Origin of the sequence: Azospirillum sp. Sh1 (genome assembly GCF_008365135.1) — a bacterium.
In the GTDB taxonomy this organism is placed as follows: Bacteria; Pseudomonadota; Alphaproteobacteria; order Azospirillales; family Azospirillaceae; genus Azospirillum; species Azospirillum oryzae.
In genome coordinates, this window is the sequence record NZ_VTTK01000030.1 from 1 (window position 1) to 56,520 (window position 56,520).

The window sequence follows — 56,520 nt, forward strand, 5'->3', positions numbered from 1 at the left end:
CAATCCCCTCTCCCCCCCGGGGAGAGGGTTAGGGTGAGGGGGAAGCGCGACAGGAGCTTTGGGAGAGGCACGCAATGCATCCCCCTCACCCCGGCCCTCTCCCCGGGGGGGAGAGGGGGAGTGGGACAGGCGAGAGGGAAAACGCCACATCATCCGCATCACACCCGATAATTCCGCACCGCCTCGACCAGGCCCTGGCCGAGGTTGTTCAGGTTGGCGGCGGCGCCTTCCAGCTGGCGGGTGCCGGCGGCGGTCTGGCTGCTGGCCTCGCGGATGTTCTGCAGCGCCTGGATCACCTGCTCCAGGCCGATCTGCTGCTGGTTGGTGCCGGCGACGATCTGCTGGAAGGCCAGCACGCTCTCCTGGATGTTCTCCGCCATGGTGCGGATGGTCGATTGGGTGGCGTCGGTCTGGCGCTTGCCGGCGGCGACGCGCTTCACCGCCTCCTCCGTCAGCATGACCGAGGCGTTGATGCCGTGCTGGATCTCCGAAAGGTTGGAGCGGACCTGGGCGGTCGCCTCCTTCGACTGGTCGGCGAGGCTCTTGATCTCGCCCGCCACGATGGAGAAGGTGCGGCCATGCTCGCCGGCCGCCGCCGCCTCGATGGCGGCATTCAGCGCCAGCAGGTGGCAGCGCTCGGCGATGTCGTTGACCGTCACGATGATCTCGCCGATCGCCTGGGTGCGCTCGGACAGCATGACGATGTTCTCGGCCACCGCCTCCGCCTGTTCGCGGATGGCGTCCATCGCCTGGATGGTGTCGTCCACCGCCTTCATCCCGGAATGGCTGGAGGCCGCCACCGTCTGGGCGCCGTGCGAGACGTCCTGGGCGCGGCGGTTGATCTGGGCGCCGGATTCGGTGATCTCCGACAGGGTGGCCGTGGTCTGCTCCACCGCCGCCAGCTGTTCGGCGACGCTTGCCGACTGCTGCTGGGTCGAGGCGCGGATCTGGGCGGTGGCGGCGTGGACGCTCTCCGCCGTCTCGCGGGTGGTGCGGGCCATCGACTTCAGCCGGCCTGCCATCTCGTTCAGATGCTGGCCGAGGACGGCAAGCTCGTCCTTGCCGGCGATGGCGATTTCCTGCGTCAGGTCGCCGTGGCCGACCCTGGTGACGAAGTCGATGGCACGGCCGAGCCGCCGGGTGATCGAGCTGCCGATCAGGTAAGCGACCGCCACCGCGATCAGGAAGACGACGACCAGCGCGATGATCGAGGACTGGATGGCGGTGTTGTAGATCGACCGGATGTCGGCGCGACCGGCCTTGGTCAGGTGGTCGATGGCGGTCTGGGCCTGGTCGATCCGCGCCTCCATGTTCTTGCGCAGTTCGTCCACCCGCTGGCGGCGCAGCAGCGCCTCGGCGATCTGGTTGCGTTCGAGCATGGTGTAGATCGTCCGCGCCTCGTCGCCGACCATGGCGATGGCGCGGGACATCTCGTTCACCGCGGTGTCCAGCTCGACCCAGCCCCGGCGGCGGCTGTCGGTCACGCCGGTGGAGGCACGCTCCGCCACCATCGCCCGCAGCTGGCCCAGCCGGTCGCGCAACTGGGCGCCGACCTCGTCGTAATGGCGGCGCAGCGGCGCCAGCAGCGCCGGGATCTCGGCGACCCGCCCTTCGGCATTGGCGATGGACACGGCGTTCAGCGCCGTCTCGCGCGTGCTGCGCAGCTCCGCCTGCATGTTGCCGACATCCGTCACCATGTCGGCGGCCTCGTTGTCATAGGTCGACACCGCCATGATGACGTCCAGCGCGTCGGAGAAGCGCGACATCTGATAGAGCGCCAGCAGCGCCGTCAGAACACAGACGACGCCGAATCCCAGGACCAGCTTGTGCGCGACTTTCATGTTCATTCTTGGACTCCAGCCCCGGACGGCTCTTCAGGTGGATCGGTCGGTTTCAGGTCTTCACGAGGTCGAGCAGCGCCGCCATGTCCAGGATTGCCATGCGGTCGGCGGCGATGGCCCTGACCAGCGGGCCGGCCTCCGCCGGGGCGGCGGTGCGGGGCGGCACGATGTCGGACACCCGCTCCACTTCCCGCACCCGCAGTGCTGCCGGGCGGCCCGCCCCGGTGCGCAGCACGACGGCGTAGCCGGACGGATCGGTCTCGACCCCGGTCCTGGAAAGAGCGGCGGACAGGCCGGGGGAAGGGCCATTGCACAGCCGGTCGAGGTCGAACAGCCGCATCACCCGGCCGGCGACGGCGATCACCCCCAGCACGGCGGGCGGCGCCCCCGGCACGCGGGCCAGCCGCGGCATCGGCGCGATATGGCCGAGATGGCGCAGTTCCAGCCCATAGAGCGTTTCGGCCCCGCGGGCGACCAGCATCGGGACGCCGGCGCTCTCCTCCCCATGGAGTTGCGGGATTTCGGCCAGTTCCTCGGCCCGGCGGGCCAGCACCGCGTCGGCCCATGGGCCGTGGCCGGCGAAAGTCGCCTCCATGTCGGCGGTGCGGCGGGCCAGCTTCCCGTGCACCTCGTCCCAGTCGATGGCGGCCTGGGCGGCCGCACGGGCGGCGGCGCGGTCGGGAGAGGCGCTTTCCAGGGCGGCGATGAGCGGTGCGGCACCCGCCGCCCCGGTCACCATCCCCGCCGCCAATCCTGCGCCGGCGCCGGCAAGCGTGTCGTCCATCACCCCTCCTCACCGGTCAGCCAGAGGTCCAGCATGCCGCGCAATTCCTGAACGGTCAGGCCGCCGCCCTCCGCCACCGCCTCGTCGTCGGGACGGTTCTCCAGCGCCTCGCGGGCATTGCGGAAATGGCGCTGCGCCGGGACCAGCCGGCCGCGCCGCCAATAGGCCAGCGCCAGATGATAGTCGGCCAGAACGAAGCGCGGGTCGAGATACAGCGCGCGCTTGAAGGCCGCCACCGGGTCGCCGACGCCAAGCTCCTCCTCCACCAGACCCAGCTGGTAATGGGCGCCGGGGTCCAGCCGGTTCGCCTCCACCCGGGCCAGACAGGCTTCCAGAACGGTCGAGCGCTCGTTGGTCTCGGCGGTGTCCGGCGGGGTGGGTGCCGCGGGAGGCGTCGCCGCCGGCTCGGCCCTGCGGGAGCGCGGAGCGGGCCGGACGGCGGGATCGGGCGCGGCGTCCGGCGCCGGTCCGGCCGCGCGGCGGGACTTGAGCACGGAGGCCGGGGCCGCCGCTGCCGGGCCGGGGGATGGGCGGCGATCCGCCGCGGCCGGGGCCGCCGGTTCGGCGTGCTTGCGGTAGAGGGTGGCGCCGGGAACCGAGACCGGAATGAACAGCTCGTTCATCTGCGGACCGGCCTCGGCGTGGCCGACCACCAGCCAGCCGCCGTCGGCCAGCGCCTTGTGCAGATTGCCCAGCAGCCGGTGCCGCGTCGCCTCGTCGAAATAGATCATGACGTTGCGGCACAGGATGATGTCGAAATGCCCGATCCCGTGCGGATAGGAGGGGATAGCCCCATCCACGAGGTTGAAGGGCATGAAGCTGGTCCATTGCCGGTACTTCGGCTTGACCGACCACAGCTTGTCCTGGCGGTCGAAACAGGCCTCCAGCGTTTCCGGCGATAGGCCGCGCACCGCCCAGTCGCCATAGGCGCCGCGCCGCGCCTGTTCCAGGAAGGCGCCGTTGATGTCGGTGCCGACGATGTGGACCTGCCAGCCTTCCAGCTGGGCGGCGAAATGCTGCTTCAGCAGGATTTCGAGCGTGTAGGCCTCCGGCCCGATGGAACAGCCGGCACTCCAGATCCGCAGCAGGCGGCTCGACTGGTTGCGGCGCAGGCATTCGGGGATGGCGACGGCGCGCAGCGCATCGAACTGCTCGATGTAGCGGAAGAAGAAGGTCTCCCCCACCGCCAGCTCGTTGATGAGGCCCTGATATTCGGCGCCGGTCGGACCTTCCGCCTCCAGCGCGGCGAGATAACCGCCGACCGTGGTGACGCGGCCGAAGGGCAGCCGGCGGTTGATCCGCTCGGCGAAGGCGGCATCCTTGTCGGCGTAATAGGCGAGCCCGGTGGCGTCGATCACCATCGACTTCAGGCGCAGGAAATTCGGATCGCGGCGGATCGCCTCGATCCCGGCGGCGACGGCGTTCGGCATCATGCGGCACCGTCCGCGGAAGAGGCCGCGTCCTGAGAGTGCCGCCACTGCGCCAACCTTCGTTCCGCCACGGCACGGAAGGCGTCGAGCAGCCGGCCTTCCGCCTCGCTGAGCAGCCGGTCGGGGTCGAGCAGGGTCACGGTGCCGCCGCGGCCGGTCACCCGGTCCGGAAAGGCGCCGACGGCACAGCCGTTGAAGGTCAGCGCCGGATCGGCGGGCGTGCGCTCGGCGGGATCGACCGCGGTGTCGCCATGGACCCGGTCGGCCAGCAGCGCCGCCGGCCGCCCCTGCCAGGTGACGAGAAACAGCGGCGAATAGAGGTTCGGCTCGGCGCCCTCACCGGCCAGATCCAGCAGCACGTCCAGGCGCAGGACCGGCACCACCTCCCCCTGATAGCGGAAAACGCCCTCCACCGGCAGCGGCGCCGTCGGCAGCCGGTCGAGACGCGGCAACGGCAAAAAACGCCGCACGGACCCGACCGGCAGCGCCAGCACCCGGCCGGCAACCGAAAACACGACGCAACGGAATGGCGACGGGGTGGAGGCAGTTTGCGCTGGGTTTGGTGACATCCGTCCGTCGATGGTCTGGAATCCGACCGGGAACATGCCCCATCACGACCGGAATGCGAATTACGCCAATGGTTTACGCCGTAGGGCCTATGCCCCGGCCGCAGCCGTCCCTGCCCTTTGCCGGATGGATCGGGCGGGCTACTCTCTTGCGGCAAGGATAATCCGGGACCAGGGAGAATCGATACGATGGCCGGCCGCTATTTCGAGGATTTCCGCATCGGCGACGTGATCGAATCGGAAGGGGCGACCCTGACCGACAGCCAGATCATGGATTTCGCCCTGCGTTTCGACCCGCAGCCCTTCCACATGGACGCGGCGGCGGCGGCCGACGGGCCGTTCCAGGGGCTGATCGCCAGCGGTTTCCACACCCTGTCGCTGACCTTCCGGCTGATCCGCGACACCGGCATCATCACCGGCACCAGCCTGGGCGGGTCCGGCATGGACGAGCTGCGCTGGCTGCGGCCGGTACGGCCCGGCGACACCATCCGCGCCCGGGTCGAGGTGGTGGAGACCATTCCGTCGCGCCGCGGCGGGCGCGGCACGGTGCGGCTGGCCTACACCACGGTGAACCAGCGCGGCGAGCCGGTGATGACCTGCATCATGAACCACATCATCGCCGGACGGGGCGGCCCGCAGACCGTCGAGGTCTGAACGCCGCGCCTCCCCCACCACGCCTTCGCCGCCTTCAGGCCCGCGCGGCCAGGGTGCGGATCGCCAGCGCGGCGGCGGAGGAGCGGTTTTCCACCCCCAGCTTGGCGAAGACCTGTTCCAGGTGCTTGTTCACCGTGCGCGGGCTGATGCCCAGGATCTCGCCGATGTCGCGGTTGGGCTTGCCGTTGGCGATCCACAGCAGCACCTCCGCTTCGCGCGCGGTCAGGCCGAGGGCGTCGCGCAGGATCGCCTCCTGCCGTCCCGCGGTCGGCTCGCTGAGGCGGAACAGGTACTCGTCGGGGTTGGCCGGGCTGAGATAGGTGAATTCCAGCCGCCGCACCCCCTCGCCGTCCGGCAGGTCCAGCGTGAAGGTCTCCGCCGAGGCGCCGGGCGATGAGGCCCGGCGCAGCCGGACCAGACCGGCGGCCAGGGAGGATGCCGCTTCGGGGCGCACGCCGTCGGGGCCGGGCAGCAGGCCGCCGAGCAGCCGCTCCGCCTGCGGGGTGCACCACAGCAGCCTGCCCTCCCCGTCCGTCGCCAGCAGGAAGCGGCCGGTGGCGTCGAGCGCGGCGCGGGCGCCGTAGGCGACGCGGGCGTTGGTCAGATGGACGCGGATGCGGGCGATCAGCTCGTCCACCACGATCGGCTTGGTGACGTAATCGACGCCGCCGGCCTCCAGCCCCTTCACCACATGCTCGGTGTCGCTGAGGCCGGTCATGAAGATGACGGGGATGTGCGACAGGTGGGGGATCTGCTTCAGCCGCCGGCAGGTCTCGAAGCCGTCGAGGCCGGGCATCACCGCATCCATCAGGATCAGGTCCGGGGTGATCTGGCCGACCAGATCGAGAGCGCTTTCGCCGTCGACGGCGACCAGCACGGTCAGGTCGGCCTGTTCGATGGCCTCCGTCAGGAATCCCAGCGTGTCGGGGGTGTCGTCCACCACCAGGATCATGTCGCGGCGCTTCATCCCGTCACGGCCCCGTCTTCTGCCAGATCATCTTCCGCCCGATCGTCTTGGTCCTGTGCGGCGTCGCGCTGCGCCGCCGCCTCTTCCACCGCACGCATATAGCCTTTCAGGTCGAAGGCGCGCACCAGCGTTCGCAGCCGCTCGACGAAAGGCAGGGCGGCGGCATCCTCCGCCTCGATCTCCCGCAGCTTGGCCTCGATCCCGCGAATATAGCCGATCCGGCCGAGCTGGCGCAGGTCGTCGAGATGACGCAGCGCCGACTCCGGCGGGTGATTGGATGGGGTTTGATTGGATGGCCCTTGATTGGATTGCTCGGGGGTTTGATCGGCCGGCGCGGGCGGCGGGGCAAGCGGTTCCGCCGGCTTTTCCACCGCATGGATCCACTCCAGCCCGGTCAGCGCCTGCAGGCGGTCGAGCAGCGCGTGGATCTCGATGGGCTTGGCGACGAAGGCGTCATGCGGCGCCCGGCCGTCGCCCGGTCCCTGCGCCTCGTAGGCGTTGGCCGACACCATGATGATGCGGATGCGGTCGGCGAACTGGCGGCGCAACTCCTCCGCCACGTCCCAGCCGCTCTCGCCGGGCATCGAGATGTCGAGCATGGCGACGTCGGGCTTGCACTGCGCCGCCAGCTCCAGGCAGGTGACGGCGTCGGACGCGGTGAACAGCACGAACCCCAGCGGACGCAGGATGTCGGTCATCAGCGCCAGATGGTCGCGGTCGTCGTCGGCCAGCAGGATGGTGATCTGCGGCCCGGCATAGCCGGTGATGGCGCGGCGCTCCACCTGCTCGCCCGGCCGGTGCATGGCCTCCGACAGCAGCAGGCGGACGGTGAAGACGCTGCCCCGCCCGGCTTCGCTGCGCAGCGCGATGTCGCCGCCCATGATCCGGGTCAGCACCCGCGTGATGGTCAGGCCGAGCCCGGTGCCGGCCACCGCCCGCACCGCCGCGCCCCGCCCGCGCTCGAACGGTTCGAAGACGCGGTCGAGATCCTCCGCGCGGATGCCGATGCCGCTGTCGGCGATCTCGAACTCGGCGATCTGGCTGCGGTAGCGGACGGTCAGGGCGACATGGCCGCTCTCGGTGTATTTCACGGCGTTCGACAGCAGGTTGATGAGGATCTGGCGCAGGATCTTGCTGTCGGTGTGGACCCAGACCGGCAGGTGCGGCACGCGGGCATAGCGGAACTCCAGCCCCTTGGCCGATGCCTGGATGCGGAACATGTCGGCCAGCTGGTCGAGGAAGTCGATCAGCTGCACCTTGTCACGGCTGAGCCGGCGCAGGCCCGATTCGATCTTGGAGATGTCGAGCAGCCCGTCGATCAGGTTCGACAGATGCTCGGCGCTGCGGCGGATGACGCGGACGGCGTCCTGCGGGCGCTGGGTGCTGTTGCTTTCCAGAAGCTGGGCATAGCCGGAGATGGCATTGAGCGGCGCGCGGATTTCGTGGCTGACGCCGATGATGTAGCGGCTCTTGGCGGCGTTGGCGGCCTCCGCCACCTCCTTGGCTTTCTGGAGGGCGGCGTCGGTGCGTTCGTGGGCGGCGATCTCGTCCATCAGCATGGCGGTCTGGCGGCCGGTCTCCTCCTCCGCCTTGCGGCGGCTTTCATGGGCCAGCACCAAGAGCCAGGCGGCGACGCCGGACAGGATGAACAGGCAGACGAAGACGGTGACCAGCGCGGTGTGGATCGCCGCCCGCTCCGCCGCGTCGGCATTGGCGTACTGGAAGTCGATGACCACCAGCACCCCGCCCAGCACCAGCGAGAACAGCGTCATCACCCCGATGAAGTGGCCGGTGCGGGTGTGGACCCCGGCGGCCATGCGTTTGGGCAGGATCCGCTGCAGGCTGCGGGCGATCTGGTCGGCGAAGCGGCTGTCGGTCTTGCAAAGGTCGTGGCAGCGCGCCTCCAGCGTGCAGCAGAGCGAGCAGATCGGCGCGTCGTATGCCGGGCAGAAGGCCATGTCCGGCCGCTCGAACTGGTTCTCGCAGATCGAGCAGCGGACGGTCGCGCCCTCGCCGGGCAGGGGATCGGACTTGCGGGCGATGTAATAGCGGCCCCGCGTCCTCCAGGCAATCAGCGGCGCGGCGGCGAAGGCGACGACCAGCCCGATGAAGGGGGCCAGCGCCTGGGCCACCGGACCCAGCAGCCCGAAGAAGGCGGTGGTGGAGCACAGCACCGACAGGCCCATGGCGCCGGTGCCGACCGGGTTGATGTCGTAGAGGTGAGCGCGCTTGAACTCGATCCCCGGCGGGCTGAATCCCAAGGGCTTGTTGACGGCCAGATCGGCGGCGACCGCGCCCAGCCAGCCGACCGCGACGTTGGCGTAGAGGCCGAGGATGCTCTCGATCACGCCGAGGATGCCGATCTCCATCAGCAGCAGGGCCAGCAGCACGTTGAACACCAGCCAGACGACGCGGCCGGGGTGGCTGCGGGTCAGGCGGGAGAAGAAGTTCGACCAGGCGATGGAGCCGGCATAGGCGTTGGTGACGTTGATCTTCATCTGGCAGACCACGACGAAGATGCCGGTCAGCGCCAGTGCAGACATCGGCGAGCCGAACACGTCGAGGAAGGCCATGTGGTACATGCTGTTGGGCTGCACCGCATCCTCCACCGCCAACCCGTGCTTGATGGCGAGGAAGGCCAGCAGCGACCCCGCCGCCAGCTTCAGGCTGCCGATCACCACCCAGCCCGGCCCGCCGGCCAGCAGCGCCGTCCACCAGCGCAATTTGCCAATGCGGGACTGCGCGGGCAGGAAGCGCAGATAGTCGACCTGCTCGCCGATCTGCGGCAGCAGCGACAGCAGGACGGACGCCGCCATGCCGAAGGGCAGCAGCGACAGCCCGCCGTCGGGGGCGTAGACGCCGGGCAGCGAGGTCCATTGCGCCAGGGTTTCGCGGTCGAGCAGGAAGAAATAGGCCAGCGGCACGCATTGCAGCAGGATCCACACCGGCTGCGTCGCCCATTGCATGCGGCTGATGAAGCGGATGCCGTAGACGGCGATGGGGATCACCGCCAGCGAACTGATGACATGGGCGAGCGAGGCCGGAATGCCCAGCACCATGGTCAGCCCGGCCGACATGATGCTGGCCTCGATGGAGAACAGGATGAAGGTGAAGGAGGCGTAGACCAGCGAGGTGATGGTGGATCCGAGATAGCCGAAGCCCGCCCCGCGGGCCAGCAGGTCGATGTCCACCCCGGCCTTGGCCGCATGGTAGGTGATCGGCAGCCCGACCAGGATGCTGAGGACCGCAACCGCCAGGATGGCGGCCATGGCGTTCTCGAAGCCGTATGTCAGGGTGACGGCGGCGCCCAGCGCCTCGCAGGCCAGGAAGGAGATGGCGCCGAGCGCGGTGTTGGCGACCCGCCATGCGCTCCAGCGCCGCGCCCGTTCCGCCGTGTAGCGGAGCGCGTAGTCCTCCAGCGTCTGGTCGGCGGCGAGCTGGTTGTATTGCCGGCGTTCACGGACGATCCGTTGCCTCGCGCTCATGCCCGTCCGCCGTTCCCGCCCGTCGCCTGTCGTGGTCCGCATCGTCGGGAGTTTCCCGGTGCTTGGCAAGGTGCAAGCGCGTTGACAGCGCCCAACCCGGCCTCTAGCTGTCGAACCCCACGACCTGGACAATCTCTGAAAGCCCAAGCATGACCGTCGAGCTTGTCGTTTGCGAAACCTGCCGCCGGCCGGAAGATCCGCCCGAAGCGGTCCGGCCGGGGGCGGAGCTGGTGGCGTTGATGGAGCGGGCGCTGGCCGACAGTCCCGATCTGACGGCACAGGTGCGGCTGCGGCCGATGCGCTGCCTGATGAGCTGCCGACGCCCTTGCGCCGTCGCCGTGCGCTCCGCCGCCCGGATGAGCTATGTGCTGGGCGATTTCGCCCCGGACGAGATGACGGTGGAGACGCTGACCGCTTACTTGCGCGCCTATGCCGCCACCGATGACGGGATCGTTCCGTTCAAGCAATGGCCCCATGGCGTCAAGGGTCGTTTCGTTTCCCGACTCCCGCCGCTGGAGGAGCCGGACGGACAGGTTTGACACGCCGGGGCCGCGGTCCAATTATTGTTGGCAAGACCAACGATATTCGCCCTTACGGGCGTGGAGGAGCGCCCGATGAAGGTCGACCCCGAGGTCCTGAACTGCGCCACCGGCCTGCTGCACATGGCGCGCGAGGCCGAACGCTCCAATGGTTGGGAAGCCGGCGACCTGCTGCGCACCACGCTGCGCCTGCTGGTGGTCGCCGGCGCCGACGGCCATGGCTGGGACGCCGACGACCTGTCGGAGGAAGTACGCGATCTGGTCGAGGCGGTGCGGACGACCAATGCGGACGATGGGGCATTCGGGGGCGCGTTCGGGGATGGGGAGATGGTGGTGCATTGAGGGGCCGCTGGTCCCTTGATAGGCCCAGGGCGGAAAGACTATTCATTCTTCTCTGTGCGGACTGAAAACAACATTGAGACCAAGACGTTAAGCTGCCTACCAGAGAATAATATTTGCGCCGGTTCGGTACATGCGTATGTTCATAACTTTTTTTCAATAACATCTTTTTATGAGAAGCATTTCGCCGCAATTTGCCAAAATATTATTTTTGGAATTTCTGTATTAAACCTGCAAGCTGCTCCATTCCGTCAAAGGTGCTTGGAACTGCCGTTGGGTCGGGTGTGATTCCGCTGAAAATAAGGGTTTCAAATCTATCTAACTTATCTTTCGCCATGCCCTCTGCAAACTTCGCATATCCTTCAATGAACGCACATACGCTATAGCGCAACTCCAACTGTAGTATCTGCGCCTTCAAACTCAGTTGTTCTTTTAAGATAATGCGGAAAAAGTAGATCAACACTATTTCCAATGGGATCAAAACAGGAAGACCGAGTAAAAGTTTGTTTTTCATCGGGTCCATGCCTGCATTTGCGTCGGCCCAAATCAAGTATGAAACGTATATTGACGCCGCCAGAGGAAGAAGGATGATAACTGCCATAGCAATCAAATACAAGCGCGCAAGAAAAGATTCTCTTTTCTTTTTTTCGATTAATTCCTTGAATGCTTTCGCGAGTCCAACAAAGTTATACTGGCCCGCCATGTTGCTTAATGATTCTTGATACTCCTTTAGTCTTTCATCCCAATCTTCGATAGTTTTTTTCCACTCTTTCGTTTTCATATTATGCTCCTTATTTAGAGCATCAATTCTTGCAATAGTCGCTTGTAGCTCTAGCAGATTTTTTTTGGCTTCCGATTTATTAAGATCTTTTTGAAAGCTAAACGCCCAGAGCGGAAATTGTCTTCTTTCCAGTTCTGTTTGACTAATTCCTGGACCCAGGATAAAATCTATGATTGGAAATTCGTACGAGCTTTCCCAATTTCCTGTAACTATTGCCTTCTCGTAGATCATTTGGAAAATTGCAACGATCAAATTGGAAGCAAGATCTTCTGGATCATCCCAGTCTCCCGGCTTCGTTCTTTGGAGCTTTTCGATGCATGCACTAATCATCGACGTATTATATTCAAACGTTATCGCACAATTACTAATGTATTCCTTTTCGTTTCTAAGAATATACATGATCGCGCTTTTTGAAAGCCGAAGGCGCACTTGAACGCTTTCAGAGAAAGCGTCTTTTTGGCCCAAAATTTCGCCGTCGGCGAACTTGCGAATGTTTTCGTCAGTGCTAATAAGCATTTCATTTTCCTTGTTCTTCAACTGACACATAGCATCGTTGTTAAAAAAAATTTCCACTTTTTGCAAGCAGAGCGGAGCGTCATATATGGGTATGCATTGCAAAAATTGCTTTTTACTCAGTTTCCCGTATCGTATTGGATCAGCACCTTGTCGATGCGGCGGCCGTCCATGTCGACGACCTCGAAACGGATGCCGTTCCAATGGAAATGCTCCGCCGCGGTCGGAACGTGACCGAAATGATCGAGAAGGAAGCCGGCGATGGTGTGGAAATCGCCCTCCCCCTTCATGTTCTTGACGCCGACCAGCGCCTCGACCTCCTCGACCGGGGTCATGCCGTCGACCAGCCAGCTGCCGTCCTCGCGCTGGACGGCGCCGGCGTCGCCTTCGTGGCTGCTGTCGGGCAGTTCGCCGGCGATCGCCTCCAGGATGTCGGTCATGGTGACCAGACCCTCGACGCTGCCGTACTCGTCCACCACCACCGCCATGTGGACGCTGGCCTGCTTGAACAGGTCGAGCAGGCGGAAGACCGGCGTGCCGTCATGGACGACCAGCGGCTGGACCATCGCCGTCCGCACGTCGAAGGCGACCCCCTTCAGCGACTGGTCGAGCAGCGCCTTGGCCGCGACGACGCCCTGAAGCTCGTCCACGTCGCCGCGGCAGACCGGGAAGCGGGAATAGCCGCTTTCGCAGATCTCGCGGCCGATGGCATCGGGGCCGTCGTCGATGTCGAGCCAGATCAGGTCGGGACGCGGCGTCATGATCGACCGCACCGTGCGGTCGGACAGATGCATCACCCCCTCGATCATCTGGCGTTCGGCCGGCTCGAAGACGCCGCTCTGGGTGCCTTCGGCGATCAGGGTCTTGACCTCCTCCTCCGTCACCGTCTGCTCGCGCGAGGTCGGCAGGCGCAGAAGCTTCAGCACCGCGTCGCTCGACACGCCGAGCAGCCAGACCACCGGGGCCGACAGCCGCGACACCATCCGCATCGGGCCGGCGACCAGGGCGGCGATCCGCTCCGACGAGATCAAGGCGACGCGCTTGGGCACCAGTTCGCCGATGATGAGGGAGAAATAGGTGATGGCGGCGACCACCAGGACAAACGCGACGGTGTGGCCGTAGGGGGCGATCCAGGCGACCTGTTCGTCCAGCACGCCGCCGAGCCGTTCGGCCAGGGTGGAGCCGCCATAGGCGCCGGCGATGATGCCGGTCAGGCTGATGCCGACCTGTACGGTGGACAGGAAGCGGCTCGGATCCTCCGACAGCTCCAGCGCGACGCGGGCACCCGCGCCGCCTTTCTCCTCGGCCATCTGCTGAAGCCGGGCGCGGCGCGCCGACACCAGCGCCATCTCCGACATCGCGAAGAAGGCGTTGAGCAGGATCAGCAGGACGATGACCAACAGTTCCCAGATCATGGCTTTGTGCCCGAAGGGCGCTCCCTCAACCGATCAATTGTTGCGCCACGGCGACCGCCGCCTGCCCGAGACCGAGCAGGACGGCGGCGATGATGGCGATGGATAGAAGGCCGGCGATCAGGCCGGCCGAGACGAAGGCACCGTCGGTTTCCATCAGCCCCAGCGCGATCAGCGCGATGGCGAAGGCGGGGGGCTGGTTTCCGAAGACGATGGGAAGGGACAGGATGCCGGCCAGCACCATCACCGCCAGCCCCAGCATCCGTTCGGCGGTGGGACCGGCCAGCGCCGGCATGCGCGGCCGCAGGTGCCTCTCCACCCGCTCCGCCCACGGCCTTGCCCGACGGATCACGCCCAGGAAGGCCTTGCGGTCGAAGGTGACCGCCAGCATACGGCGCGGCAGCCAGGGGCCATGCCGGCCCAGCGCCATCTGAGCGCCGAGCAGGATCATCGGCACGCCGGTGGCGGTCGACAGGCCGGGGACCGGCAGCACGTTGGGAATGGAGAGAATCAGCAGCAGCGCGCCGAAGGCACGGTCGCCCAGCGCATCCACGACCTCGCCGAGCGAGATGCGGGACTGGACGGCCGGATCGTTTGCAAGGGGATCGCCGGTGGCGGCGTCGGTGGCGGTGGCGGCGCCGCGCGTCAGGAAGTCGTCCAGCAGGTCCGAAACGCGCGCACAGCTCCCTTCCGCACGGTCCCTTTCCGGACTGGGATGGGGTGCGTCGTACGACCTGGGGGACGACCCGGGAGGTCGATCTTTGCTCACGGCTCTCCCCGATGCCGGAAACGGGATCGGAGCGGGCCGGGCGAAGGATGGCAGGAACCCATGGACCTTTCGCGTCACGGCGGTAGTGATTTCCCTTCTACAGGAAGGGAGGCGAAAGCGCCAGCGCCGGTTGAGGCCCGGCGAGCGGCATCGCATTTGGACGTAAGTTTCCTATGAATGAACTTTCGTCGTCCCCGCGACGGCGCGGATCCGGGAAACCGTCACGGAACGTTGCTCAACCGGATGGGTTCCCGCCCTCGCGGGAATGACGCGCCTCCTTGTGCAGGATCACATTTCCCAAATGCGATGACCCGGGGGGGGGGCGGCGGGAATCGGAAAGGAGGGCGCCGCCCTGCCCGTCGCCAATCCCCCGTCCTCAATTCCCGTCCGGGCTATTGCCGCTTCTGCATGACGAAGGTCAGGCGCTTCGTCAGATCGGCCTTCGACACCGGCTTCACCAGATAACCGGAGATGCCGTAGGCGATGGCGCGCTTCACCACATCCGCCTCGCGGTGGCCGGTCAGCACCAGCACCGGCAGGTCGGCCAGCGGGTTGCCGGTGGCGGTGCGCAGGGCGTGCAGCAGGTCCAGCCCGGTCATCCGCGGCATTTCCAGGTCGCAGATCGCCACGTCGACGTCCTCGCCGTTCTTGCGCAGGATATCGAGCGCCTGGACGCCGTCCGCCGCCTCGAACACCGTCCGCAGCCCGATGTCGTGCAGCAGCCGGTAGATCAGCTTGCGGGTGAAGTCGTCGTCCTCGACAAGAAGCACACCGAGATCGTGTATCGTCCGGACCTGGCGGGTCCGTCCACCTGCCTCCACCACCATGACGCTCTCCGCTCCGCCTATGTTCACCCGGACGCTGGCCGCGCGGCCGGACGACACAGTTTTCTGGAAGTATTGTTGCGCAGTCGTTAACGGAATCGCCATTGCCGGACCGCGGACACACCGATCCCGCCGACGGGGAATGGCAATCGGGCACACAACGTCCTATCCTTGCCACCCGCCGCAAGGCCAGCCCTTCCGAACCGATCAGGACCGCTCCTCCCTTGACCCCGCCGCCCGCCGCCCCCCTGTCCCCCTTCGGCAATTCGCCCGACGCGGCGATGCTCGCCGCCGTGGTGGAAGCCAGCGGCGGCGGCATCGCCGTGTCGGACGCCACGCTCCCCGGCCACCCCATCGTCTATTGCAACCGCGCCTTCCTAGAGATGGTCGGCTATGCGGCCGACGAGGTGATCGGCCGGGACGGCACCTTCCTGCACGGGCCGGCCACCGATCCGGAAACGGCGGCGGCGATCCGCACCGCCCTGGCCGAGGCGAGACCCTTGTCGGTGGAGGTGCTGAATTACCGCAAGGACGGCACCGCCTTCTGGAACGCGCTGAGCCTGCGGCCGGTGCTGGGGCCAGGGGGAGAGTCCGATGGAAGCGCGCGCTGGATCGCCGCCTCCTGCGCCGACGTCACCCACAGCCGCCGGTCGCAGGAGGAGTTGCGCGCCGCCGAGGAGCAGCTGACCAAGCTGGCGGCCGAGACCTTCGCCCTGGCCGAGAAGCTGGACGGCGCGCGGGAGGAGGCGGACGCCGCCCGCATCGCGGCGGAGAACGCCAGCCGCGCCAAGTCGCGATTCCTGGCGATGATGAGCCACGAGCTGCGCACGCCGATGACCGCGGTGATCGGCATGGGCGACCTGCTGATGGGCAGCGGGCTGAACGACCAGCAGAAGGCCTTCGTCAAGACGCTGCGCTCGTCGGCCGACACGCTGATGACGATCCTGAACGACGTCCTCGACTTCTCCAAGATCGAGGCGGGACAGCTGACCCTGGAAGAGATCGACTTCTCGCTGCCCCGGCTGGTGGAGGACGTGGTCCAGCTGTTCCTGGTGCGGGCGGCGGCCAAGGGACTGAGCCTGTCGGCCTCCATCGCCGAGGACACGCCGCGCCACATCCGCGGCGACCCGACCCGGCTGCGGCAGGTGCTGTACAATCTGGTGTCCAACGCCATCAAGTTCACCGACCGCGGCGCCATCGAGATCGCGGTGTGGTCGCCCGACCCGCCGGCCGGCCAGCTGGCCGACTCGGCAGCCGCCTCGGGCTTGCCGGACGACCCCGTCACCCTGCGGTTCGAGGTGCAGGACAACGGCATCGGCATGACGGCGGAGCAGCGCGCCCGCCTGTTCGACGCCTTCGTCCAGGCCGACGTGTCGACCAGCCGCAAATATGGCGGCACCGGGCTGGGGCTGGCGATCTGCAAGCGGCTGGTGGAGGCGATGGGCGGCGAGATCACCGTGACCAGCGCGCCCGGCCGCGGGTCCACCTTCCGCTTCTCGATCCGCAGCCGGCTGGCGGAGGCGCAGCCGGTCACCGACTTCGGTTCCCGGCCGGCCCTGTCGGCGGCCGACCTGCCGGAGCCGACGCGGGTGCCGCTGCGGCTTCTGCTGGCCGAGGACAACGACATCAACCGCATGCTGATCGTCGCCATGATGACCCGCATCGGCCATCAGATCGACGCGGTGGCCGACGGGCGGGCGGCGCTGGCCGCGGTCACGGCGGCCGATTACGACGCGCTGATCCTGGACATGGAAATGCCGGTGCTGGACGGCCGGTCGACGGCGCGGGCGATCCGCCGGATGGACGGGCCGGTGGCGCGCATCCCCATCGTCGGGCTGTCGGCCGACGCCCTGCCGGAGCATCGCGACGGCCATATGGCCGCCGGGCTGGACGCCTATCTGACCAAGCCGATCGACTGGGACCAGTTGAACGCCGTGCTGATCGATCTGGCGACCCGGCCGCAGGACGGGCGGGTGGTGCCGATGCCCAGCCGCCCGCCGGCGGAGGGCGGCCAGTTCTCGTCCCTGCCGCTGGTCGACCGGGTGAAGCTGGCGGAGTTGCGGCTGGCGCTGGGCGGCGAGGCGCTGGACGGCATGCTGCTGCTGCTGCCGGAGACGGCGTTGCGGGAACTGACGGCGATCCGCTCCGCCCTGCAGGCCGGCCGGCCGAAGGAGCTGAGGCAGGCGGCCCACACGCTGGCCGGGCTGGCCGCCAACTTCGGCGCCCCGCGCATGGCCGCCATCGCACGCGCCATCAACGACAGCCCGGCCGACACCGAGAAGGTCGCAGCATTGCTGCCCCTGCTGGAAACCACCGTCGCCGCCACCAGCAGCCTGGTGCGCGAACCGGCGGGAAGTATCCCCTCTCCCCCCCGGGGAGAGGGTTAGGGTGAGGGGGGCGCGTGGCGGCCCTCCTGCAAAAATCCACCCTGCGCATCCCCCTCACCCCGACCCTCTCCCCGGGGGGAGGGGGAGATTACGCGCGGTTGAGCGGCGCGGGACCGATCTGCTAGAGACTCGGGGCATGAAGAAAGCAACGCCGAAGCGGCGCGGCGGGTCGCCGCGCGTCACCCATCCCGACCAGTTCGATCTGCTCGACGTGCCCGAGCCGACGGCGGTGATGATCACCTATTCGGGCCGGACGGTGGATCTGGAGCGGCCGGATTTCGGCCCCTTCGACATCGAGGACATCGCCCGCCCCCTGGCCTACCAGTGCCGCTTCGTCGGCAACACCCAACGCTTCTTCAGCGTGGCCCAGCACTGCGTCCTGGCCAGCCGGCTGGCGCCGCAGGGCTATGCCTACGACGCGCTGATGCATGACTGCGAGGAGGCCTTCACCGGCGACTGGCCGACGCCGTGGAAGGTGCGGATCGGCCGCGACGCCATCCGGCAGGCGGTGGAGCCGATCAAGAGCGCGCTCGCCCTGCGCTTCGGCTTCCGCCATCCGGAGCCGAAGGCGGTCAAGCTGGCCGACCAGCGGGCGCTGGCGACCGAGCTGCGCGACCTCTGCGCGCCGCACCGCGTCAACTGGCGCGACCTGCCCGACCCGGACGAGGCCGCCATCGTGCCGCTCGGCCCGGAGGAAGCGATGGCCGATTTCCTGGAGCATTACCGGCGGCTGAAGCCGGCCTGAGACCAGCGGCCTGAGACTGCCGGCCTGGGGGTCAGGCGTGGCCGCCCTGCTCCGCCCGGCGGCCACGGCCGCGCTTGGGCGCCGGCGCCGCGCCGGAGGAGGCGCCGTCGGCCTGCTGCTCGGCACACCGCTCGGCAAGCTCGCGGATGGCCGCGCGGATCTGCGGATCGCGGATGCTCTGGAAATAGCGCGCCAGCATCAGCGCCTCGCGCGATTGCAGCGTGTTCTCCTGCTCCTCGCCGCCGCCGGTCGCCGGCATCTCGCCGCCCTCGCCCGCCTGCTGGCGATTCTCCAGCCCTTCGAAGAAGACGGAGACGGGCACGCGGAAGAACTGGCCCAGCTTGAACAGACGGCTGGAAGACACGCGGTTGAAGCCGCGCTCGTACTTCTGCAATTGCTGGAAGGTCAGCCCCAGTGCCGCGGCGACGTCGCTCTGGCTGAGGCCGGCGAGCATGCGCAGCTCCCGCAGGCGCTGGCCGACGAACACATCGACCTCGTTCAGGCCTTCCTTCTTTTCGCGCCCACGCCGTTTCATGGCTTTTCCCCTTCGATCCTGTACTGGCCCGTACTGGTCCCGGCAGCCGAATCCTCGCGACGCCATCCGGAACGCCTCCACTGGCGCCGAAGCTTAGGAACACGTCGCCGGGAAGACGAATCGGCCGATCGCGGGGACGGAATGCAACTCAGCTATGACCGAGAGCTGCCGATGTCAACCGTGGCTGGACCAGTTACCTCTTTTGGGCAGGTGGGTTTTCGCGGGAACCGGCCGGTAGGTCATAGGACCGCACTCATTTCGCGCATTGAGCGGTATCGTCCTACCCACAGTCGCGTCTGCCGGGCGGCTCCGTCCACGCCCGGAAGCGGCTGCGGCATTGTGACCCGAGGTTGCGGCCGAAGCCGTTGCACAGCCGCCGCAGGGCTGCAACATTTGCGGGGCACTAGGCATATTTTGCCGGGCGCCCGGCAAAAACTGCCGCCGATTAACCCTCTCTTCATCAAGACGCCGCAGCATGCCCCGACATAGGCATGCCCGGCGCGGAACTTGCACAAACCGTCTCGCAATCGCGAAACGGAGACGTGTGGAGAGTATGCCGGGAAGACTTCCGATCGGGGACCGCGCGTGAACAACCTGCTGCAGACCTTGCGCAATCTCGGACCCGCACGCCTTGCGGCGATCGGCGGTGTCGGGCTGCTGCTGATCGGATTCTTCGTCTATCTGACCACCCGGCTGTCCACGCCGGAAATGGAGCTGCTCTATTCCGACCTCCAGCAGTCGGAGGCGGCGGCCATCGCCAAGAAGCTGGAGGAGGCCAAGGTCCCCTACAGCGTCGACAAGTCGGGCACCAAGATCACCGTTCCCGCCGATCAGGTCGGGCCGATGCGCATGCGCATGGCGGCCCAGGGCCTGCCTTCGGGCGGATCGGTGGGCTACGAGCTGTTCGACAAGGGCGAGGGGTTCGGCGCCACCAGCTTCATGCAGAACATCAACCACCTGCGCGCGCTGGAAGGCGAGATGGCGCGCACGGTGCAGACGCTGAACGGCGTCATGCAGGCCCGCGTCCATCTGGTGCTGCCCAAGCGCGAGCTGTTCGCCCGCCAGCAGAACCCGGCGACCGCCAGCGTCTTCCTGAAGCTGCGCCCCGGCGCCAAGCTGAGCCGCGAGAACATCCAGGCGATCCAGCAGCTGATCGCCGCCTCCGTCCCCAACCTGGACCCCAACCGCATCTCCATCGTCGACGACAAGGGCAACCTGCTGGCGCGCGGCACCGGCAGCGACACCGCCGAAGCGATGATGGCGAGCGCGGAGGAGAAGAAGCAGGCCTATGAGGGGCGGATGGCCCGCACCATCGAGGATCTGCTGGGCCGGACGCTGGGCTACGGCAAGGTCCGGGCCGAGGTGTCGGCCGACCTCGATTTCGACCGCATCACCACCCAGTCGGAAATCTTCGATCCGGAAAGCCAGGTCGTCCGCTCGACCCAGACCGTCAACGAATCGAACGAGAGCAGCGACCGCGACCCGCTGGCCCCGGTGACGGTGGACCAGAACCTGCCCACGGCGCAGGCCAGCAGCAGCGCCAGCCCGCTGTCGTCCAACAAGTCGTCCCGCGCCGAAGAGACGATCAACTACGAGATCACCAAGACCACCAAGTCGCATGTCCGCGAGGCGGGTCAGGTGCGCCGCATGTCGGTCGCCGTTCTGGTCGACGGCACCTATCAGACCAACAAGGAAAACGGGCCGACCTACCAGCCGCGCAGCGAGCAGGAGATCGAGAGCATCAAGGCGCTGGTGCGGTCCGCCGTCGGGCTGGACGCCGTGCGCGGCGACTCGCTGGAAGTGGTGAACATGCGCTTCTGGTCGCCCGACGACGACGTCCAGAAGCCGGAAGAGCTGTTCATGGGCATGACCAAGGACGACCTGTTCCGCATCGCGGAGATGGTCGTGCTGGGCATCGTCGCCGTCCTCATCATCCTGCTGGTCATCCGCCCGCTGATCTCCCGCGCCTTCGAGAAGGCGGAGATGCAGGAGGAGGACGAGATGGACCGCCTGCTGACCGATCAGGCCGGCATGCCGGCCGCGCTCGCCGCCCCCACCGGCGCGCTGGCCCAGGATCTGGCGCTGGAAGCGGCGCAGGCCGACGAGGAACTGGAGCAGATGATCGACATCAACCGGGTGGAAGGCCGCGTCCGCGCGTCCTCCCTGCGCAAGGTCGGCGAGATCGTCGACAAGCATCCGGAAGAGGCGGTCTCCATCCTGCGCAACTGGCTGTATCAGGAGAGCTGAGCGATGCCGGCCTCCGTTTCCACTGACTTCGGGGAAGGACCGCGGCGATGAGCGTGCGCAAATTCCTCTTCGACGAGTCCTTCGACGTGGACGCCGTCCCCCGCATGACCCATGTGGAGGACGACGACCTGCTGCCCGAGGACGAGCTGTCGGCCCATCCGGAACCCGAACCGGAGCCGGAACTGCCGCCCGCCCCCACCTTCGGCGAGGAGGAACTGGCCGCCGCCCGCGCCCAGGCCTATGAGGAGGGCATGGCCGCCGGCAAGTCCGAAGGGACCGCCGCCGGCTACGGCAAGGGCTTCACCGACGGCATGGCCGCCGGCCAGAACACCGGATACGAGCGCGGCAAGGCGGAGATCGAGGCGACGGTGAACAACCGCATCGCCAACGCCCTGTCGCAGATCGCCGACGGGGTGCAGCGGCTGCTGGCGGAGCGCGAGGCGGGCAACGCCGCGCGCGGCGAACAGCCGGTCCATCTGGCGCTGGCCATCGTCCGCAAGCTGCTGCCGGAATGGGCGCGGCGCGGCGGCATGGTCGAGGTCGAGGGGATGGTCCGCACCTGCCTGACCGACCTGATCGACGAGCCGCGGCTGGTCATCCGGGTGGCGGAGGACACGATGGGTCTGGTGCGCGACCATCTGGACGAAACGGTGGGCGCGCGCGGTTTCGGCGCCAAGCTGATGGTGATCGGCGACCCGTCGATCGCCCCCGGCGGCTGCCGCATCGAATGGGCCGAGGGCGGCATGGAGCGGGACACCGCCCAATTGCTGGCCGAGATCGAACGCCGTGCCGCGCACATGCTGGAGGCTCCGGCCCCCGTCTAAGGGGTGTCCGGAATGAAGGAGGTCCAAGACCGACATGCCGAGCGACAATTTCTCGCTGAACGATCTGCAGGGTGGCGACGGCGACGACTATGCCAGCCCCGGAATCACCAAGGATCTGGAGGCGGTGTACGACATCCCCGTCCAGATCTCCGCGGTGCTGGGCAAATCGACCATGCAGGTGGCGCAGCTGCTGAAGCTGGGCCGCGGCGCGGTGGTGGAGCTGGACCGCAAGGTCGGCGAGGCCATCGACATCTACGTCAACAACCGCCTGGTCGCCCGCGGCGAGGTGGTGGTGGTGGAAGACCGGCTGGGCGTGACGATGACGGAAATCATCAAGTCGGACCGGGGCTGATGGCGGTTTCGTCCGACAGCACCGCGTCCCGTGCGAAGGCGACCCCGGCCGGCGGCTCCCGTGCCGCGGCCCAGGGCGAGCCGGCCGCCGCCAACACCGGCGCCCATACCGGAGCGGCCGCGCCGGGGCGGAGCGTGCGGCTGCGCGGCGGGCTGGACGTGGCGACGCTGGTCGGGCTGGCCGCCGCCGCCGCGGTGATCCTGATCGCCATCACCACCGGCGGCTCGGCCCGCGCCTTCCTCGATCCGCCGTCGCTGTTGATCGTGCTGGGCGGGACGCTGGCGGTCACCACCGCCTCCTTCTCGCTGGGCGACGTCGCGGTGGCCTGGAGGAACGCGGCGGCGGTGCTGGTCCACCAGACGCTGGACCCCAAGGGCGTGGCGCGGCAGGTGATCCTGCTGGCCGAGGCCGCCCGCCGGGCCGGGCCGGAGACCCTGCGCAACGTCCTGCCGGAACTGCGCGGCGAACCTTTCCTGCATCGCAGCGTCACCCTGATCACCGAGGGGCTGCCGCCCGACGCCATCGAGCGGATGCTGACCGGCGAGGTCGAGGCGACCGCCGGCGGCCACGGCAAGAGCGCCGGCGTGCTGCGCCGCGCCTCGGAAGTGGCGCCGGCCATGGGGCTGATCGGCACGCTGGTCGGTCTGGTGCAGATGCTGGGCAGCCTGAGCGACCCGTCGGCCATCGGGCCGGCGATGGCGCTGGCGCTGCTGACGACCTTCTACGGGGCCGTGCTCGGCAACGTCGTCCTCGCCCCGCTCGCCGCCAAGGTGGAGCGGGCGGCGGAGGAGGACGCGCTGGTCAAGACCCTCTATACCATCGGCGCCGTGTCCATCGCGCGCCAGGAGAATCCGCGGCGTCTGGAGATGCTCCTGAACGCCGTCCTGCCGCCTGGAAAGCGGATCCAGTATTTCGACCGGGAAGCCCCGAGAGTGGGAGCGTAAGGCTATGCGTCTGCTGATCGTTGGAACGTTGGAAGGCTACATCACCGCCGCCGGCAAGATCGCCATGAAGCGGGGGGCCAAGGTGTCGCACACCGACAGCATCGAAGGGGCGCTGAACGCCTTGCGTAGCGCCGCTGGCGCCGATCTGGTGATGATCGACGTCAAGCTGGACATCGCCACCTTCATCGACAGCCTGAAGGCGGAGCGGATCACCATCCCGGTGGTCGCCTGCGGCATCGGCACCGATGCGGCCGCCGCCGTGCGCGCCATCCGCGCCGGGGCCAAGGAGTATCTGCCGCTGCCGCCCAATGCCGAGCTGATCGCCGCGGTGCTGGAGGCGGTGGCCGAGGAGAGCCACTCCATCGTCTGCAGCGACCCCGCCATGCTGGCGACCCTGCGGCTGGCCGAGCAGGTGGCGCCCAGCGACGCGTCGGTGATGATCACCGGCGAGAGCGGCACCGGCAAGGAGCTGATGGCCCGCTTCATCCACCGCAAGAGCCGCCGGTCCAACGAGGCGTTCGTCGCGGTGAACTGCGCCGCCATCCCGGAGAATCTGCTGGAATCGGAGCTGTTCGGGCATGAGAAGGGCGCCTTCACCGGCGCCGTCGCCCGGCGTCTCGGCAAGTTCGAGGAGGCCAACAACGGCACCCTGCTGCTGGACGAGCTGTCGGAGATGCATCCGCGCCTGCAGGCCAAGCTGCTGCGCGCCATCCAGGAGAAGGAGATCGACCGCATCGGCTCCAGCCAGCCGGTGAAGGTCAATGTCCGCCTGATCGCCACCTCCAACCGCAATCTGGAGGCGGAGGTCCGCTCCGGCAATTTCCGCGAGGATCTGTATTTCCGCCTGAACGTGTTCAGCGTGGCGATCCCGTCCTTGCGCGAACGCCCGGCCGACATCCCGATGATCGCCGAGCATTTCCTGAAGAAGTACGCGGAGGCCAACGGGCTGGGCGACAAGCGCCTGACCGAGGACGCGATGCTGATGCTGAAGTCGCATCACTGGCGCGGCAACGTGCGCGAGCTGGAAAACACCATGCACCGCGCCGTCCTGCTGTCGCGCGGCGAGGAGGTCGGGCCGGAAGCGATCATGCTGACCAGCAAGCTGCTGGCCCCGGAAGGCAGCGCCCAGGCCTCCATCCCCAGCGATTCGCCGGTCGCCAACCCGTTCGCCGGACCCGGCGGCTCGGTGCCGGCCGCGCCGTCACAGCCGCAGCAGCCGTCAGCCCCGCTGGTGGTTCCGCCGCCGGGCGCCCTGCCGAACAGCTACGGCCCGCCGAAGGGCGGCAAGCCCGGTCCCTATGGCATGGCGGCCAACAGCAGCGCGGCGGCAGCAGCCAGCGCCGGGACCAGCGGCGCCGGTCTGGCGGCGCTGATCGGCCGCACGGTGGCGGACGTCGAGCGCGACCTGATCCTGGAGACGCTGACGCACTGCCTGGGCAACCGCACCCATGCCGCCAACATCCTGGGCATCTCGATCCGCACGCTGCGCAACAAGCTGAAGCAGTACGGCGACGAGGGCCGCAGCGTGCCCACCCCGGGCAACGACGAACGGGCGACGGCCTGACTCCCGTCCGGGACCGGGGACCTGAGCGGCGGGAGCATCCATGGCGCTGACGGAGCATAATGGTGGCGGCGGGGGCGGCGGTCCCGGCAACATGGCCGCCTTCGGCGAGATGTGGGCGGTCACCAAGGCGTCGCTGAAGCGCGGCGACGTGGCGATGGCCATCGGCATCCTGATCGTCGTGGTCGGCCTGATCATGCCGCTGCCCAGCGTCATGCTCGACATGATGCTGGGGCTGAACGTCACCATCTCCATCCTGATCCTGATGGTGGTGCTGTTCATCGAGAAGCCGCTCCAGCTGTCGTCCTACCCGACGATCCTGCTGATAACCACGCTGCTGCGCCTGTCGCTGAACATGGCCTCGACGCGCCTGATCCTGACGCAGGGGCATGAGGGCACGTCGGCCGCCGGCCATGTGATCGAGGCCTTCGCCAGCCTGGTCATGGGCGGCGATTTCGTCATCGGCGTGATCATCTACGCCATCCTGACCATCGTGAACTTCAAGGTCATCACCGCCGGTTCGGGCCGCATCGCCGAAGTGGCGGCGCGTTTCACCCTCGACGCCATGCCCGGCAAGCAGATGGCCATCGACGCCGACCTGTCGGCCGGCATGATCGACGAGGGCACGGCGCGGGCGCGGCGCAAGGAGCTGGAGGACGAAAGCGCCTTCTTCGGCTCGATGGACGGTGCGTCGAAGTTCGTGAAGGGCGACGCCGTCGCCGGCCTGATGATCATGTTCATCAACATCATCGGCGGCGTCACCATCGCGGTGCTGCGCCACGACATGCCGGTGATGACGGCGCTGGACACCTTCACCAAGCTGACCATCGGTGACGGTCTGGTGTCGCAGATCCCGGCGCTGGTGATCTCGATCTCCGCCGGCTTCCTGGTGTCGAAGGCCGGCATGGGCGGCTCGACCGACAAGGCGGTGGTCGGGCAGCTGACCGGCCACAGCCAGGCGCTGGCCCTGTCGGCCGGCGCCATCGGCGTGCTGGCCCTGCTGCCGGGCATGCCGATCCTGACGCTGGCCCCGGTCATCGGCGCCGTGGGCTTCGCCGCCTGGTACATGCCGCGCCTCCGCGCGAAGAAGGAGGCGGAAGAGGCTGCGGCGGCGGAGGAAGCGGCGGCGGGCGGCGGCGCGGCGGGCGGCATGCCGGGTGCCGGGCCGGCGCCGGACGAACCGATCGCCACCGCGCTCGCCATCGACCTGATCCGGCTGGAGCTGGGCTATGGCCTGCTGTCGCTGATCAACCAGCCGCAGGCGGGGAGCCACCGGCTGACCGACCAGATCAAGGGGCTGCGCCGGCAGATCGCCGGCGAGGTCGGCTTCGTCATGCCGGCGGTGCGCATCCAGGACAACCTGCAGCTTCCGCCCAACACCTACATCATCCGCGTGAAGGAGATCGAGGCCGGGCGCGGCGACATCCGGCCCAACATGCTGCTGGTGATGGACCCGCGCGGCGACGCCATGAGCCTGCCCGGCGAACAGACGGTGGAGCCGACCTTCGGCCTGCCCGCCATCTGGATCGAGCCCGGCTATCGCGAGGAGGCGCTGTTCAAGGGCTACACCGTGGTCGACCCGTCGACCGTGGTGACCACCCACCTGACCGAGCTGATCAAGGACAACATGCCGGAGCTGCTGTCCTTCACCGAAACGCAGAAGCTGCTGGACGAGACCGACAAGGAACACCAGAAGCTGATCGCCGATGTGGTGCCCAGCCAGATCACTGTGGGCGGATTGCAACGGGTGTTGCAGAATCTCCTTGCCGAACGGGTTTCGATCCGGGATCTTCCCACCATATTGGAAGGGGTATCCGAAGCGACCAGCCAGACCCGCAGCATCACCCAGATCACCGAGCATGTGCGGTCCCGCCTTGCCCGGCAGATTTGCGACGCGAACACGAACGAGATGGGCTTCATCCCGCTCGTCACCCTGTCGCCCGAATGGGAGCAGGGGTTCGCCGAATCGCTGGTGGGCGACGGCGACGACCGGCAGCTGACGATGGCCCCGTCCCGCCTGCAGCAGTTCATCACCTCCGTCCGTCAAACCTTCGAGCGACATGCCATGATGGGCGAGAGCCCCGTACTGCTGACCAGCCCGCTGATCCGGCCCTTCGTCCGCTCCATCGTCGAGCGGTTCCGTCCGGCGACCGTGGTCATGTCGCAGAACGAGATCCACCCGAAGGCCCGCATCAAGACCCTGGGGCAGATCTGATGGCGCGTGCCCGTCCCCACCCCTTACCTGACGGAAGGCGCTGCCGATGCGGCTGAAGTCCTTCCACGCCAAGACCATGTCCGACGCCATGCGGATGGTGCGCCAGTCGCTGGGCGACGACGCCATCATCGTCGCCACGCGCGAGGAGGAAGGCGGCGGCGTGCGCGTCACGGCGGCGGTGGAAGAGGACGACCTGCCGCCGGCTCAATCCTCCGGCAACGCACGCGGCGGCCGGGGCAAGGCGCCGCCCAAGCCGGTCGAACCCGAGATCGACGTGGGCGAAGTGGTGGCCGACGCCCTGCAGCGCCATGGCGTGCCGGCCGCGCTGGCCGAACAGCTGATCGACGCGGCATCGGGGCTGGACACCGAGGACCCGCGGCTGGCGCTCGGCTCGGCCCTCGATTCCGTCTTCACCTTCAACCCGCTGCCCGACGGCCGGTCGCCGGTGAAGCCGCTGGCGCTCGTCGGGCCGCCGGGCTCCGGCAAGACGCTGGTCGCGGCCAAGCTGGCGGCACGGGCGGTCTTCCGCAAATGCTCGGTCGGCGTCATCACCACGGACACGGTGCGGGCCGGCGGCGTCGACCAGCTGGCCGCCTTCACCCGGCTGATGAAGCTGAAGCTGGCGACGGTGGAGGACCCCGACGCGCTGGCCGGCGCCTTCGAGGTGCATCGCCGCACCGACCTCGTGCTGGTCGACACCGCCGGGCGCAATCCATTCGACGCCGACGACATGCAGGACCTGCGCGCCCTGCTGTCCGCCGGCGACGTCGAGCCGGTTCTGGTGCTGCCGGCCGGGCTGGACGCGATGGAGGCCGCCGACATGGCGCTGGCCTTCAAGGCGGTCGGCGTGCGGCGCATGCTGGTGACCCGGCTGGACATCGCGCGCCGGCTGGGCAGCGTCCTGGCCATCGCCGCGCGCGCCCGGCTGTCCTTCTGCGACGCCAGCATCTCGTCCAAGGTGGCGGAGGGGCTGACGGCATTGAACCCGCTGGCGCTTGCCCGCATGATGATCCCGGCCGAGGAAAAGGCCCCCGCCGTCAAGGAGCCGGCGCCGCGCCGCGCCGCCCGCACCGCGGAGTGGGACGAGGACGACGACGGGCAGGCGGATCAAGAGCCGGATCATACGCCCGAGCGCAAGCCGAAGTTCGGGCGGGGCTATGAACCGGAAGAGGATGAGCCGGAGATGGAACCGGCACCACCGCCGCCACCACCGCGCAGGGCCGCCGCCGCCAAGCCGACGAAACCCGCATCTGCAAAACCCGCAACCAAGGCTAAGGCCGCCAGTTCCCCCTCGTCGAGGACCCTGCCATGACCGATCCGGTGTTCCCGGCCGCCCTCAAGAACGTTCGCCCGCTGCGCGGCGCCAACGTCATCGCCGTGGCCAGCGGGAAGGGCGGCGTCGGCAAGACGTGGTTCTCCATCACGCTGAGCCACGCCCTGACCAAGGCGGGCATGAACACCCTGCTGTTCGACGGCGATCTGGGCCTTGCCAACGTCGACATCCAACTGGGCTTCTCGCCCAAGAACGACCTGGGCGCCGTCATCAACGGCGAGGTGACGCTGGCCAAGGCGGCGCAGCGCTTCCCCGACACCGGATTCGACATCATCGCCGGCCGGTCGGGATCGGGCACGCTGGCGCAGCTGCCGAGCCAGCGGCTGTCGGGCCTGCGCAACGATTTGCTGGAACTGGCGAAGAGCTATGACCGGGTGGTGATGGACATGGGCGCCGGCGTCGACCGCACGGTGCGCACCCTGTCGGGTCCTGCCGGCACCACGCTGGTGGTGACGACGGACGAGCCGACCTCGCTGACCGACGCCTATGCCTTCATCAAGCTGACCCACGCCACCAACCCGTCCGCCGACCTGCGGATCGTGGTGAACATGGCGCAGAGCGTGAAGGACGGCGAACGCACCTACGGCACCATCCTGAAGGCCTGCCAGAACTTCCTGAAATACAAGCCGGCGCTGGCGGGCATCATCCGCCGCGACCTGAAGGTGCGCGACGCCATCCGCAACCAGACCCCGCTGCTGACCCGCTCGCCCTCCAGCGACGCGGCCCGCGACGTCGAGGCGATCGTGCAGCGGCTGCTCGCCAGCGCCAAGTAACGGCCGGGAGTAACGGCAAGAATGGGCGGGGCGATCCCACCGTCGGTCACGCCTGCCGCCGCCACCGCCGCGGCAGCCCCCGCCGCGCCCACCCCCGTTACGGCCGAGGCCACGGTCGTCCAGCTTCCCGAACGGCTGCCGGAGGTCACCCGCCCGGTGGTGCTGACCGGCACCGTCGCCGGCCAGACGCCGGAGGGGCTGACCCGCGTGCGCACGGCGGCGGGCGAACTGCTGCTCGACAGCGCGGCGGAACTGCCGCCGGACAAGCAGATCACGGTGCAGATCACGCCGGGCAATACGGGTTCGCCCACCACCGCTTTGCCGGCCAAGCCGACTGCATTGATCCTGCTGCAATCCTTGGGGAATCCGGCCGCGCCGCAAACCGGCGGGACGGTGCCGACCCCGGCGGCCGGAAGCGGAGCGGCGCCCGCCGTCCTGCTGCCCACCCCGACAGCGGCGACGGTCCCGACCAACCTTCCGCCGCTGCTGCCGGGCACCGTCGTGCCGGCGCTGGTGCTGGCCGGCGGGTCGGGCGCCAAGCCATTGGCTCCCGCCGCGACGCCGTCGCAGGGCACGCCCGCCACGCCGGCTGCGGGCACTCCCGGCCCCGCGAAGCCCGAGGCTCCGGCTGGCGGAACGCCTGCCGCACCGATGACCGGTTCGCCGACACCCTCCCCGACGATGGGCGGCGGCAGCGCCACCTTCGGCACGCCGGTCCAGTTGGGCGGCGACGCTGCCCATCCCGGCGCCGAAACGCCGACGATGCCGAACCAGCCCGGCGAGACCGCCGGCAATCCCGAGCCGCCCGACCTGCCACGCGGTGCCACGGTGGCACTGAAAATCCTGACCGTCACCCCGCCGCCGCAACAGCCGCGCCCGCCCGGCGATCCGGAGGCCGGCGGACGCAACGGGCAGGCCGGCAACCAGCCGGGCCAGCAATCCGGCGGGCAGTCAACCCCACTGCCCCTGCCTTCGCCGGACGAAGCGGCGCTGCCGCCCGACACGCCCATCCTGCGGGGCACGGTGGCCGGCAGCACGCCGCAGGGGCAACCGATCCTGGCGACAAAGCAGGGCATGCTGGCGCTGAACGTCCCGGCCAGCCTGCCGCCGGGGGCCAAGGTGACGGCGGCGCTGGCCGATCTCGCCCAGGCGACCCAGGCGGCGGCCCCCACCCTGCCCGGCCCGCCGGGACCGCTGGACGGGCGCGACTGGCCGGCCATGCGGCAGTTGATGGCGACGCTGGCGGCGGCCGATCCGGCGCTCGCCAAGTCGATGCTGGCGACGATGCCGCAGCCGAACCGCAAGCTGACCGCCGCGATCGGCTTCTTCCTGGCGGCGATGCGCGGGGGCGACGCGGCGGGCTGGCTGGGCGACGATGCGGCCTCCGCCCTGGACAAGGCGGGGCGCCGCGACCTGCTGGAGCGGCTGGAAAAGGATTTCGACGGTCTGCGCCGCGACGCGGCGGAGCCGCTGCCGGGCGACTGGCGCAGCTACACCATCCCGCTGATGGACGCCAACGGGCCGAAGCCGATCAAGCTGCATGTCCATCCGCTGAAGGAGGACGAGGAGGGCGGCGGCAAGGAACGGTCCAAGCCGGGCAGCCGCTTCGTCATCGATCTGGACCTCAGCCGCTTCGGGCCGATGCAGTTGGACGGTCTGGTGCGGCCCAACCATTTCGACCTGATCCTGCGCAGCCACGCCGCCCTGCCGCCGGATTTGCGGGTGGAGCTGATCCAGGTCTTCGCCGACAGCGTGCGGGCCGTCGGCTACACCGGCGGCCTGTCCTTCCAGTCGGGGGCGCGCAGCTGGGTGAAGCTGACCCGCGCCGGGCAGGCCGGCCTGGGCGTGTCGGCATGAGGCGCGAGCGTCTGTCCACCCGCCCCTCCCCCGACGCCCGCCACGACTTTTTGGTGGAGTTGCGCGGCGAGCCGCTGCCGGGGGTGCGTCTGACCCTGCGGCTGGTGCCGGATCTGCTGGTGCCCGATCCGGCATCGGTCGTGACCTATCTGGCGGAGTTCGCCGGATACGCCGATGGTCTGGAGGCGCTGGCCGTCGCCATCCTGGACGACTTCAATAACGAGCTGGTTCCGCGCTGGGTCGAGGTGGCGGTGGAGAGCGACACGCCCCTTCCCCACCGCGTGGTGATCGAGGACCGGCAGCCGACCTGGGACAATCCGCGCATGTTCCCCCTTTCGCTCCGGGGGGCGGGGTGACAATCACCCTCTCCCGCCCCGGGAGAGGGAGGGGACCCGCGCCGAAGGCGCGGGGAGGGTGAGGGGTGGGGCAAGAATTCCGAACCGCATGGCTCCTTGGAATGCCCCTCACCCTTCCCAAGCTTCGCTTGGGCCCCTTCCCTCTCCCGGGGCGGGAGAGGGGATTTTGGTAGCGTGAAGCAACTCCAAAGCTGCTCAGTCGTCCTCGTAAAGCCCTTGCGCGGCGGTGCGGTGGCAGGCCTCGCAGTTGCTCTTGGCGGCGACCGCCTTGCGCGTCCAGATCGACGGCGCGAAATCATGCTTGCGGAGCCACCAGCGCTGTTCGGTGATGCGGATCAGCCGGCCGTCGCCGCTGCCGGCATTCTGTGTCAGATAGTTGCGGATGGCCGCGGCGGTGTCGGCCGGCAGGCTGGCATTCTCGCCGAAATGGTCCTGCAGGCCGTCCATGATGCGGTTCCAGGACGCCGCAGGCAGCAGGCCCGGCTGATAGGCCATGTGGCATTCGCCGCATTCCTTCTGGGTGGCGGCGTGGGTGACGGGCCGCACCCGTTCGAACTCGCTGGCCGAAGCTGCGTTGTTGGGCGCAGCGCCGGCGGTCGCGGCGAGCATGGCGAGCACGGCGATTCCCGTGAGCGGGCGGAAGCTGCGGTTGGGGGACATCGGCGGCTCGCTATTGGTTCGACAGGAAGGTGATGAAGTCGCCCTTTTCCTGCGCCGTGCAGGCGCGGCCGAGGACGTTGACGCAGTCGCGCTCGAAGCGCTTTTCGACCTCGGCGGGATCGGTGAAGCGCTTGGGATTGGCCGACACCGCCATCGGCAGGATGTCGCGCCCGGTCTTGTAATGGCGGCCGGTTCCGGCCGGGTCGCGGGTGTGGCAGCTGGCGCAGCCGGGGGTGTCGGCGACCTTGCCGCCGGTATGCGGCCCGAGATAGAGCGCGCGCCCACGCTCCGCCGAGAAACCGGCAAAGCCGGGCACTTGCGCCTTCGCCTGGGCGGCATAGCCGTCGAGGATGCGGGCACGCTCCGGATCGCCGGAGGCCGCCAGGGCGACGCCGGCGCCCAAGGACACTGCGGCGGCGAGGAGGAGGATCGGTTTGGTCGGTCTGGTCGGTCTCATGGGATCACCCGGTTGGAAAGGTTGGACAGCCACGCGGTGCAGCGGGACGCGACGCCGGACGGAATCCGCTTCAGGCCGTGCAGCGCGAAGACCAGGGCGATGTGCGCCAGGATGAGGAAGAGGGAGGCCTCGCCGATCTCCTTGTGCAGATGCTCGACCTTGACGAAGAAGTCGGCGACGGCTCCGGTCGCCGCCGCGATCCCGACGCCGATCAGGAGTGCGGCAGCCATCCAGGCGGTCAGCGGACTGCGCTCCGCCCTCGCCTTCGCATCGCCGGTGAACAGGCGGCGGAGCCATGCGGCGACCGCCGCCACGGAGGGTCGGGGGAGGCGCAGCGGGCTTCCCGCCGGGGCCAGCGCGCCGGCCGCCACGCGCAGGCCGATGGCGCCGAGGACGGCATAACCGGAGAAGACATGCATGCCGTAGGTGTCCTCGTCGCCGGTGAGATAGGCGACGATGAAGGCGCCCGAGACGATGGCGTGGAAGGCCAGCAGGGCGGTCATCTCGGCGGCGGAAGGTTTGCGGGCGGACATGATGGTCTCCCTCTCCTGGGGCGGGTCAGTCGTCGTGGGTGAGACTGCCGGTCAGCAGGGCGGCGATGCCGGCGGTGCCGTCTGCCCTGGCCTGATAGGCGGTGGCGAGGGCGCCGACGACGACCGCCGTCAGCAGGGTGTGAAGGATCATCTTCTTCAGCATGGCGCGGCTCCGGTCAGTCGTCGTCGCGGTCGTGGCCCTGACGGCGGCCCTCATGCTTGCCCATGGCGTCGCGGCCGAAGGCGGTGCCGTCCTGGCGGATGATCTGGCCGGCCTGGATCGCGCCCTGGCGGACGCCGCCGACGACGGTGATCTGGTCGCCGGTCTGGATGCCGTCGGGCAGGAAGCCGCGGCTGGCGACGTCGATGCGGTCGCTGCCGTCGGTCATGACGAACCAGTTCGCCGCGACCTTTTCGACGGTGCCGGTCACGGTGCCGCCGCCGGCCTTCACCACGTCGGCGATCGGCTGCGGGCTGGTCGGCTGGAAGGCCGCGCCGCGGTGGTGGTCGCCGGCCAAAGCGGCGGTGGCGAGCGTGGCGGTGAGGAGGGTGGCGAGGGTAGCGGCTTTCAGCATGGCATCACCTGTGGTGCGGGGTTGAGCGTCGAAGCGCCCGATGGACCGCACTCTGCCCCACCCTGGCTGAGCCGAGCCTGAACGGGCCGTTCATCCGCCGTTCAGGATGAAAAAATCTGGTGGCCCGGCATTGAGGGGCCATTCAGCGGCGGTTCAGGGATGCGACGATATGCTGGTTCGATCGCGCGGCCCCGGTGCGCGATGCTGTCCCAGTCTTAGAGGTCGATCATGAGGACCGGTCCCGCATTGCTGCTTCTCCCCATCCTGCTGTTCGCGGCAGGAACCGGCGCCCATGCCGGCGACGACCACGAGCGCGCCCGCAACGCGCTGCGGGAGGGGCGCATCCTGCCGCTGGAGCGGATCGTCGAGAGCGCCAAACAGCAATTCGGCGGCGACGTGCTCGACGTCGATCTGGAGGATGAGGAGGGCGGCTTCCGCTACGAGTTGAAGCTGATCGCGCCGGACGGCCGGATCCTGAAGCTGGACTATGACGCCGCCACAGGGGAACTGCTGCGGACCAGAGGCCGCCACCGGTCCCACGGCGACGGGAGGTGAAGTCATGCGCGTGCTGGTGGTGGAGGACACGCCGGAACTGGCCCGGCAGCTGAAGCAGCGGCTGGAGGGCGAGGGCTATGCCGTCGATACCGCCGGGGACGGCGAGGAAGGCCGCTTCCTGGGCGAGACCGAGCCCTATGACGCGGTGATCCTGGATCTGGGGCTGCCGAAGGTCGACGGGTTGACGGTGCTGCGGTCGTGGCGGCGGGCCGGCATGGCCGTTCCGGTGCTGATCCTGACCGCGCGCGACGCCTGGAACGAGAAGGTGCAGGGCATCGACGCCGGCGCCGACGATTATCTGGCGAAGCCCTTCAGCATGGAGGAACTGCTGGCCCGCGTGCGCGCGTTGATCCGCCGTGCCAAGGGCCACGCCACCGCCGAGATCGCCTGCGGCGGGGTCGTGCTCGACACCCGCAGCGGACGGGTCACGGTGGATGGCGAGCCGGTCGAGCTGACCGCCTTCGAATACCGGGTGCTGTCCTACCTGATGCACCGCAAGGGGCAGGTGGTGTCGCGCACCGAACTGATCGAGCATGTCTATGCCCAGGATTTCGACCGGGATTCCAACACCATCGAGGTCTTCGTCGGTCGCCTGCGCCGCAAGCTGGGGGTGGACGTCATCAAGACGGTGCGCGGGCTGGGATACCGGGCGGACGAGCCGTAAGGACGGTCATAGGAACTGGCGATGAGATGGACGGAGTCGCTGCGCTTCCGGCTGCTGGCCGGCGCGGCCGTTTGGGTGGCGCTGGCGCTGATGCTGGCGGGATGGATCATCGCCGACCTGTTCCAGACCCATGTCCGCCAGCGCTTCGAGGCGGAACTGACAAACCATCTGGAACAGCTGGCGGCGGTGCTGGAGATCGGCCCGGACGGCAGGCCGGCCCTGCGCCAGCCCTTGAGCGATCCGCGTTTCCGCCGGCCGCTGTCGGGACTCTACTGGCAGGTGGGGGAGAGCGGGGATGCGCCGCTGCGCTCGCGCTCGCTGTGGGACAGCGTGCTGGACCTGCCCGACGACCGGGTGGAGGACGGGTCGCTGCACCGGCACGGCGCGGCGGGGCCGGCGAACCAGTCGCTGTTCGTGCTGGAGCGCGTCGTCCTGCTGCCCGAGCGGGCGGAGCCGATCCGCATCGCCGTGGCCGCCGACCGGGCCGAGCTGGCGGGCGTCACCCGCGCCTTCAACGCCACGCTGGCGCTGTCGCTGGCGGTGCTGGCCGCGGCGCTGATCGCCGCGGCGCTGATCCAGGTGCAGATCGGGCTGAGGCCGCTTTCCCGCCTGCGCGGCGCGCTGGTCGAGGTGCGGGCCGGGCGGAAGAAGCGCTTCGACGTGGCGATGCCGACGGAGATCCGGCCGCTGGTGGAGGATCTGAACGCGCTGCTGGCCCATGCGGAGGAAATCGTCGGGCGCGGACGGCTGCAGGCCGGCAATCTGGCCCACGCGCTGAAGACCAACCTCGCCGTGCTGGCGAACGAGGCCGCCACGCTGGACGAGCGCAACGCGCGCGAGGTGGGGGCGGCGATGGTCCGGCAGGTGGAACTGATGCGCCGGCATGTCGATCATCACATGGCCCGAGCCCGCGCCGCCGCCGCCCGCGGCGTGCCGGGCATCAGCACGCCGGTGCCGGACAGCGTCGCAGCGCTGGCGCGGGTGATGCGCAAGCTGCACGCCGCCAAGGCACTGGACATCCGCGTCGATGCCGCCGACGGACTGCTGTTCGCCGGCGAGCGCGAGGATCTGGACGAGATGCTGGGCAACCTGCTGGACAATGCCTGTAAATGGGCGCGCGGCCGGGTCGAGGTGACGGGCCGAGTGGAGATGGGAGTGGAGATGGGACAAGCGCAGGCCGGCGGCATGTTGTCCATCACGCTGGACGACGACGGCCCCGGCCTGCCCGACGACTGCCGCGAAGCGGCGCTGGAGCCGGGAGTGCGGCTGGACGAGAGCACGCCGGGGACCGGGCTCGGCCTTGCGGTCGTGCGGGATGTCGCGCGGCTCTATGGCGGCGACATCCAGCTCGGCGCATCTCCGCTGGGCGGGCTGCGGGCGACGCTGCGGTTGCCGGCGGCGGGGGCGTGAAGGGGCCGTACGGCTTGCCGGCCGTCACGCCGTCAGCCAGCGTGCGATGTCCTCCGCCTTCGGCAGGCCGCCGGCATGGACGAGCTTACCGTTCACCACCACGCCCGGCGTTGACAGCACGCCATAGCCGGCGATCGCGGCATAGTCGGTGATCTTGTCGATCCGGACCGGCACGCCGAGGCGTTCGGCCTCGGCCCGGACCATGTCCTCCGTCGTCTGGCACCGCTTGCAGCCGGGGCCGAGCACCTTCACGTCCTTCATCGCGTCCTCCACCGGTCAGGCGAACAAGAAGTTGAACAGGAAGCCCACGGCGAGGATGCCGAGCCCCACCACCCCGGCGAACAGGGCAATCAGGCGGACGGTCAGCACCTTGCGCAGGATGATCATCTCCGGCAGCGACAGGGCGATGACCGACATCATGAAGGCCAGCACCGTGCCGATGGCCGCACCCTTGCCGATCAGCGCCTCCACCACCGGAATGATACCGGCGGCGTTCGAATACATCGGGATCCCGAGCAGGACGGCGGCGGGCACCGACCACCAGGCATCCCGTCCCATGATCGCCGCCAGCAGGTCCGCCGGGGCATAGCCGTGGATCAGGGCACCGACGGCGATGCCGGCGACGATCCACGCCCAAACCCGGCCGACGATGTCGCGCACGGCCTCGATGCCCGCGCGGATGCGGTCGACGGGGGACGGCGTCTCCTCCGGCGGGGCCGCGCCGCCGCTGCGCACGGCCAGCACCCAGGGCTCCAGCCAGCCTTCCAGATGCAGCCGGCCGATCACCCAGCCGGCGACGATGGCGACCGCCAGCCCGAAGCCGAGATAGGCCAGCGCCACCTGCCAGCCCACCAGCGCGAACAGCAGGCCGAGCGCCACCTCGTTGATCATCGGTGCCGCGATCAGGAAGGAGAAGGTCACGCCCAGCGGCACGCCGGCCGACACGAAGCCGATGAACAGCGGCACCGCGGAGCAGGAGCAGAAGGGCGTCACGATCCCCAGCCCGGCGGCGGCGACGTTGCCGAAGCCCTCGCGCCGGCCGGCGAGCAGCGCCCGCGTCCGTTCCGGCGAGAAGAAGCTGCGGACGACGCCCATGGCGAAGACCACAAGCGTCAACAGCATCAGCACCTTCGGCGTGTCGTAGACGAAGAAGCGGACGGACTCGGCGGACGCACTGCCGGGAACCAGCGGCAGGCGCGAGACCACCCAGCCGGACAGGGGAACGAGCTGGCTGTAAAGCGCCACCCAGGCCGCCAGTGCCGCCAGGGTGGCCGCGAACCACAGGCCCGTGTTCGGGCGTCGCGGGTCCGCCGGCGATGCAATGGTCATGGCCGTCACCCGCCATAGTGCATGAGTGTATTCTAATGCCGGCGCCGTGCCGTCGGCAATCGCCAGACGGTAGGGCATGTCGTCACATTCGGGCGCAGTGCTGCGCGGAGGACATCACGGCCATGCGCCGGCCGACACCGACCCGCCCAGGGAAACGAGCTGCCGCAGGACGTTGCGCTGCGTATTGGGCGCATTCCACATCCCAGGCGACGCCCGCTCCGGATCTGCGACAAGCTGGCGCGGTCGCCGTTCTATCAGAGAGGCCTAATATCGCCGTGGGGGTGCTGATTTCCGACGGGAGGTTCCGATGAAACGCTTCCTCATTGCTGCGCTTTGCACCGGGTTGCTGGTTGGCGGCTCCGCTCTTGCCCAGACCGGGCCGGGTCCCGGCATCGGTCAGGGAATGGGCGGTCAGGGAATGGGCGGCCAAGGAATGGGCCAGGGAATGGGTCCGGGCAATGGCATGGGCGGCACCGGTGCGATGCACCAGCAGATGTTCGACCAGCTCGACACCGACAAGGACGGCGTCATCAGCCGCAAGGAGTTCGTCGATGCGCCGCGCGGCGGTCCCGGTTCGATGACCGATGTCGCCAAGGCGCGCCGCGGCACCCGGTTCGACCGGTTCGACAAGAACAAGGACGGCAAGCTGACGCCTGAGGAATGGGGCGCCTGGACGCCGGCCAAGGCCAAGTAAGAGCCAGTTTAGAAACATCCATCACGAGCCGATTGCTTTCCGATTCGTCATCCCCGCGAAGGCGGGGATCCAGGCTTCCCACCGAATAACACCGCGGAATAGCTGGATTCCCGCCTTCGCGGGGATGACCATGGAAAGGGGTCCGGAGTCAGCGGACGGACTTTCCAAACAAGTTCCAAGCGCAACCAAGCAAGCACACCGGCAGGAACCCGGCCAACGCCCCTCCGCCGCCATTTCCACCCTTCCGGGAATGACGGCCGGGGGGCGTTGGCGTCTCCGGACCATGCACGGCTTCCCCCCGGCCTGCGGCAAACTGTCCGGCGGGGGTTCGGGTTGCGGATGCGGTTTGCCTTCCGCGCTAATATATTAGTATAATACAGCCACGATCCATCCGGTGAGGCCCCATCATGACCGCCGACCCATTGGAGACGGCGCTGCTCCTGCGCGTTGCGATGGTTCTGGGGCTGCTGCTTCTCGGTTTTTACTAACCACTTCCACAGGGATGCCTGGACCATGGCGACCGACCTCAAGCGTGAGAATTTCTCCGCCACCATCGACGGCAAGCCGGTGGATCTGTTCACCCTGCGCAACCGCCACGGCATGGTGGTGCGCATCACCAATTACGGCGCCAAGATCGAGCAGGTCCTGGTCCCCGACCGCGACGGCATTCTGGGCGACGTCGTCCAGGGCTATGACGGGATCGAGGGCGTGATGGGCGGGCAGGCGTCGATGGGATCCTTCATCGGGCGCTATTGCGGGCGCATCCCCGACGGGCGCTTCACGCTGGACGGCGTCGCCCATCAGGCCGCGGTGAACAGCCCGCCCAACACCCTGCATGGCGGCCAGCGCGGGTCGCGCTTCCGCGTCTTCGACGCCCGGCAGCTGGACGAGGCCAGCCTGGAACTGACCTATGTCTTCCAGGATGGCGAGGAGGGCTTTCCCGGCACCCTGCCGCTGCGGCTGGTCTATACGGTCGGCGACGACAACGCCCTGACCATCGCCTGGACCGCGGTGGCGGCCGACAGGACCACCATCGCCAACTTCACCGACCATACCTTCTTCAACCTGTCGGGCGATCTGGGATCGTCGATCCTCGACCATGTCGCCACCGTTCAGGCCGGCCGCTATCTGGCGCTCGGCGAGACCGCGGTGCCGACGGGGGAGATCGTGGACGTCACCGGCACCCCGCACGACTTCCGCACGCCCACGGCGCTGGGCGCTCGCATCGACGCCGACGACCGCATGCTGGCGCTCGGCAAGGGCTATGACCTGCATTACATGATCGACAAGCCGGCAAATGGCCCGGCACCTGTCCTCCATGCCCGCTTCCTGCACCCGGCCAGCGGCCGGACGCTGGAGGTGCTGTCCACCGAACCCGGCCTGCAGCTCTACACCGGCAATTTCCTGGAGGGCAAAGCCCCGCGGGACGTCGGCAAGGGCGGCATCCTCTACACCAGGCACAGCGCCTTCTGCGCCGAGCCGTCGAAATTCCCCAACGCCGTCAACATCCCGTCCTTCCCGTCGACGGTGCTGCGTCCCGGCCAATGGTCCGCCGGGTCCATCGTCTACCGGTTCGGGGCCGCCTGAGGCGGCGACACGCCGCCCGCCCCCATTCCTTTTCGGAGTCCCTACCGCCATGAACACCGCCAAGCCGATCCGCCGTTACCGGCAGACCAAAGTCGTCGCGACGCTGGGTCCGTCCTCCTCCTCGCCCGAAATGATCCGCCGCCTGTTCGAGGCCGGCGTCGACGTCTTCCGCCTGAATTTCAGCCACGGCAGCCACCAGGACCATGGCGATCGCGTCCGCGCCATCCGCGCGCTGGAGGAGGAGACCGGCCGCCCCATCGCCATCATGGCCGACCTGCAGGGGCCGAAGCTGCGGCTGGGCCGCTTCGCCGACGGGCCGGTGACGCTGACCGCCGGACAGTCCTTCTGCCTCGACCTGCTGGCGGAACCGGGTGACGCCCGCCGCGTCGGCATGCCCCATCCGGAGATCTTCGCCGCCCTGGTGCCGGACGCCGAACTGCTGCTGGACGACGGCAAGGTGCGGCTGCGGGTGACCGCCTGCGGCGCCGATTACGCCGAGACCGTCGTGGTGTCGGGGACGAAGCTGTCGGACCGCAAGGGCGTCAACGTCCCCGGCGTGGTGCTGCCGCTGTCGCCGCTCACGCCCAAGGACCGCGCAGATCTGGACTTCGCGCTCGACCAGGGGGTGGACTGGGTGGCGCTGAGCTTCGTCCAGCGACCGGAGGACGTGGCGGAGGCGCGCAAGCTGATCGCCGGCCGCGCCGCCCTGCTGTCGAAGCTGGAAAAGCCGCAGGCGATCCAGCATCTGGACCGCATCGTCGAGATGTCGGACGGCGTCATGGTGGCGCGCGGCGACCTGGGCGTCGAGATGCCGCCGGAAGACGTGCCGTCGATCCAGAAGCGCATCATCCGCGCCGCCCGTCTGGCCGGCAAGCCGGTGATCGTCGCCACCCAGATGCTGGAATCGATGATCTCCGCCCCCGCCCCGACGCGGGCCGAGGCGTCCGACGTCGCCACCGCGGTGTTCGACGGCGCCGATGCCGTCATGCTGTCGGCGGAGACCGCGTCGGGCGAGTATCCGGTGGAAGCGGTGTCGATCATGGACCGCATCGCGCGGCGGGTGGAAGGCGATCCGCTGTACCGCGGGCTGATGGACGCCCAGCATGCCGATCCCGAACAGACGGAATCGGACGCCATCACCGCCGCCGCCCGGCAGGTCGCCCATACGGTGAAGGCGGCGGCCATCGCCACCTACACCACCAGCGGCTCCACCACGCTGCGGGCGGCGCGCGAGCGGCCGGAGGTGCCGATCCTCTGCCTGACCGAAAACGCCGCCATTGCGCGGCGGATGGTGCTGGCCTATGGCGTCCATGCGGTGCTGACGGAGGATGTGCAGAGCTTCTCCGACATGGTGCACAAGGCGGCGCGGCTGGCCTATGTCCACGGGCTGGCGGAGGAAGGCCAGCGGCTGGTCATCACCGCCGGCGTGCCCTTCGGCATGCCGGGATCGACCAACATCCTGCGCATCGCCTGGGTCGAGGCGCCGAGCAGCCCGAACCGTGAGCGCGAGGCGCGCGCCCGCCAGCCGATGGCCTTCGCCGACGCCTGAGTCGGGAGCCAAATCCGACCGGGGCAGTGCGGCTTTGCGGCCGCTCTGCCCCACGGTTCGAATCGCACCTTTCGCAGACCGCCAAGCTTCGGATCCGAACAATGGGCGGCTTGGCAAAGTACCAAACGCAAGACCGGTCGGCCTTGCGGCCTATCGACTTCTATGCTCTTGACACCGGTCAAATAAAGATAGCTTTTTAGCTAACTACCGGACGTTGCCGGGTGCCGGCCGGTGCCCGACCACCGCAGTCGGGGTTTCCCCTTCTTGAAGCCGCCCGGTGGAGCGGGCAATCAGGAAGACCGGCGGTCGGGTGTTGCAGGAGAGCTGTTGGATGTCGATCGAACTGGCCGGGCTTTGTTTCACGTCGGCGTCCGGCCTGCCGTTCTCCCACGACCATTGGCTGGTGGCGCTGTCCTATGCCGTCGCCGCCTTCGCCTCCTACTCCGCGCTCGACATGGCGGAGCGGATGCACCGGACCACCGGCATCACCCGCATCATGTGGCAGGGCTGTGCCGCGGCGGCGCTGGGCGGCGGCATCTGGGCGATGCATTTCATCGCCATGCTGGCGCTGACCATCGACACGCCCATCACCTATGACCCGGTGATTACCCTGCTGTCGCTGGTGACGTCGGTCGCCTTCGTCGCCATCGGCTTCCGCATCATCCAGAGCCGCCGGTCGCCGGCCGCGATCGTGGCGGCCGGCAGCATCGTCGGGCTGGGGGTGGCGGCGATGCATTACCTCGGCATGGCGGCGATGGTGCTGCCGGCCCGCATCGCCTACCAGCCCGGACTGTGGAGCCTGTCGGTCGCCATCGCCGTGGCGGCGGCGACCGCGGGGCTGTGGCTGTCCACCCGCGTCCACCACCGTCTGCGCGACCGCGCGCTGGCCGCCGTGGTGATGGCGGTCGCCGTCGGCGGCATGCATTACACCGGCATGGCCGCCCTGGTGGTGCAGGTCGACCCCATGCTGATGCCGGCGGACGGCGCACTGGGAGACGGGGCGCTGGGAGACGGGGTGTCCAGCGGTCCGCTGGCCGCCGCCGTGGCGATCGGCACCTTCGGCCTGCTGCTGCTGGCGCTGGTCTCCACCGCCGCCGACCGCCGGATCTCCGCCGCCGCCGCGCACGAGGCCGCCGCCCTGCGCATCGCCAACATGGAATTGCAGGCCGCCCGCCTGCAGCTGGAGGCGACCCAGCGCGAGATCATCCGCCGCCTGTGCAGCGCCGGGGAGTTCCGCGACAACGAGACCGGCCAGCATGTGGCGCGCATGGCGCAGATCGCCCATCTTCTGGCCCTGTCGGCCGGCTGCGCGCCCGATTTCGCCGAACAGCTGCTGGAGGCGGCGCCGCTGCACGACATCGGCAAGATCGGCATCCCCGATCATGTGCTGTTGAAGCCCGGCCGGCTCGACGCCCCGGAATGGATGACCATGCGCCAGCATGCGGTCATCGGGCAGCGGCTGCTCGGCGGCAGCGGATTGCCCCTGCTGGACCTTGCCGCCGAGATCGCCGGCACCCACCACGAGAGATGGGACGGTACCGGTTATCCCGCCGGCCTGCGTGGCACCGACATTCCGCTGTCCGGCCGCATCGTCGCCATCGCCGACGTGTTCGACGCCCTGCTGTCCGCCCGCCCCTACAAGGAGCCCTGGCCGCTGGAGGCCGTCGTCGCCCACATGCGCGAACAGGCCGGCCGCCATTTCGATCCGGAGTTGGTGGAGGTCTTCCTCGCCCGGCTCGACGCCATGCTGGAGATCCGCGGACGCTTCGTCGACGAGGGGGCCGCACCGCAGCTTTTGTCACAGTCGGACGCCGCCGAGTGAGTATTGGGGTTTCCCCCAATGCAGTCCCTTGAAAAAGGCGGATACCGGCTGCCGATGTTCTTGAAATGGTTCAAAATTGCCACGATTGGATTGGCAGCAACCACCATCCGCCATTAACTTTTTCTTCGGCGATACTGGAATAAGCGTGTGATCCGGCCTTTTTCACGCCGGTCATCGCCATCCTTATCGATCCGGGACAATGCACCAAACCCTGACCGCCGAGTTCGACTGGCTCCCGGACCGCAAGCCCGCGCGGATCGACGCTCTGTACGACGCGATCCCGGTGGGGATTGCGTTCCTCGACCGCCAACTCCGCTGCGTTCGGATGAACCGGCGCATGGGGGCGCTGGCGGGACTTCCCGCGACCGCCGCGACGGGACTGCCATTCACCGACGTCTGGCCGGAGGCGGAGGACGCGCTGCTCGCCGCCGCATCGCTCGCCCTGGCCGGCACGGTGGTGGAGGACATCGCGCTGACCGGTCCCCTCACCGGTCCGGAGCGGGCGCTGGTCGCCAGCCTGCATCCTCACCGCGGGGATGGGGCTGGGGACGGGGCTGGGGACGGGGCTGGGGACGGGGCTGGGGACGGGGACGGCGCCGCCCTGCTCTGCATCGTGGAGGACCGGACCGCGTTGCGGCGGTGCGAGGCCGAGCTGCGCCACTTCAAGGAATTGCGCCGCCAGACGTTGGAGCTGAGCGACCTGTTTCCATGGTACAGCACCCCTGACGGCATGCCGCGCACCACCCGGCGCTGGCGCGAGCGCACCGGCCTCGGCGCGGCCGACGTCGCGACGCCGCAGCGCTGGGTCGCCGCGCTCCACCCCGACGACCGCGCGCCCTTCGAGGCCGCCTGGACCCGCAGCCTGACCGGCGGTGCCGCGCTGGAAATCGACCTGCGCCTGCGCGTCGCCGGCGACGGAGCGCCGGGCAGCCAACATCGTTGGTTCCGCCGCCGCGCCGCCGCCCAGCGCGACGCGGATGGACGCATCGTCCAGTGGCATGGCACCGACGAGGACATCCACGAACGCCGGATCGCCGAAGACGCCCTGCGCGAAAGCGAGTCCTTCGCCCGCCAGATCCTGGACAACAGCCCGGAATGCGTGAAGGTGCTGGACATGGAGGGGCGGCTGACCTTCATGAACATCCCCGGCGTCCAGCTGATGGAGCTGGACAGCTTCGACTGCCTGAAGAACCAGCCTTGGGAGGCCAACTGGCCGGAGGAGCGACGGCCGCAGCTGCGCGCGTCGATCGACACCGCCAAGCGGGGCGGGACCGGCCGTTTCCTCGGCTTCTGTCCCACGGCCAAGGGCACGCCGAAATGGTGGGACAATCTGGTCTGTCCCCTGCCCGGCCCGGACGGACGGCCGCAGCGGCTGCTCGCCATCTCCCGCGATGTCACCGACATCCAGCTCGCCCGGCAGGCGCTGGAGGAGACCACCGCGCTCTTGTCCGGCGTGCTGGAAAGCACCACCGACAGCGTGGTGTTCGTCGACCGCGACTGGCGCATCACCTACCGCAACCCGGCCGCCGCCGCCATCCATGAGGGCCGCGGCATCCGGTTGGGCGACTCCTTCTTCGACGTCTTCCCGCAGCAGACCGAGAGCCGCAGCCTGTTCCGCAAGGCGATGGCCGACCAGACCCCCGTCGTCTTCGAGGAATTCGTCGCGGCTCTCGGCCAATGGACGGAAATCCACGCCTTTCCGACCGCGGAGGGACTGTCCGTCTTCTTCCGCAACGTCACCGAACGCCGGCGGGTGGAGGAGGAGCGGCGCGCCGCCCAGGAGAAGATCGCCCACCTTGCCCGGCTGGATTCGCTGACCGGCCTGTCCAACCGGCTCTACTTCCAGGAGCGGCTGGAACAGGCCCTGCGGGAGGCGCCCGAAGGGGGCGTGATGGCGGTCCATTACATCGACCTCGATCAGTTCAAGACCGTCAACGACACACTGGGCCACCATGCCGGCGACGCGCTGCTGCGGCAGGTCGCCAACCGGCTGCGCGGCTGCATCGGCGCCGCCGACCTCGTTTCCCGCTTCGGTGGCGACGAGTTCGCCGTCCTGCAGCCCAACCTGTGGGGACCGGCGGAAGCGGAGGACCTCGCCCGCTGCATCATCTCGGCGCTGGCCGAGCCGATCGAGATCGACGGCGCCCAGGTCCGGACCGGCACCAGCATCGGCATCGCCCTGTCCCGCCGCGACGGCGTCGAGGCCGATGCGCTGCTGAAGGCGGCCGACATCGCGCTCTACCGCGCCAAGGCCGACGGCCGCAACACCCACCGTTTCTTCGCGCCCGAGATGGCGGAGCGGCTGAAGTCCTTCCACGACCTGAAGCTGGGCCTGCACGAGGCGCTGCGGCAGGGCGAGTTCGAGCTGCATTACCAGCCGCTGGTCTGCACCGGCGAGTCCGGCATCCGCGGGTTCGAGGCGCTGATCCGCTGGCGCCGCCCCGGCCGCGGCCTGATCCGCCCGGCCGACTTCATCCCCGTCGCGGAGGAAACCGGGCTGATCGGCCCGATCGGCGAGTGGGCCCTGCGCGAGGCCTGCCGCGAGGCGGCGCGCTGGCCCGACGGCATCGGGATCAGCGTCAACGTGTCCTCCGTCCAATTCCGCGACAAGGGGCTGGTGGAGTCGGTGCGCCGGGCGCTGGCCGACACCGGGCTGGCGCCGGGGCGGCTGGAGTTGGAAATCACCGAATCCGTCCTGCTGCAGGACGATGACACCAATCTCGGCACCCTGCGCGAGCTGCGGGCGCTGGGCGCGCGGATCGTCATGGACGATTTCGGCACCGGCTATTCGGCGCTGGGCTATCTCTGCCGCTTCCGCTTCGACAAGGTGAAGATCGACCGCAGTTTCGTCGCCAACCTGCCGCGCTGCGACGGCTCCACCGCCGTGGTGCAGGCGGTGGCCGGGATGGGCCGCAACCTGGGCATCGTCATCACCGCCGAGGGCGTGGAGGAGCAATCCCAGCTCGACGCCGTCCGCCGGCTGGGCTGCCACGAGGCGCAGGGCTATCTGTTCTCGCGCCCGGTCCCGGCGGCGGAGGTGCCGGCGCTGATCGCGCGGCTGCGGGAGGGCGGCTGAGAGACGGGCGCTGAGACCGCCGGGGGCTGAGACCGGCGGAGTTCGGCACGAGCACGGAATGGGTATGGAAGGGAACGCCCTGCGGGACGTTCCCTTTTCTCTTCTGTACGCCCATTAACGGAGGTTCCGCCCGTGCCCGACGCCAGCGACACCCGTCTGAACCGGACCGAACGGGAAGAGGTCAAGGAACGCTCCAACCCGCCGGCGCTGATCCTGCACGAGGCCATCCGCCTGGAGGGGCAGGAGGAGCTGAAGCGCCCGACCTCATCCCTGCTTTGGTCTGGGCTGGCGGCCGGGCTGTCGATGGGCTTCTCGATGGTGGGCGAGGCATTGATGATGACTCATCTGCCGGACGAGCCGTGGCGGCCGCTGATCGCCAGCTTCGGCTATTGCTTCGGCTTCCTGATCGTCATCCTGGGGCGACAGCAGCTGTTCACCGAGAACACGCTGACGGTGATCCTGCCGCTGCTGCACCGCTGGTCGACCGATACCCTGATGAAGGTGGTGCGGCTGTGGGCGCTGGTCTTCGCCGCGAACATCGTCGGCACGCTGCTGTTCTCCGCGTTCGCGGTAGGGACGGAGGCCTTTTCCCCGCAACTGCGCGCCGCCTTCGTGGAACTGGGCACCACGGCGGCGCGGTCGGTATTCACGACGACGCTGCTGCACGGGGTGCTGGCCGGCTGGCTGATCGCGCTCTTGGTCTGGATCACGCCGTCGGTCGGGCAGGCGCGCTTCTTCGTCATCGTCGCCCTGACCTGGCTGATCGCGGTGGGCAAGTTCGCCCACGTCATCGCCGGCTCGGTCGAGGTGTCCTTCGCCGCCATGTCCGGAGAGATCGGTTGGGACCGCTACGCCTTCGGCTTCCTGCTGCCGTCGCTGATCGGCAACGTGCTGGGCGGCGTCGGCATGGTGGCGCTGATCAACCACGCACAGGTGCGGCAGGACCAGTGAGGGGGTCGGTCCACTTGCCGATCACCTGCAATCAACCAACGTCCTCTCGACGCCGTTGAAGCGCCGAGAGGACCATCTCCTCCACTCTTCCGTGTGTTGCTTCAGCTTAGATTTTGCTGCAGCGCTTCAAGACAAGCTTATCATAAGGGTAAAATTTAGCGGACCTCTTGTCGACTTCAAAGCGCGCCAAGCCCTTCTTCTCATCAGGATTCATCGTGAGTTCGAACTTCGGCCTGTTGGGATCCTTGCCATTGAAGTCAAGTACGATACAAGAAGAGATCGAATCTCTACTCGCGCCCGACCAACAGGTTAGATCTTCTTCAAGGTTGCCGAACATCTCGGTCTTTCCATGGTGAGTGAGGCGAACGAAGTCCTTTTGGATTTCGACGCGCGGCTAACCACATGGATTATTTGAAGGCCCCCAGACGCCGAAGTGATTTGAACTGATGGGGGCCGCCAGAGCCTGCATAGAGAGGCACATTAACGCTGTAGCCAGAATCGATACAGATCTCACTTAATACTCCCGTAGAATATTATCTCCAGAGAAACTCTGGTGTTTTTATGTATACGCCCAATTGAGTATGCCTAATACATGATGGCTCAGCGGCATGATGCCGCGCGCTCCAGCTTCGCTGAGTTGGCCATTGCCTCTGCATGTTGGATTGCCGGTGGTAAATCACCCTGCCGAACTGTTCGCAGGTGTCCTGGAGCCGGGGCCTGATGAGGCAACAGCAAAAAATCCCGGATCTTCACGGAAAACATACGAAAAGGGCCTAGCCGCTAAAACGGCTAAGCCCTTGAATTCGTGGCGGACCCGACGAGATTCGAACTCATGACCTCTGCCTTCGGAGGGCAGCGCTCTATCCAGCTGAGCTACGGGTCCATCGCTGGTGGAGGCGCAACATAGCCCAAGGCTTGCGGGGACGCAAACACTAAAATCGCTGTTTTTTCGACGGCTTGCAGAGGCCCTTCCAGCCCCCGGACCGCTGCCTCGGACGAGCCGCGATCACGCCGTAAGGCCGGATGGAAACGTTTCCATTCTTCACGAAACCGTTTTCACGGCGTCACGCGATTGCAACACGCCGCCGCCACTCTGCACCCGCACCGGATCGACGGATGCGGGAACGGGGATGATGGGCGGCAGATGGATGGCGGGATGACGGACAGGCGCGCCATGGACCGGGTGGCGGTGGACCGCGTGGCGACGATCCGCGACGTGGCGGCGCGGGCCGGGGTGTCCATCGCCACCGTGTCGCGCGTCCTCAACGGCAGCGGCAACGCCACGCCGGAAACCATGGCGAAGGTGCGCGCCGCCGCCTCCGACCTGTCCTTCCGCCCCAGCACCATCGGGCGCAGCCTGAAGGCGGCGCGCACGCGCACCGTCGGCGTGCTGGTGCCGTCGCTGACCAATCCCGTCTTCGCCGAAAGCGTCGCCGGCATCCAGGACGCGGCGGCGGAGGCCGGATACAGCGTGCTGATCGCCTCCACCGACTATGACCCGGCCCGCGAATCCCGCGCCATCGAAGGGCTGTTGTCCAACCGGGTCGAGGGGCTGGTGCTGACCGTCGCCGATGCCGACCGCAGCGGCTCGCTCGACACGCTGGACGAGGTGCGGCTGCCCTATGTGCTGGCCTACAACCAGCCGGAACGGGCGCCGCGCGCCCATGTGTCGGTCGACAATGTCGCCGCCTCCCGCGCGGTGGTGGAGCGGATGGCGGCGCTGGGACACCGGCGCATCGGCATGATCGTCGGGCGCTTCCGCCAGTCCGACCGCTCGCGCCGGCGCCATGCCGGCTGGCTGGCGGCGCTGGCCGACGCCGGATTGCAGCCGGGGCCGGTGGTCGAGGTCGATTTCAACGAATTGCGGCTGGCCCACCGGCTGGCCCCCCATCTGGAAGGGCCGGAGCGGCCGACCGCGCTGTTCGCCTCCAACGACATGCTGGCGCTCGCCACCATCCGGGCGCTGCGCGACCTCGGTCTGAGGGTGCCCGATGACGTGTCGGTCTGCGGATTCGACGGGATCGAGGTCGGACGGCTGATGGCGCCCAGCCTCGCCACCCTGGTGCAGCCGGCCCGCGCCATGGGCGCCACCGCCTTCGAATGCCTGCGCACCGGCTTTTCCGGCGAACTGCAAGGCCGCGCCGTGATGCTGCCCTTCACCCTGCGTCCGGGCGAATCGCTCGGCGCCGCGCCATCCAAATCGACCTGAGCACAAATCGACCTGAGCCCAAATCGAGATAAGCGCTTCCCGAACGGAGACACACGCAATCATGTTCAAGCCGTTCCTGCTCGGCGCCGCCGCTCTGGCCGCCGCCTTCACCGCCACGGTCGCTCCCGTCCTGGCGGCGGAGCAGACCGCCATCTGCTACAACTGCCCGCCGGAATGGGCCGACTGGGCGTCGCAGCTGAAGGCGATCAAGGCCGATCTCGGCATCGCCGTGCCGTTCGACAACAAGAATTCAGGCCAGTCGCTCGCCGCCATGCTGGCGGAAAAGGACAAGCCGGTGGCCGACGTCGTCTATCTCGGCGGGCCGGTCGGCATCCAGGCCAAGGCGGCCGGCGTCGTCACCCCCTACAAGCCGGCGGGCTGGGCCGGGATCCCCGACGGGATGAAGGATGCCGACGGCTACTGGTTCGCCATCCACAGCGGCACGCTGGGCTTCTTCGTCAACACCGAGGCGCTGGGCGGCAAGCCGGTGCCGCAGAGCTGGGCCGACCTGCTGAAGCCCGATTATTCGGGCATGGTCGGCTATCTCGACCCGACCAGCGCCGCCGTCGGCTATGTCGGCGCGGTGGCGGTCAATCTGGCGCTGGGCGGCGATTACGGCAGCTTCGACAAGGCCATCGGCTGGTTCAAGGATCTGCAGAAGAACCAGCCCATCGTGCCGAAGCAGACCTCCTACGCCCGCGTGCTGTCGGGCGAGATTCCGATCCTGATCGATTACGACTTCAACGCCTACCGCGCCAAATACACCGACAAGGCACCGGTCGCCTTCGTCATCCCGAAGGAAGGCACCGTGTCGGTCCCCTATGTGATGGCGCTGGTCAAGAACGGCCCGAATCCGGAGAACGGCAGGAAGGTGCTGGACTACGTCCTGTCGGACAAGGGCCAGACGCTTTGGGCCAACGCCTTCATGCGCCCGGTGCGGGCCGAGGCGATGTCGCCGGAGACCGCCGCCAAGTTCCTTCCCGCCGCCGACTATGCCCGCGCCAAACCGGTGGACATGGTGCGCATGGCCGAGGCGCAGAAGGGCTTCATGGACCGCTATCAGGCGGAGGTGAAGTGAGCGCCTGTGTGCAGGACGCTCCCCTCCCCCACCGGCCGGCGGCACGTCCGCCGGCCGGTGGGGGAGGGGCGGGCGAACCGCTGCGGCTGGCGGCCCTGCTGGCGCCAGCGGCGGCGGTGTTCGCGGCGTTTTTCCTGCTGCCGCTGGTCCGCCTGATCCTGATCGGCGCCGGCGGGGCGGAGGGATGGAGCGCCTATCTGACCACGCTGGCCGATCCCGGCCATCTCGACAGCCTGGTCTCCACGCTGGCGCTGTCGGCGGGGGTGACGTTGGTGACACTGGCGGTGTCCACCGTGGCCGGGCTGTTCCTGGTGCGGCACCGCTTTCCCGGCCATGCCCTGCTGGTGGCGCTGCTGACCTTCCCGCTGGCCTTTCCCGGCGTGGTCATCGGCTTCATGGTCATCATGCTGGCCGGGCGGCAAGGGCTGGTCGGCACGATCACCCAGGCGCTGACCGGGGGGAAGCTGGTCTTCGCCTATTCGATGGCCGGGCTGTTCCTCGGCTACGTCTATTTCTCGATCCCGCGCGTGATCCTGACGGTGATGGCGGCGGCGGAGAAGCTGGATCCCCGGCTGGAGGAAGCGGCGCGTTCGCTGGGGGCGGCCCCCTGGCGGGTGGTGGCCGACGTGATCCTGCCGGCGCTGAAGCCGGCGCTGATCTCGGCCGGTGCGCTGTGTTTCGCGACCTCGATGGGCGCGTTCGGCACCGCCTTCACGCTTGCCACCCGGATCAATGTCCTGCCGATGACGATCTATACCGAATTCACGCTCCAGGCGAACATCGCGGCGGCGGCGGCGCTCAGCGTCCTGCTCGGCCTCATCACCTGGGCGGCCCTGGCCATTGCGCGCAGTGTCGCCGGCACCTCCGTCGCGGCGGCGGGGTGACGGGCGATGCAGAGTCTCTCTAATCGCCGGGGCTGGGGCTTCTGGCTGCAATTGGGCTTCACCCTGCTGGTCTGCGCCCTGCTGACCGTGCCGATGGTGATGTCGATGCTGGCCGGGCTGACCGCCAACTATTTCGTCGGGCTGAAGAGCGGCCTGACCCTGCGCTGGGTCGATGAGGTGCTGCGGGTGTATTCCGGCACCATCCTCTTGTCCCTGCAGATCGCCTTCGCCTGTCTGGCCTGCACGCTGGTCCTGGGCGTTCCGGCGGCCTATGCGCTGGCGCGCCGCCCCGGCCGGATCGCCCGGCTGGTGGAGGAGATGCTGATGATGCCGGTCGCCATCCCCGGCCTCGCCACCGCGCTGGCGCTGATCGTCACCTATGGCGGTGTGGGGGATCTGCGCAGCAGTTGGCTGTTCATCCTGATCGGCCATGTGCTGTTCACCCTGCCCTTCATGGTGCGCGCCGTGCTGGCGGTGATGGGCGCCATCGACCTGACGACGCTGGAGGAAGGGGCGGCCAGCCTCGGCGCCGGCTTCCTGCGGCGGTTCTTCACGGTGGTGCTGCCCAACTGCCGCTCCGGCATCCTGGCCGGGTCGCTGATGGTGTTGACCCTGTCGGTCGGCGAGTTCAACCTGACCTGGCTGCTGCACACGCCGCTGACCAAGACGCTGCCGGTCGGGCTGGCCGACAGCTATGCCTCGCTGCGGATCGAGATCGGCAGCGCCTACACCCTCGTCTTCTTCGTTATGATCGTGCCGAGCCTGATCCTGCTGCAGGGTCTGGCGAAGCGCGACCGTCCGTCCGTTTGAGGCCACCCCAGATGCCCGACAGCTTCCACCTCGACGCCGTGCCGATCCGCCTGGAACGCTGCGGCAAGACCTTCGCCGGCGGCGCCCGCGCACTGGAGCCGCTGGATCTGACCATCCGCGGCGGCGAGACCATCGTCTTCCTGGGCCCAAGCGGCTGCGGCAAGACCACCACCCTGCGCATCATCGCCGGGCTGGAAAGCCCCGATCCCGGCGGCCGCGTGCTGTTCGGTGAGGAGGACGTCACCGCGCTTCCGATCGAACGGCGCAATGTCGGCATGGTGTTCCAGAGCTACGCCCTGTTCCCCAACATGTCGGTGGCGGAAAACGTCGCCTACGGCCTGAAGGTGCGCAAGCTGCCCCGGCCCGAGCGCGCCCGCCGGGTCGAGGAGATGCTGGACCTGATGCATCTCGGCGAGTTCGCCGGGCGGCGGATCGACCAGCTGTCCGGCGGGCAGCGGCAGCGGGTGGCGCTGGCCCGCGCGCTGGTGGTGAAGCCGCGCGTGCTGCTGCTGGACGAGCCGCTGACGGCGCTCGACGCCAAGCTGCGCGACAGTCTGCGGCTGGAGATCGACCGGCTGCTGCGCGGGCTGGGCATCACCGCCGTCTACGTCACCCACGATCAGGGCGAGGCGATGGCGCTGGGCGACCGCATCGTGGTGATGGCCAAGGGCCGGGTGGCGCAGGTGGGAACGCCGCGCGAGATCTATTATCAGCCGGCGGACAGCTTCGTCGCCGACTTCATCGGCACGATGAACCGGCTGGGCGGTTTGGCGCGCGGCGGAACGCTGTGCATCGGGACTGCGTCACTGCCCTGGAGCGGGCCGGAGGGGGCGGTGGAGCTGCTGGTCCGGCCGGAGGATCTGGCGCTGGCCGGGGAGGCCGACGGGCATCTCGGCGGCACCGTCGCCGCTGCCGTGTTCCTGGGCGACCGCACCCGGCTGGTGGTGGAGCCCATGGACGGGCCGGCGCTGACGGTGGATGCCGCCGGGCGCAGCGAACTGGGGCGCGGCGACCGGGTGTGGCTGCGCGTCGATCCGGCGAGGGTGCTGGCGGTGCCGTGAGTGAGTTCGTCACAGCGCATGCCCCCTCCCCAACCCTCCCCCGCTTCGCGGGAGAGGGTGCCCCACGCGAAGCAGCGGCAGTCCCCTCCACCGCCAAAGGCGGGGGAGGGTTAGGGAGGGGGCATGACGTATCCAAATCAATTGCTTAAGCCCCCAAAGGCCCACCCATGATCATCGCCCAGATCACCGACACCCACATCAAGCCGCATGGCCGCCTCGCCTACCGCCGCGTCGACACCGCGCCCTTCCTGGAGCGCGCGATCGCCGCCCTCCTGGCGCTCGCCCCCCGCCCCGACGTGATCCTCGCCACCGGCGACCTCGTCGATGCCGGCCATGCGGAGGAGTATGAGCGGCTGCTCGGCCTGCTGCGCCCGCTCGACATCCCGCTGTTCGCGGTGCCCGGCAACCATGACGAACGCGCCGGTCTTGCCGAAGCCTTCCCCGACCTCAAGGCCCGCGTCGGCGACAGCCGCTTCTTCCAGTACACGGTGGAGGACTGGCCGGTCCGCCTGATCGCCATGGACACGGTGCTGCCCGGCTCCGGCGCGGGAGAGGTCTGCGCGGAGCGGCTCGGTTGGCTCGACGCGCGGCTGTCCGAGCAGCCGGGCCGGCCGACCATCGTCTTCCAGCACCATCCGCCCTTCGCCACCGGCATCGGTCACATGGACCGGCTGGGCCTGCACGGCGCCGACGCGATGGCCGAGGTGGTCCGCCGCCATCGCCAAGTGGAGCGGGTGCTGTGCGGGCATCTGCATCGGCCGATCCAGGTGCGTTGGGCCGGCACCATCGCCTCGACGGCGCCGTCGACCGCGCATCAGGTGGCGCTCGACCTGCGCGACGATGCACCGTCCGCCTTCGTGATGGAGCCGCCGGGCTATCAGATCCACATGTGGCGCGCCGACACCGGCGTGGTCAGCCACACCGCGGTGATCGGCGACTACGACGGGCCCTATCCCTTCTTCAAGGACGGAAAGCTGATCGACTGACTTGGTCATCCGACCGGCCGTCACATGCCTGTCATGGGCTTGGCGTAAGAGACACCTCACCGCCGATCCAACGGAGACGACAGAGATGAAGGCGTTTCTCGCCACCCTCGCCACGGTCCTGACGCTTGCCATCGGCCACACTGCACTGGCCGACGGCGCCACCGGCAAGCTGGTGCTCTACACCTCGCAGCTGGAGCCGGACGCCCGCCAGACGGTGGAGGCCTTCAAGGCGAAGAACCCCGGCGTCGAGGTGGAGTGGATCCGCAACGGCACCACCGAGCTGATGAACAAGTTGCGCGCCGAGTTCACCGCCGGGGCGCCGCAGCCCGACCTGCTGCTGATCGCCGACGCGGTGACGATGGAATCGCTGAAGGCGGAAAAGCGGCTGCAGCCCTACCAGGGTGCGCCGGTGGCCGGCTACCGGCCGGGCAGGCATGACCCGCAGGGCTATTGGTTCGGCACCAAGCTGATCACCACCGGCATCGTCTACAACACCGCCGCGCCGATGAAGCCGACCTCCTGGCAGGACCTGCTGAAGCCGGAGGCCAAGGGCACGACGGTGATGCCGAGCCCGCTCTATTCCGGCGCCGCCGCCATCCACATGGCATCGATCAAGGCGCAGCCGTCGCTGGGCATGGCCTATTACGAGGCGTTGCAGCGCAACGGCGTCACGGCGGCCAAGGGCAACGGCGGCATCCTGAAGGACGTGGCCGGCGGGGCGAAGCTCTACGGCATGGTCGTCGATTACCTGCCGATCCGCGAGCATCTGAAGGGCGCCCCCGTCGCCTTCGTCTTCCCCAAGGAGGGCGTCAGCGCCGTCAGCGAGCCGGTGGCGATCCTCAGCACGGCGAAGAACCCGGCGGCGGCGAAGGCCTTCATCGACTTCCTGCTGAGCCGCGACGGGCAGGAGTTGGCCTCGGCCCAGGGCTTCCTGCCGGCGCTGCCGGGGGTGAAGCCGCCGGCGGGCTTCCCCGACCCGGCCGGCATCACCCTGCTGCCCTATGACCCCGCCAAGGCGCTGGCCGAGGACGACGCCAACAAGCGCGCCTTCGCCGACCTGTTCGGCGGGTGAGAGTCGTTGTGCGGAATGGATGGATCCCCTCTCCCCCCTGGGGAGAGGGTTAGGGTGAGGGGGATGCGTTGCGAGGATCATCAAGAATCGCGCACCCTGCCGCACCTGTGAAAATCCACGCTGTGCATCCCCCTCACCCCGACCCTCTCCCCGGGGGGGAGAGGGGGATTAAGTCGGGCGGTCGAAGGGCGAGATTACTCGTTTTGCCCACCCTCCCCGGCTGGCCCCTGCTCGTCGGCCTTCTGGTGCTTCTCCCGGTCCTGCGCCTGCTCTGGGAAGCCGGCGACACCGCCGTGCTGGCGCGCGTGCTCGATTCCCCCGCTACGTGGCGCGCCACCACAAACAGCGTCGCCATCGCGGCCGGCGCCACGCTGGCCGCCGCGCTGATCGGCGGACCGTTCGCCCTGCTGATCGGGCTGACGAACCTGCGCGCCCGCACCGCGATGACCTTCGCGTTGATCCTGCCGCTGATGATCCCGCCGCAGATCGTGGCGATGGCCTGGACCCATCTCGCCGGCTCCGGCAGTCAGATCCTGAAGCCGCTGGGCCTCGCCCCGCCGGTCGGCACGGCAAACCCGGTGCAGTCGGCGGCGGGCATGGTGCTGGTGATGGGGATCGAACATGCGCCGCTGGTCTTCCTCGCCCTGCGCGCGGCGTTGCGGGCCATCCCCGGCGACGTGCTGGAGGCGGCGCGGGCATCGGGCGCCGGACCGTGGCGGGCGGTGCGCGGCGTGGTGCTGCCGCTCTGCCTGCCGGGGCTGGTCGCGGGATTGGCGATGGCCTTCGTCGCGGCGCTGGGGAATTTCGGGGTTCCGGCGTTGCTCGGCGTGCCGGCCGGCATTCCGATGCTGCCGACGCTGATCTACCGGCGGCTGGCAGGCTTCGGGCCGTCGGCCCTGCCGGAGGTGGCGGTGCTGGCGGCGCTGATCGGCGTCGTCGCCTGCCTGGGCATCGCCACCCAGACTATCCTGCAGGCGCGCATCGCCAGCCGTCTGCCCGGCGGCGCCCGGCCGCTGGTACCGCTGCCGCTCGGCTCCGCCCGCTTGGCGGTGGAGGGGCTTGCCTGGGGCGTGCTGGCTCTGATGGTCGCGGCGCCGCTGACCGCGCTGCTGGCGACCAGCCTGGTCAGCGTCTATGGCCTGCCGATCAGCTTGAGCACGCTGACGCTGGCCCATTACCGCGAGGTGCTGGCGCTCGATCAGGTGGGCCGCGCCTTCGCCAATTCGCTGCTTTTGTCGGGATCGGCGGCGGCACTGCTCGCCCTGCTGGCGGTGCCGCTGGCCCATGCGATGGCGCTGAGCGGCGGAAGCGGGCGGATCGCCCGCTCGGTCGGCGTGCTGGTGGAACTGCCGCATGCCGTGCCGGGGGTGGTGCTGGGCATCGGCTGCATCCTGCTGTTCCTGAAGCCGCTGCCGGGGCTGGGGGTCAGCCTCTACGGGACGCTGTGGATCATCCTGGCGGCCTATCTGGTCCGCTTCCTGCCGCTGGCGTTGCGGCCGGTGCAGGCGGCCTGTGCCGGGCTGGA

General features: G+C 68.5%; 50 protein-coding genes and 1 tRNA gene (1 of these 51 only partly in view). 32 read left to right on the plus strand and 19 right to left on the minus strand.

Translation table 11 applies throughout. The features are described from left to right. Positions 1-158: 158 nt before the first annotated feature. The 4 genes from FZ029_RS24245 to FZ029_RS24260 are packed head-to-tail and all read right to left on the minus strand — an operon-like array spanning position 159 to position 4,570. A complete protein-coding gene (locus FZ029_RS24245; protein WP_149272294.1) occupies positions 159-1,847 on the minus strand; it encodes a methyl-accepting chemotaxis protein in 1,689 nt (562 codons plus the stop codon). A gap of 46 nt (positions 1,848-1,893) precedes the next feature. After that, positions 1,894-2,625 carry a chemotaxis protein CheW gene (locus FZ029_RS24250; protein ID WP_149272295.1) on the minus strand — a complete coding sequence of 244 codons (732 nt, stop codon included), beginning with the start codon at positions 2,623-2,625 and terminating at the stop codon, positions 1,894-1,896. Next, a complete protein-coding gene (locus FZ029_RS24255; protein ID WP_149272296.1) occupies positions 2,625-4,058 on the minus strand; it encodes a protein-glutamate O-methyltransferase CheR in 1,434 nt (477 codons plus the stop codon). The genes FZ029_RS24250 and FZ029_RS24255 overlap by 1 nt, the downstream gene beginning before the upstream one ends. Beyond that, the gene (locus FZ029_RS24260; RefSeq protein WP_247892469.1) at positions 4,055-4,570 is read right to left on the minus strand and encodes a CheW domain-containing protein; all 516 of its coding nucleotides are present in this window, start codon (positions 4,568-4,570) and stop codon (positions 4,055-4,057) included. The genes FZ029_RS24255 and FZ029_RS24260 overlap by 4 nt, the downstream gene beginning before the upstream one ends. A gap of 240 nt (positions 4,571-4,810) precedes the next feature. Here FZ029_RS24260 and FZ029_RS24265 point away from each other — a divergent pair, with 240 nt between their 5' ends. Beyond that, positions 4,811-5,275, plus strand: coding sequence for a MaoC family dehydratase (locus tag FZ029_RS24265; RefSeq protein ID WP_109156784.1), 465 nt, complete (start codon positions 4,811-4,813; stop codon positions 5,273-5,275). Positions 5,276-5,309: 34 nt separating this feature from the next. On the opposite strand, the gene FZ029_RS24270 is transcribed toward FZ029_RS24265, so the two are convergent. Together FZ029_RS24270 and FZ029_RS24275 are read right to left on the minus strand one after the other, a co-directional pair. After that, positions 5,310-6,242 (minus strand): response regulator, encoded by a 933-nt coding sequence (locus tag FZ029_RS24270; RefSeq protein ID WP_149272298.1) that lies wholly within the window; start codon positions 6,240-6,242, stop codon positions 5,310-5,312. Beyond that, entirely contained in the window at positions 6,239-9,769 is a 3,531-nt protein-coding gene (locus tag FZ029_RS24275) for a hybrid sensor histidine kinase/response regulator (RefSeq protein WP_247892470.1), read from the minus strand. The genes FZ029_RS24270 and FZ029_RS24275 overlap by 4 nt, the downstream gene beginning before the upstream one ends. Positions 9,770-9,876: 107 nt before the next feature. On the opposite strand from FZ029_RS24275, the gene FZ029_RS24280 reads away from it, so the two are divergent. Both FZ029_RS24280 and FZ029_RS24285 read left to right on the plus strand, forming a co-directional pair. Then, positions 9,877-10,266 (plus strand): DUF1636 domain-containing protein, encoded by a 390-nt coding sequence (locus FZ029_RS24280; protein WP_149272299.1) that lies wholly within the window; start codon positions 9,877-9,879, stop codon positions 10,264-10,266. Between the two features lie 75 nt (positions 10,267-10,341). Continuing rightward, positions 10,342-10,608, plus strand: coding sequence for a hypothetical protein (locus tag FZ029_RS24285; RefSeq protein WP_136703734.1), 267 nt, complete (start codon positions 10,342-10,344; stop codon positions 10,606-10,608). Positions 10,609-10,810: 202 nt separating this feature from the next. Here the strand turns inward: FZ029_RS24285 and FZ029_RS24290 are convergent, their stop codons facing one another. From FZ029_RS24290 to FZ029_RS24305, 4 genes are all read right to left on the minus strand, one after another. Then, positions 10,811-12,103: a hypothetical protein gene (locus FZ029_RS24290; protein ID WP_211104204.1), complete on the minus strand. Its 1,293-nt coding sequence runs from the start codon at positions 12,101-12,103 to the stop codon at positions 10,811-10,813. Further along, positions 12,019-13,314: a hemolysin family protein gene (locus FZ029_RS24295; protein WP_149272301.1), complete on the minus strand. Its 1,296-nt coding sequence runs from the start codon at positions 13,312-13,314 to the stop codon at positions 12,019-12,021. The genes FZ029_RS24290 and FZ029_RS24295 overlap by 85 nt, the downstream gene beginning before the upstream one ends. A 25-nt stretch (positions 13,315-13,339) precedes the next feature. Continuing rightward, positions 13,340-14,080, minus strand: coding sequence for an exopolysaccharide biosynthesis protein (locus FZ029_RS24300; protein WP_149272302.1), 741 nt, complete (start codon positions 14,078-14,080; stop codon positions 13,340-13,342). Between the two features lie 392 nt (positions 14,081-14,472). Beyond that, a complete protein-coding gene (locus FZ029_RS24305) occupies positions 14,473-14,907 on the minus strand; it encodes a response regulator (RefSeq protein WP_109149693.1) in 435 nt (144 codons plus the stop codon). Between the two features lie 221 nt (positions 14,908-15,128). Here FZ029_RS24305 and FZ029_RS24310 point away from each other — a divergent pair, with 221 nt between their 5' ends. Next, positions 15,129-17,291 (plus strand): ATP-binding protein, encoded by a 2,163-nt coding sequence (locus FZ029_RS24310; RefSeq protein ID WP_149272303.1) that lies wholly within the window; start codon positions 15,129-15,131, stop codon positions 17,289-17,291. A gap of 136 nt (positions 17,292-17,427) precedes the next feature. Next, positions 17,428-18,036 carry a transcriptional regulator gene (locus FZ029_RS24315; protein ID WP_149272304.1) on the plus strand — a complete coding sequence of 203 codons (609 nt, stop codon included), beginning with the start codon at positions 17,428-17,430 and terminating at the stop codon, positions 18,034-18,036. A gap of 31 nt (positions 18,037-18,067) precedes the next feature. Here FZ029_RS24315 and FZ029_RS24320 read toward each other — a convergent pair whose 3' ends face one another. Then, positions 18,068-18,571 (minus strand): helix-turn-helix transcriptional regulator, encoded by a 504-nt coding sequence (locus FZ029_RS24320; protein ID WP_149199448.1) that lies wholly within the window; start codon positions 18,569-18,571, stop codon positions 18,068-18,070. A gap of 585 nt (positions 18,572-19,156) precedes the next feature. On the opposite strand from FZ029_RS24320, the gene fliF reads away from it, so the two are divergent. The 10 genes from fliF to FZ029_RS24370 are packed head-to-tail and all read left to right on the plus strand — an operon-like array spanning position 19,157 to position 31,033. After that, positions 19,157-20,818 (plus strand): flagellar basal-body MS-ring/collar protein FliF, encoded by a 1,662-nt coding sequence (gene fliF, locus FZ029_RS24325; protein ID WP_149272305.1) that lies wholly within the window; start codon positions 19,157-19,159, stop codon positions 20,816-20,818. A 47-nt stretch (positions 20,819-20,865) separates the two neighbouring features. Further along, a complete protein-coding gene (locus FZ029_RS24330; protein ID WP_149199450.1) occupies positions 20,866-21,642 on the plus strand; it encodes a FliH/SctL family protein in 777 nt (258 codons plus the stop codon). 34 nt (positions 21,643-21,676) lie between these two features. Continuing rightward, positions 21,677-21,994, plus strand: a complete 318-nt coding sequence (fliN, locus tag FZ029_RS24335) for a flagellar motor switch protein FliN (protein ID WP_085083374.1) — start codon at positions 21,677-21,679, stop codon at positions 21,992-21,994. Continuing rightward, entirely contained in the window at positions 21,994-22,938 is a 945-nt protein-coding gene (locus FZ029_RS24340) for a MotA/TolQ/ExbB proton channel family protein (protein ID WP_149272306.1), read from the plus strand. Before fliN ends, FZ029_RS24340 begins: the two co-directional genes overlap by 1 nt. 4 nt (positions 22,939-22,942) lie before the next feature. Beyond that, the gene (locus FZ029_RS24345) at positions 22,943-24,502 is read left to right on the plus strand and encodes a sigma-54 dependent transcriptional regulator (protein ID WP_149272307.1); all 1,560 of its coding nucleotides are present in this window, start codon (positions 22,943-22,945) and stop codon (positions 24,500-24,502) included. 40 nt (positions 24,503-24,542) lie between these two features. Next, positions 24,543-26,714, plus strand: a complete 2,172-nt coding sequence (gene flhA / locus FZ029_RS24350; protein WP_149272308.1) for a flagellar biosynthesis protein FlhA — start codon at positions 24,543-24,545, stop codon at positions 26,712-26,714. A gap of 46 nt (positions 26,715-26,760) precedes the next feature. After that, positions 26,761-28,026, plus strand: a complete 1,266-nt coding sequence (locus FZ029_RS24355; RefSeq protein ID WP_149272309.1) for a GTPase — start codon at positions 26,761-26,763, stop codon at positions 28,024-28,026. Continuing rightward, entirely contained in the window at positions 28,023-28,820 is a 798-nt protein-coding gene (locus FZ029_RS24360; protein WP_109149703.1) for a MinD/ParA family protein, read from the plus strand. The genes FZ029_RS24355 and FZ029_RS24360 overlap by 4 nt, the downstream gene beginning before the upstream one ends. Before the next feature lie 21 nt (positions 28,821-28,841). Continuing rightward, positions 28,842-30,677 (plus strand): hypothetical protein, encoded by a 1,836-nt coding sequence (locus tag FZ029_RS24365; protein WP_149272310.1) that lies wholly within the window; start codon positions 28,842-28,844, stop codon positions 30,675-30,677. Beyond that, positions 30,674-31,033, plus strand: a complete 360-nt coding sequence (locus FZ029_RS24370; RefSeq protein WP_149272311.1) for a hypothetical protein — start codon at positions 30,674-30,676, stop codon at positions 31,031-31,033. The genes FZ029_RS24365 and FZ029_RS24370 overlap by 4 nt, the downstream gene beginning before the upstream one ends. Positions 31,034-31,228: 195 nt before the next feature. Here the strand turns inward: FZ029_RS24370 and FZ029_RS24375 are convergent, their stop codons facing one another. From FZ029_RS24375 to FZ029_RS24390, 5 genes are read right to left on the minus strand one after another with little or no spacing between them, the layout of a single operon-like run. Then, complete coding sequence (locus FZ029_RS24375; RefSeq protein ID WP_247892471.1) at positions 31,229-31,693, minus strand: diheme cytochrome c; 465 nt, start codon at positions 31,691-31,693, stop codon at positions 31,229-31,231. Between the two features lie 10 nt (positions 31,694-31,703). Then, positions 31,704-32,150, minus strand: a complete 447-nt coding sequence (locus tag FZ029_RS24380; protein ID WP_149272312.1) for a DUF1924 domain-containing protein — start codon at positions 32,148-32,150, stop codon at positions 31,704-31,706. Further along, positions 32,147-32,683, minus strand: a complete 537-nt coding sequence (locus FZ029_RS24385; RefSeq protein WP_149272313.1) for a hypothetical protein — start codon at positions 32,681-32,683, stop codon at positions 32,147-32,149. Before FZ029_RS24385 ends, FZ029_RS24380 begins: the two co-directional genes overlap by 4 nt. Positions 32,684-32,708: 25 nt before the next feature. Then, positions 32,709-32,846 carry a hypothetical protein gene (locus FZ029_RS33125; protein WP_188052039.1) on the minus strand — a complete coding sequence of 46 codons (138 nt, stop codon included), beginning with the start codon at positions 32,844-32,846 and terminating at the stop codon, positions 32,709-32,711. 13 nt (positions 32,847-32,859) lie between these two features. Next, positions 32,860-33,258 carry a cytochrome c maturation protein CcmE gene (locus FZ029_RS24390; RefSeq protein ID WP_149272314.1) on the minus strand — a complete coding sequence of 133 codons (399 nt, stop codon included), beginning with the start codon at positions 33,256-33,258 and terminating at the stop codon, positions 32,860-32,862. A gap of 228 nt (positions 33,259-33,486) precedes the next feature. Between FZ029_RS24390 and FZ029_RS24395 the strand changes: the two genes are divergently transcribed. From FZ029_RS24395 to FZ029_RS24405, 3 genes are read left to right on the plus strand one after another with little or no spacing between them, the layout of a single operon-like run. After that, complete coding sequence (locus FZ029_RS24395; protein ID WP_247892472.1) at positions 33,487-33,813, plus strand: PepSY domain-containing protein; 327 nt, start codon at positions 33,487-33,489, stop codon at positions 33,811-33,813. A gap of 4 nt (positions 33,814-33,817) precedes the next feature. Further along, positions 33,818-34,477 (plus strand): response regulator transcription factor, encoded by a 660-nt coding sequence (locus FZ029_RS24400; protein WP_149272316.1) that lies wholly within the window; start codon positions 33,818-33,820, stop codon positions 34,475-34,477. 21 nt (positions 34,478-34,498) lie between these two features. Further along, positions 34,499-35,887, plus strand: a complete 1,389-nt coding sequence (locus FZ029_RS24405; protein WP_149272317.1) for a sensor histidine kinase — start codon at positions 34,499-34,501, stop codon at positions 35,885-35,887. Positions 35,888-35,911: 24 nt separating this feature from the next. Here FZ029_RS24405 and FZ029_RS24410 read toward each other — a convergent pair whose 3' ends face one another. Further along, a complete protein-coding gene (locus FZ029_RS24410) occupies positions 35,912-36,148 on the minus strand; it encodes a thioredoxin family protein (protein ID WP_149272318.1) in 237 nt (78 codons plus the stop codon). A 15-nt stretch (positions 36,149-36,163) separates the two neighbouring features. Then, positions 36,164-37,216, minus strand: a complete 1,053-nt coding sequence (locus tag FZ029_RS24415) for a permease (protein ID WP_149272319.1) — start codon at positions 37,214-37,216, stop codon at positions 36,164-36,166. Between the two features lie 307 nt (positions 37,217-37,523). Between FZ029_RS24415 and FZ029_RS24420 the strand changes: the two genes are divergently transcribed. The 6 genes from FZ029_RS24420 (at position 37,524) to FZ029_RS24445 (ending at position 46,895) form a co-directional block, all read left to right on the plus strand. Next, complete coding sequence (locus FZ029_RS24420; RefSeq protein ID WP_149272320.1) at positions 37,524-37,910, plus strand: EF-hand domain-containing protein; 387 nt, start codon at positions 37,524-37,526, stop codon at positions 37,908-37,910. Between the two features lie 513 nt (positions 37,911-38,423). Then, entirely contained in the window at positions 38,424-39,497 is a 1,074-nt protein-coding gene (locus FZ029_RS24425; protein ID WP_149272321.1) for an aldose epimerase family protein, read from the plus strand. Between the two features lie 49 nt (positions 39,498-39,546). Next, entirely contained in the window at positions 39,547-41,046 is a 1,500-nt protein-coding gene (gene pyk, locus FZ029_RS24430) for a pyruvate kinase (RefSeq protein ID WP_149272322.1), read from the plus strand. 331 nt (positions 41,047-41,377) lie between these two features. Then, positions 41,378-42,868, plus strand: a complete 1,491-nt coding sequence (locus FZ029_RS24435) for an MHYT domain-containing protein (RefSeq protein ID WP_149272323.1) — start codon at positions 41,378-41,380, stop codon at positions 42,866-42,868. 199 nt (positions 42,869-43,067) lie between these two features. Next, positions 43,068-45,944, plus strand: a complete 2,877-nt coding sequence (locus FZ029_RS24440; protein ID WP_149272324.1) for an EAL domain-containing protein — start codon at positions 43,068-43,070, stop codon at positions 45,942-45,944. 132 nt (positions 45,945-46,076) lie between these two features. Next, positions 46,077-46,895 carry a formate/nitrite transporter family protein gene (locus FZ029_RS24445; RefSeq protein ID WP_149272325.1) on the plus strand — a complete coding sequence of 273 codons (819 nt, stop codon included), beginning with the start codon at positions 46,077-46,079 and terminating at the stop codon, positions 46,893-46,895. 806 nt (positions 46,896-47,701) lie between these two features. Here FZ029_RS24445 and FZ029_RS24450 read toward each other — a convergent pair. After that, positions 47,702-47,778: transfer RNA gene (locus FZ029_RS24450), tRNA-Arg, on the minus strand. A 273-nt stretch (positions 47,779-48,051) separates the two neighbouring features. Here FZ029_RS24450 and FZ029_RS24455 point away from each other — a divergent pair. The 8 genes from FZ029_RS24455 to FZ029_RS24490 all read left to right on the plus strand — a co-directional run. Further along, complete coding sequence (locus FZ029_RS24455) at positions 48,052-49,104, plus strand: LacI family DNA-binding transcriptional regulator (protein WP_247892473.1); 1,053 nt, start codon at positions 48,052-48,054, stop codon at positions 49,102-49,104. 61 nt (positions 49,105-49,165) lie between these two features. Continuing rightward, on the plus strand, positions 49,166-50,182 hold the full coding sequence (locus tag FZ029_RS24460) for an ABC transporter substrate-binding protein (protein ID WP_149272326.1): 1,017 nt from the start codon (positions 49,166-49,168) through the stop codon (positions 50,180-50,182). Further along, complete coding sequence (locus tag FZ029_RS24465) at positions 50,179-51,066, plus strand: ABC transporter permease (RefSeq protein WP_247892474.1); 888 nt, start codon at positions 50,179-50,181, stop codon at positions 51,064-51,066. The genes FZ029_RS24460 and FZ029_RS24465 overlap by 4 nt, the downstream gene beginning before the upstream one ends. A gap of 6 nt (positions 51,067-51,072) precedes the next feature. After that, positions 51,073-51,876: an ABC transporter permease subunit gene (locus tag FZ029_RS24470; RefSeq protein WP_149272327.1), complete on the plus strand. Its 804-nt coding sequence runs from the start codon at positions 51,073-51,075 to the stop codon at positions 51,874-51,876. A gap of 11 nt (positions 51,877-51,887) precedes the next feature. Continuing rightward, complete coding sequence (locus FZ029_RS24475; RefSeq protein WP_149272328.1) at positions 51,888-52,937, plus strand: ABC transporter ATP-binding protein; 1,050 nt, start codon at positions 51,888-51,890, stop codon at positions 52,935-52,937. Positions 52,938-53,104: 167 nt separating this feature from the next. Then, positions 53,105-53,923: a phosphodiesterase gene (locus FZ029_RS24480; protein WP_149272329.1), complete on the plus strand. Its 819-nt coding sequence runs from the start codon at positions 53,105-53,107 to the stop codon at positions 53,921-53,923. A gap of 85 nt (positions 53,924-54,008) precedes the next feature. Further along, positions 54,009-54,995 carry an ABC transporter substrate-binding protein gene (locus tag FZ029_RS24485; RefSeq protein ID WP_149272330.1) on the plus strand — a complete coding sequence of 329 codons (987 nt, stop codon included), beginning with the start codon at positions 54,009-54,011 and terminating at the stop codon, positions 54,993-54,995. 203 nt (positions 54,996-55,198) lie between these two features. Further along, a protein-coding gene (locus FZ029_RS24490; protein WP_247892475.1) for an iron ABC transporter permease crosses the window boundary here: on the plus strand, positions 55,199-56,520 show its 5' portion. Its footprint extends 331 nt past the window's final position; 1,322 of the gene's 1,653 nt are visible here — the first part of the coding sequence; it begins with the start codon at positions 55,199-55,201; the stop codon falls past the right edge of the window.

What these genes read in the sequence shown, in the direction of transcription:
- FZ029_RS24245 (WP_149272294.1), bottom strand. Translation starts at nt 1,847, where the DNA reads ATGAACATGAAAGTCGCGCACAAGCTGGTCCTGGGATTCGGCGTCGTC.
- FZ029_RS24250 (WP_149272295.1), bottom strand. Translation starts at nt 2,625, where the DNA reads ATGGACGACACGCTTGCCGGCGCCGGCGCAGGATTGGCGGCGGGGATG.
- FZ029_RS24255 (WP_149272296.1), bottom strand. Translation starts at nt 4,058, where the DNA reads ATGATGCCGAACGCCGTCGCCGCCGGGATCGAGGCGATCCGCCGCGAT.
- FZ029_RS24265 (WP_109156784.1), top strand. Translation starts at nt 4,811, where the DNA reads ATGGCCGGCCGCTATTTCGAGGATTTCCGCATCGGCGACGTGATCGAA.
- FZ029_RS24270 (WP_149272298.1), bottom strand. Translation starts at nt 6,242, where the DNA reads ATGAAGCGCCGCGACATGATCCTGGTGGTGGACGACACCCCCGACACG.
- FZ029_RS24275 (WP_247892470.1), bottom strand. Translation starts at nt 9,769, where the DNA reads ATGCGGACCACGACAGGCGACGGGCGGGAACGGCGGACGGGCATGAGC.
- FZ029_RS24280 (WP_149272299.1), top strand. Translation starts at nt 9,877, where the DNA reads ATGACCGTCGAGCTTGTCGTTTGCGAAACCTGCCGCCGGCCGGAAGAT.
- FZ029_RS24285 (WP_136703734.1), top strand. Translation starts at nt 10,342, where the DNA reads ATGAAGGTCGACCCCGAGGTCCTGAACTGCGCCACCGGCCTGCTGCAC.
- FZ029_RS24295 (WP_149272301.1), bottom strand. Translation starts at nt 13,314, where the DNA reads ATGATCTGGGAACTGTTGGTCATCGTCCTGCTGATCCTGCTCAACGCC.
- FZ029_RS24305 (WP_109149693.1), bottom strand. Translation starts at nt 14,907, where the DNA reads ATGGTGGTGGAGGCAGGTGGACGGACCCGCCAGGTCCGGACGATACAC.
- FZ029_RS24315 (WP_149272304.1), top strand. Translation starts at nt 17,428, where the DNA reads ATGAAGAAAGCAACGCCGAAGCGGCGCGGCGGGTCGCCGCGCGTCACC.
- FZ029_RS24320 (WP_149199448.1), bottom strand. Translation starts at nt 18,571, where the DNA reads ATGAAACGGCGTGGGCGCGAAAAGAAGGAAGGCCTGAACGAGGTCGAT.
- FZ029_RS24330 (WP_149199450.1), top strand. Translation starts at nt 20,866, where the DNA reads ATGAGCGTGCGCAAATTCCTCTTCGACGAGTCCTTCGACGTGGACGCC.
- fliN (WP_085083374.1), top strand. Translation starts at nt 21,677, where the DNA reads ATGCCGAGCGACAATTTCTCGCTGAACGATCTGCAGGGTGGCGACGGC.
- FZ029_RS24340 (WP_149272306.1), top strand. Translation starts at nt 21,994, where the DNA reads ATGGCGGTTTCGTCCGACAGCACCGCGTCCCGTGCGAAGGCGACCCCG.
- FZ029_RS24345 (WP_149272307.1), top strand. Translation starts at nt 22,943, where the DNA reads ATGCGTCTGCTGATCGTTGGAACGTTGGAAGGCTACATCACCGCCGCC.
- flhA (WP_149272308.1), top strand. Translation starts at nt 24,543, where the DNA reads ATGGCGCTGACGGAGCATAATGGTGGCGGCGGGGGCGGCGGTCCCGGC.
- FZ029_RS24355 (WP_149272309.1), top strand. Translation starts at nt 26,761, where the DNA reads ATGCGGCTGAAGTCCTTCCACGCCAAGACCATGTCCGACGCCATGCGG.
- FZ029_RS24360 (WP_109149703.1), top strand. Translation starts at nt 28,023, where the DNA reads ATGACCGATCCGGTGTTCCCGGCCGCCCTCAAGAACGTTCGCCCGCTG.
- FZ029_RS24365 (WP_149272310.1), top strand. Translation starts at nt 28,842, where the DNA reads ATGGGCGGGGCGATCCCACCGTCGGTCACGCCTGCCGCCGCCACCGCC.
- FZ029_RS24370 (WP_149272311.1), top strand. Translation starts at nt 30,674, where the DNA reads ATGAGGCGCGAGCGTCTGTCCACCCGCCCCTCCCCCGACGCCCGCCAC.
- FZ029_RS24375 (WP_247892471.1), bottom strand. Translation starts at nt 31,693, where the DNA reads ATGTCCCCCAACCGCAGCTTCCGCCCGCTCACGGGAATCGCCGTGCTC.
- FZ029_RS24380 (WP_149272312.1), bottom strand. Translation starts at nt 32,150, where the DNA reads ATGAGACCGACCAGACCGACCAAACCGATCCTCCTCCTCGCCGCCGCA.
- FZ029_RS24385 (WP_149272313.1), bottom strand. Translation starts at nt 32,683, where the DNA reads ATGTCCGCCCGCAAACCTTCCGCCGCCGAGATGACCGCCCTGCTGGCC.
- FZ029_RS33125 (WP_188052039.1), bottom strand. Translation starts at nt 32,846, where the DNA reads ATGCTGAAGAAGATGATCCTTCACACCCTGCTGACGGCGGTCGTCGTC.
- FZ029_RS24390 (WP_149272314.1), bottom strand. Translation starts at nt 33,258, where the DNA reads ATGCTGAAAGCCGCTACCCTCGCCACCCTCCTCACCGCCACGCTCGCC.
- FZ029_RS24395 (WP_247892472.1), top strand. Translation starts at nt 33,487, where the DNA reads ATGAGGACCGGTCCCGCATTGCTGCTTCTCCCCATCCTGCTGTTCGCG.
- FZ029_RS24400 (WP_149272316.1), top strand. Translation starts at nt 33,818, where the DNA reads ATGCGCGTGCTGGTGGTGGAGGACACGCCGGAACTGGCCCGGCAGCTG.
- FZ029_RS24405 (WP_149272317.1), top strand. Translation starts at nt 34,499, where the DNA reads ATGAGATGGACGGAGTCGCTGCGCTTCCGGCTGCTGGCCGGCGCGGCC.
- FZ029_RS24410 (WP_149272318.1), bottom strand. Translation starts at nt 36,148, where the DNA reads ATGAAGGACGTGAAGGTGCTCGGCCCCGGCTGCAAGCGGTGCCAGACG.
- FZ029_RS24415 (WP_149272319.1), bottom strand. Translation starts at nt 37,216, where the DNA reads ATGACCATTGCATCGCCGGCGGACCCGCGACGCCCGAACACGGGCCTG.
- FZ029_RS24420 (WP_149272320.1), top strand. Translation starts at nt 37,524, where the DNA reads ATGAAACGCTTCCTCATTGCTGCGCTTTGCACCGGGTTGCTGGTTGGC.
- FZ029_RS24425 (WP_149272321.1), top strand. Translation starts at nt 38,424, where the DNA reads ATGGCGACCGACCTCAAGCGTGAGAATTTCTCCGCCACCATCGACGGC.
- pyk (WP_149272322.1), top strand. Translation starts at nt 39,547, where the DNA reads ATGAACACCGCCAAGCCGATCCGCCGTTACCGGCAGACCAAAGTCGTC.
- FZ029_RS24435 (WP_149272323.1), top strand. Translation starts at nt 41,378, where the DNA reads ATGTCGATCGAACTGGCCGGGCTTTGTTTCACGTCGGCGTCCGGCCTG.
- FZ029_RS24440 (WP_149272324.1), top strand. Translation starts at nt 43,068, where the DNA reads ATGCACCAAACCCTGACCGCCGAGTTCGACTGGCTCCCGGACCGCAAG.
- FZ029_RS24455 (WP_247892473.1), top strand. Translation starts at nt 48,052, where the DNA reads ATGACGGACAGGCGCGCCATGGACCGGGTGGCGGTGGACCGCGTGGCG.
- FZ029_RS24460 (WP_149272326.1), top strand. Translation starts at nt 49,166, where the DNA reads ATGTTCAAGCCGTTCCTGCTCGGCGCCGCCGCTCTGGCCGCCGCCTTC.
- FZ029_RS24470 (WP_149272327.1), top strand. Translation starts at nt 51,073, where the DNA reads ATGCAGAGTCTCTCTAATCGCCGGGGCTGGGGCTTCTGGCTGCAATTG.
- FZ029_RS24475 (WP_149272328.1), top strand. Translation starts at nt 51,888, where the DNA reads ATGCCCGACAGCTTCCACCTCGACGCCGTGCCGATCCGCCTGGAACGC.
- FZ029_RS24480 (WP_149272329.1), top strand. Translation starts at nt 53,105, where the DNA reads ATGATCATCGCCCAGATCACCGACACCCACATCAAGCCGCATGGCCGC.
- FZ029_RS24485 (WP_149272330.1), top strand. Translation starts at nt 54,009, where the DNA reads ATGAAGGCGTTTCTCGCCACCCTCGCCACGGTCCTGACGCTTGCCATC.